This window comes from Halobacillus litoralis (assembly GCF_020524025.1).
Taxonomy (GTDB): Bacteria; Bacillota; Bacilli; order Bacillales; family Halobacillaceae; genus Halobacillus; species Halobacillus litoralis_D.
In genome coordinates, this window is record NZ_JAIVKN010000004.1 from 230,686 (window position 1) to 288,356 (window position 57,671).

Below are 57,671 nucleotides of genomic sequence, written 5' to 3' on the forward strand. Positions count from 1 at the left end.
AAAATTTATTGTGAAGAGAGATTTTATTTGAAATAATGAGTGGAAAGGATTGGTTTTTAAGATTGTTTCACAGGGGTTGAGTTGGAAGGAGACGGTGGTCTATGAATGATTACATAGCTGCAATGAGAAGCATGGTTGGTCATGAAACCTTATTAACGGTTGGATGCGGGGCCATTATTGAGGATGAAGATCGTCTGTTACTGCAAAAGAGGACAGATTATGGTTCATGGGGAATACCAGGTGGACTGCTTGAACTTGGAGAGACGTTTGATATGACGGTGAGAAGAGAGGTCGAAGAAGAAACAGGACTGCACGTGAAGGAACTTGAGTTATTCGGCATTTATTCGGGTGAAAAAGGATATGCTACTTATGAAAATGGAGATCGAGTTTTCAGTATCCAAATCATATTCCGTGTTAAGGAATACCAAGGAGAATTGAAAACGAATCACGAAAGTCTTGCCCAAGGATTTTTTTGTAGGAATGATCTTCCAGAATACATCAATCCTCACCAAGCCCCGTTTATCAACGACTGGGCGGCAGGTTTATCTCTCCCAATCATTCGATGATGCGTGTGCTTCTTTTTTTACAGATTTTCCACATTTTCACCTATGTAAAGGGGGAGTAATAAGAAGGGACTGTTATGGCAGGGGTTCATGATATTAAAAGAATATGACAAATGAGTTTATGAGTGCCTTCCATGTTTACATAATAGAAGGAAGTGTTACAATGGCTTACACAACCGATGACAAAGGAGAAATGACATTGAATAAAAAATGGTTATTAAGTATAGTCCTGGCCGTCTTCGTTTCTTTGCTGGCAGCATGTAGTGAAGATGAAGGGGCAGCAGATAAAAAAGAAGAAAATCAAGAAGAAACAAGCGAAAAACAAAGTGAACAGGCGGAAATGCCTGAACCAGATTTAGAGAACGTTCCAGAAGTTGTAGCTGAAGTCAACGGGGAAGAAATTAAGAAAGAAGATTTTGAAATGTCCTATCAAAGTCAATTCCAACAAGCAGCTATGCAGTCTCAAATGACAGGAAGCAAGCTTGATCAAGAACAGTTGAAAAAACAAGTGGCCGATAGTCTTGTCGGACAAGAATTGCTGATTCAAGAAGCGTCCACTCGTGATTATAAAATTTCTGATGAAGAAGTGAACAAGACTCTGGAAGATCTTGCAAAGCAGAATCAGGTAGAGTCGAAAGAGAAATTTCTTAAAGAGCTTGAAAAGCAGGGGATGAAAGAAGAAGAAGTGATGACACAGCTTCGTTCCCAACTAAAAATCGATAAATTGATTGCTGAAGAAGTGAAGGTTGAAGAACCAACAGAAAAAGAACTTAAAGCAGAGTATGATAAGATTAAAGAACAACAGGCATCTGCGGATACAGAGCAGGAAATTCCTGCATTTGAAGATGTTAAGGACACCATGAAGCAGCGGATGCAGCAGCAACAGAAGATGGAAGGAACGCAGAAGCTTGTTAAAAACCTGCGTGAAGACGCTGAAGTTACTGTGAATTTGTAAACTGTCATAAATGTTGAAAACCAGACCCTGAGCGGGTCTGGTTTTTTTCTGGACTTATCGTGATGAAGATTCCAACCGTATAAAGAGATCAATTATTCAGCAGAATAAGTAATAGAACAACTAGACTCCACTGCTTGAAAAGGAAAGAGAATGACGGAGAAACTTGGTTTCATTCAGGCGTACAGAATCCTCTCTAATTAATGTATAACGCAGTTCTTTGGATAAGAGAAGTTGAGGGAATAAGTAAAATTCAGAAAAAATCGAATTCCCGAACATTAACGATATCGATTGACCCAATTCGACTGCGTTGTTATGATTCTCCTTATAAATATATGAATGAAGCACCTTGTATAAGTTCAGGAATTGGCTTGAACGTTTCTACCAGCTACCGGAAATAGCTTGTCTACAAGGAGAGAGCAGATCCTCTTATTTCTGATATTCTCTTTCCCTGTAGATAAGCACCGGTGGTTGACCGGTGCTTTTTGTTTAGATGCGGGAGGGAACAACATGAGGAACTTTTTCCAGTTCAACGAACGAGAAACGAATTTTAGGAAGGAAACATTGGCAGGTGTGACCACGTTTCTTTCTATGGCTTATATTTTAATTGTAAATCCTATTATTTTAAGTGAAGCAGGCATCGACAAAGGGGCGCTCTTTACAGCTACTGCGCTTTCTGCTATTGTCGGCTCCTTGCTAATTGGGCTTCTTGCCAACTTTCCTGTTGGAATTGCTCCAAGTATGGGGCTGAACTCCTTCTTTACTTTTTCCGTTGTTATCGGTATGGGAATTGACTGGGAAGTGGCATTAACAGGTGTCTTTATTGCTGGTATTATCTTTATGATTCTCAGTCTTCTTAAGATACGCGAGAAGATTATTAACGTCATTCCGAAAGACTTAAAACATGCGATAGCCGGTGGAATTGGCTTTTTTATCGCGTTTATCGGTCTTAAAAATGCGGGTTTTGTTGTAGGGAATGAAGAGACGTTTGTATCGATCGGGGACTTGACTACTCCAACAACAGCCCTTGCTGCATTTGGTTTTATCATCACATTGATGATGCTTATTCGCGGCATCCGCGGCGGTATCTTTTACGGAATTGTGGTGACAAGTATTGTCGGTATGACTGTTGGCCTCGTCCAGATACCTGACGCAGTGGTTGGGGAAGTACCAAGCCTTGAGCCGACATTCGGAGTTGTGTTTCAGCATCTTGGTGATATCTTCACTCCAGAAGTGTTAGCTGTTATTTTCACTTTCTTATTTGTCGCTTTCTTTGATACAGCTGGGGCTTTAATAGCTGTTGCGAGTCAAGCGGGCATTATGAAGGATAATAAAATTCCAAATGCGGGCCGTGCTCTTTTAGCGGATTCTACGTCTGGAGTGGTGGGAGCAATCTTCGGAACTTCTACAACGGCTTCTTTCGTAGAGTCATCTGCAGGTGTAGCTGTCGGTGGACGGACAGGTTTTACAAGTGTCGTCATTTCCGTCTGTTTCTTTATTGCTCTTTTCTTCTCACCGGTACTCGGTGTCATCACACCAGAAGTTACAGCTCCTGCGCTGATTATTGTCGGGGCACTGATGGCAACAGAAGTGAGAGAAATCGATTGGAGCCGTCTTGAAGTTACGATTCCAGCCTTTGTGACGATTGTTATGATGCCGCTCACGTTTAGTGTAGCGACTGGGATTGCGCTAGGGTTCATCCTATATCCTTTTGCTATGATTGCAAAAAAACAGTGGAACCAGGTTCATCCGATTATGTATACCCTTTGCGGTCTATTTGTTTTATATTTTGTCTATCTATAGAAAAAATCCCGGAGCTTTATAGCTCCGGGATTTTTTATTTTTTAGCTCCGTACAGGATAATTAATTTCATCATCTTTAACCTCTGCTTGAGGCAGCAGGATTCTCTCAAAGTCAAAAGCTTCGAGCTCCACACCATCCCGCACTTTATTCGGCAGATCAGGGTTGGCTAATGCGCCTGTTCCAATTGAAACGAGATGCGCCTGCTTAGAGTCGAGAAGACTTTCTGCTTGATCAGGATTCTGAAGCTGTCCATTGGCGATCACGGTAATTCCACCGTATTCTTTGGCTGCTCCTGCAAGCGTTTTTGTTTCTTTACCGAAGGAAGGAGCAGTGGCGTCTCCATCTGTTACATGAATATAGTCAAGGCCTGTTTTCCCGAGCGCTCCAAATATTTCTTTTGCTTCCTCTTCGCCGCCTGCCCACTTGTGTGACTGATCGGCAACCTTTCCTTGAGAGATGCGGATACCGATGATGAAGTCTTCTCCAACTTCAGCCAGGACCTCGTCAACGACCTCAAGAACATAGCGAAGGCGGTTTTCGACAGAGCCGCCATAAGAGTCTTCCCGTTTATTCAAGTAGTCCGTTAAGAATTGATCAAGTAGGTATCCGTTCGCTCCATGAATTTCAACTCCATCAAAACCGGCTTCCTTCGCACGGCGGGCACTATCCACAATCCCCATTTTCGCTTCTTCTAAATCCTGGTCATCCATCGCTCTTGGCGTTTGGAATGGTCCGGATCCTCCGTAAAAACCTAATTGTTCACCTTTAGGGGCAATAGCAGAAGGTGCAATGGTCTCATCCGTATAGGCATTGCCCTGGCTTTGACCGCCGGCATGCATTAACTGGGCAATCATGATGGAACCATGCTGATGAACAGCCTCAATGACCGGCTTCCACGCATCGGCTTGAATATCTGTTGCAAGGCCAGGCTGGTTGTTGTACCCCTGACTGAAGCTGGTATCAGTATAAATGCCTTCGCTGATAATGGCACTAAAGCCACCCTTGGCAAAACGTTCATAATACTGCTTCATTCGATCATTGGCACGACCGTCTGCTTCTGCGCTGATGCGTGTCATTGGGGCGACGACGTAACGGTTGTCCAATAGTTTACTGTCTAGTTTATAAGAATCAAAAAGCATATTCGTTCCACCTTTCTAGTTGTATCACACGTCTAAGGCTAGCTTGTTTTTATCTCAGTTTCAAAATAAATGCTCACCTATGCAACAATTAGGCTAACCAACCTACGTATTTTCATGAAACTTCCATCTTCCTTCTTTTTGAGGTAGAAGAGGTAGAGAAAGCAGACCTTGTTATTATAAGACTTCTTGGAATTGAAAAGTGTAAAATCTTCCTGTATAAAAAATTTTTAATGAGTATTAATCCCGATCTTCTATCCCAAAAACAGAGCTTCCAGTAGAGAAATGGGAGAACAGAAGGTATCTTGACAAGCTGTTTTAACTATAAGAATGCGTACAGGATTGAATAGTATGAAATAGAAAAACCTGTGTAATTTAAAGGTTACACAGGTTTCTTGCACATTCATTTGGCTAAGTTTATCTGAATTTTGTTAAGAGCTTTTAAACCCTCTGGTATTTCGTCTCCGAATAAGGCTCCTTCCAATTTAAAAGGACCGTCCAATTTTGTGCGCTCTAAACGAATCATGAAGTTTGCAAAGCTGAGCGACCGATCGGCGGGCAGCTCACTAACATCAATGGGTTCCAGCCAGTATTCACCTTCTTTATGGGCCAGCAGCTGCGACTCTTCATCAAGGTAGTACCATGTCTGCATAGGCACTGGGCTGAAACCAGGGTCAACTAAGTCTTCCTGACTGATTTTTCCTGAAAATGAAATGTCTTGATTCTGATTGAATTTTAAGCAGATATAAGGACGGTGGAGTGTTCTATCTCCCTTGTTCTTGATGATAAAACTTCCGAGGATGTATAAAGTGGGATCGTCTGTTTTCTTAGGTAATCTTAAAGAATAATTGAAGTAGGAAAAAACGTGAAAAGATCCTTCCTTCAGCATGGATTCTTTTGTTTGATCCAAAAGTAATCGTGCTTCCAGTAAATCTTTCTCAAGCTGTTTTAGCTTTTTCTCAATGCCTTCTATGCTTAAGTTCATATAATTCTCCTCCCATATTTACATCTTATGAAATAAGCAGGATGTGTATTGCTTGTATGTAAAAAGTGTAGAACAAAGTAGTTCTACACTTCTCGGTGTTACATGTCTGAATCGTCGTCATCATGAGGAACAGGGAATATGCGTCTGCATGGGTTTGGCATTGGAGTAGGTCTGCAGCGGCGAGTTGGACGGATAACAGGACGTGGTCGGCAAGGGCGGGCCATGATTTCCAGTTTCACCATTGCAGAACACTGAACTTCTTGACAAATCGTGAAGGTGTAGAGGAAGTTCAGTTTTAGAGCGTCGCCAACAACAACACATTTAGCCAAGATTAAGTGGAAGGACGATGGAACGATTCGACAAGAAAGCTCTGTACCTGCATCCCCCGGACAGCACATCATGACCGGCTCTTCACAGATTTTATCTGCCGAAATTGTCCCCGTGCCAGTAACGTCTTTATAAGCTTCATTACCATCCTTATCGTACACATCGAAGGTTACTAAAATAGGGATATCCTTTTCTTTAGTAATCTGTACTATTTGAAGTTCAATCTCCTCTTCGTCATCCATCTCAACATTATCTGTGCCCACAACCATTGCTGAACAGGCATCCATTTCGAGAGTATCGAAATCAATAACCGTTTCAACATTCCGAACGGTGCCGCCATCATTAAGTTTAGTACAAATATCAGCTTTTGATGCCCCGTCTAAATTCATAATCTCAACTTCTTCAGAACCTGTTCCTCCAACAATTACATAGTCAAACACCTTCTCCGCATCAATACATTCACGATGCATCCCTCTAAAATCAACATTTGGATCCATACATAAATCTTCCTTTCCTATTTGTTATTCGATACATCCTATGTAATGAACAGACCTAAGGCATGAGTGCTTCACCTAGTTTATGGTAAAAACATTAAATTGGTAAAAAAGCCCATTTGATGAGGCATAGGTTCCTAGTGAAGGTACGCTTCACAATAAATGCTGAAATGAATATAGATATGGTGGGAAAGTGTCATGGGTCTGGAGAAAACGAGGGGGAGAAAAATGCATCAGGCGGAAATATTAGAAAGAATTACACAAGGTCTGGATGATTTATACCGCATTGTGGAAGACCATGCGGAGACGTCATATTTTATTCATGAAGTATCCATAAATAAGAAAAACTTATTGAAAACAATGAGAGAATTATATGCGGAGCATAACCAACAGTTAAAAAATAGTGAGAACCAGGAACAAACGATTGCATCTTTAAAGCAGCAACTGGAGCAGAAAGAACAGGCGTTAGAGGACCTGCCAAAAGAGAAGGAAATTAATCAGCACTTCCAAGAACTTAACGAGCGGGTCCGCTCTTTAGAAGGGAAACTGGAACAAACATCTAATAGAAGTGCAGATGCACTGGACTCTATTCAAGGATTAAGCGAACGAAGTAAAAATGTTTTTCAAGAGTTGGAGAAACTAAGGGAGTCACAAACAGCCAATGCATCTCAAATGGAGCAAATGAACAACACTATAAAGGAGATGAAAGATCAGGCGGAGGTTACTAACGTAAGATTAGCCACGAGCTTTTCGAATCACGCAGACGCAACAGATCAAATTGAAAAACTATTAAAAAGACAGTCTGCGACAGAAGTTGAACTACGGGATTCGCTTGAAAAGGTACACCGTTATCTGAATGCGCATCCAGATCTACAAAACCAGATGGATTTGTTGGAAAAGCGGTTAGGGCAGGTTGAGCATCAGGATCTCTCCCCCTTAAATGAAAAATTAAACGAATTAGAACAATTCATCAAACATACCGTACCTCTTCAAATATCGGACCAGATTTCAAAACTGTCAAATCGTCTGGAAATGCTCGATCAGAAGGTTATTCATATAGAGGATGAGGGACCGAAGTTCGAAGCGAAGGTGAAGAGGCTTCATGAACTCTCTACGAAAACGGATGAAAAAGTTCACATTATGTTTGACCTCTTTCAAGATTACTTGGAAAAGCAGGATGAAGTGCCAGTAAAGTATCAGCAGTCTGTTGATGATCTGATGAATAAAATTGTCATCCTTGAAGAGACGGTTCTCTCTACTCAACAAGAGTTGAATGATTGGAAAGAAGATAAGGAAGCCATATCACAAGAGGACCCTTTCAACGATAATAGTATTAAAGCGAATTCGGATTTGCCTCTGACCGATTTTAAGAACCACTTCCATTCCAATCCTTCCCAATATCCAAAACCTAAGTCTCAATCAGAAGAAGGTCAAGATAAAGGCCAAACAATAGACTTAAGTAAAGACAGCTGGTTTTATCATTCATTAAAAAATCTTTCAGAAACAAAAAGTTCCATCCAGCCCTCAAGAAGAAGACCACCGAAAAAAAAGAGGATAAGTCAGAAAGTAGACAATGATGCACTCCTAGATAGTGGGGAAACCTCTAAACAAGATACGAAAGGAAATTTGACGGAAGTGGCGGGGATAGAAGAGCATAATGGTGAAGGAGTCATGAATTCTTTAGTGGATGAGAATCATGCAGGTGAAGAATCGCAGGTAAATCAAGTTAAGGATTCTAACTCCGGATCTGAATATATGGAAGAGCCAAAATTTGCTCAAGAGCAGGAGTCAGAGTTGGAACAGAAATCCAAGGCTGCCCTAAAGCCGGAGTCTGATTTAGAACAAGAACTTGAAACAGAATCGGAAGCAGAGTTAAAGCAGGAAACCAAAGCAGAGACGGAATCAGAGTCAGAGCAGGAACCCGAAGCAGAATCGGAAGCAGAGTTAAAGCAGGAAACAGAAGCAGAGTCGGAATCAGAGTTAAAGCAGGAAACAGAAGCAGAGTCGGAATCAGAGTTAAAGCAGGAAACAGAAGCAGAGCCGGAATCAGAGTCAGATCAGGAAACCGAAGCAGAGCCGGAATCAGAGTCAGATCAGGAAACCGAAGCAGAACTGGAGGCAGAGTTCGAACAGGAAACCGAAACAGAGCAAAAGGCAGGGTTAGAGCAAGAACCCAAACTAGAGACAAAGTCAGAGGTAGATTCAAAACCTGTATCAGTTCCAAAGTCAGAATTAAAACCAGAGGTAGAATCCAAATTTGAACCACTGGAAGAGAGCCCTTCCTCGTCAAACCAGGAAAAACCTTCAAATCCTCCTAAACATAAGAAAAGTTTCATGGAGAATTTAATTAAAATGTTCAGTGAATAAAGTAATAAATAAGAAAAGAACGGTCACCTGTAAGCAGGTGACCGTTCTTTTTCCATCGAAGTTTTCAGCTTATTCTCATGCAAACTGCTTAAGAGCCTTGTAGACTTCTTCGCCTTCATCATTCAGAACATGACCGTTTCCGTGGCAGCGGCTGCATTCCGTTTTGTAGCTCGTTTCTTCAACAGCCATCCTCCATGCTGTTTTTTCGCTGGCATGATTGACCCGGCTGTAGTGATCCATGATCATGTTGGCTTTGCTATCGTCATATTCCTCATACGTTCCGGTTCCGTGGCAGAGAGGGCATGTGTTATAAAGATGGCTCACCGTTTTTGTATTCAAACGAACACTTCCTTCTAATTTGATATAGTTAAAGTATGATTGATTTTATTAAATATTCAGACAAATTTCAATAGGCTTTACAAATATAAAAAAGAAAAAAAGTCATATTTCTATAAATAGACATAAATTGGGTGTGAAATTATGACTTCTGCCTGTTTTTCTCTTCGTTTTACGTTTTACGATTCATTAAGGAGAGGGGATCACTGGATATCAATTCACTCCTTCAAATTCACTTCATCAGTCCCCTTTTTAAAAAAACCACCGGGAAAACCCGGTGGTGACTGCCTTAAAATCTATTATTTACCGATGAACATTTGAGTCCAGTAGTTGCCGTTTTCAGCATGGCCGACTCCGATGTGCGTGAAGTCCGGGTTCATGATGTTTTTACGGTGGCCTTCACTGTTCATCCATCCTTCAACGACTTGCTCTGGAGACGTTTGTCCCATCGCGATGTTCTCACCAGCTGTACGGTAATCAATGCCATATTGTTTCATCATATCAAACGGAGAACCGTAAGTCGGGCTGTTGTGCGAAAAGTAATTGTTCTGCTGCATATCAAGAGACTTATCTTTTGCTACTGCACTAAGCTCTGTATCAAGCTCAAGAGGCTCCAGCCCCTGCTTGGCACGCTCTTGGTTTGTCAGCTCTACGACTTGTTTTTCAAATGCCGATACTTCAGATGAAGCTTGTACTTCTGTATCTTCTTTTTGTTGTACTTGTTTTTCAGCGGGCTGCTCTGGAGCTGGTGCTGGCTCTGCTTCAGGCGCAGAAGCTTCTTGTTTTTGTTCTTCTTCAGCCGGAACTTCCTGTTTTGGCTCATCTGACTGAGACTGTTCAGATGGAGCCTCTGGAGGCTGCTGGACATTCCATTGGAACTGATCTAATAGAGATTGAACGTTGATTTGTTGGAAGTCTTTACTTTTCAATGCATTTTCATTTTCGTGTACCCAGTCTTGTATTTGACCGGAATCTATTTGTACAGTTTTTGTTTCTACTTTATAGTTCTGTTGAATATCTCCAGTTGATGCCAGGGAAGTGGCTGGAGAAGCTAATAAGGATAGCGCAAGTGCGCCTGATACCATAAGAGATTTCTTAATCATATTCGTATTCCTCCTCAAAAGGTTGTGTTTTTGGAACAACTCTATCGTACCATCAGACTCTTGTAACAAAGGAGGATAGGATTGGAAACAGATTAATGGATAAATAGGTGTGAAAATATAAAAATGGCTTGAAACCCTTATATATCTACTTACATTTGATTGATAAAAGTTTTGATAGATTAAGAGATTTAAGGAACAAATATCCAGCCCATCTATTTTTTACAAAGAGATCAGGGTTGACAGGTTTTCTATAAAGCTTGTTTCTTTACGAATTTAACGGTCTTATTACAAAAGATGATACCTCGTAAAAGGGTTGATACAGATTATAAGACCAGGGGTTTTTTTCGGATTAACACCTCAAGGGGCGATGGGCCAGGGTTATATAAGGTATCTTCGTGAAAAGTATTGGTTTATAGTTGAAAGGGTCCTGCGTAGAATAAAAACTAAACTTCCCGGGGAACTTTTCCAGAAATAAACGAAGAATATGATATAGTGGAGAAAAGAGGGAGGTAGGTCATGTGACAACGATTCTCTTAAAAACGCCAAAACAGAACGGTAGCGTGGACCTTATACCAGAACGCGTGGTTTTCTTTGAACAAATGCAGGTAATCGAAGCGATTACGGATAAACAAGAATGCTATGAACTCTTCTTCTATAAACACAAATTCTTAACGGCCGTAAAAACAACACGGATGAAACGTTCGTCTTATATCGCCCAGGCTTTTCGTGAAGGCTTTATATACGAGTCACCTCACCCTTTCATTCATGCACTGGTGTCGAATAACTCTCCTCTAAAGAAATTAAGCTATCCTCAGCTTAAGAAAAATCTTGGACAGCAGTATTCCAAAGAAGAACAAGCGCGTATCCTCACGTTTTTCGAATCATTCATTCCCAAAAAACATCTGTTTGAAGATCTGAAAACTTTATTCTACTCTTACCGACGTGAAGGTAAGATGGCTTCAGCTTACATGATTGTTCGTGAGCTGATACGATTTGCTCCCAACAACCGTTTTGTTAAAGAGCTCGCAAATGACCTATCTTTCAGCAGACTTTCCCGACTTTATGAAGAAGACCCGGCAGAGGCCTGCATAAGAGATCCTTTGTTTGCCGAAGCTTGTGCGGATAGTAATGGGCGGCTTCTCCTTTTAGAAAAAGAGAACCGCTGGATTGAATCCTTATCCCTCTCGATGCAGGAAATGTCCGTCCTTCCTACGACACAAAAATATAGCCTTTTTACAAATCAAATGAAACAACGTGTGGACGATAACTCTTATGTTTCTCTTCTGGAAGAATTATCTCACTCAATTTCTTCCTTTGAACCCCTTACAGAAGAGCTTCTTCAAATTTATTTAAGGGATAACAATCTTGAACGTCTGGCCGCTCTAGTCATGGGAGATAAAATGGATCTCGATACTGACCAACTGCAAGCCATAGCGGATGCCCTTGAAACAATGGAAATTAAAGAGAACATAGAGAATCTAACTCCCTTGGTGTTAAGGCTGGTCACTAACAATCCAGCAACAACACGCCCCCTCCTTGAAAACTATGTGATCTCACTCTTTCTTGTCCATGATTTAGAAGGTGTTCAGGAAGCTGTCAGCCGTTTTCCAGGGCATCTTCCTATCATTAAAAAAATCGAACGAATGTGCCAAATTAGTGAAGATTTGAACCATTTGCTGGAGTTAGGCGAAGCTTATTATGAGCTGAAACAGGTGGATCAGGCGATTGAGTGCTTCCAGATGGAAATGGAGCTGAAACCTAGCGATCCACAACCGCTTCGCTGGCTGGCCAAAATTTATCAGGACAAGAAAATGGTGCATGAAGCAAAAGCGTACCAGCAGTTGTGTGTAGACGTACAAAAATGGGCCTAGATTAGAAGACAAGGAACGTCCTTTTAAAGGACGTTCTTTTTTTATGCATGAGGCGGAAAGTTAGTATCTTGAAAGATAGCCTTGAATAAATTTATGAAATATTTCACTCAAAGTGTTGTCAAAAAATAGAAAAGGTCATATACTACATTACATGACTAATGCACCAACTTAGAGAGAAGGCGATATCTTGATTCTCAATACAGACGGCCTTAAACCAATCTATATCCAAGTTGCGGAATGGATAGAGAGCGAAATCTTAAATGACAACTTAAAAAAAGATGAAAAGGTTTATTCGCAATACAAGCTTGCAGACATGTACAACATTAACCCGGCTACCGCAGCTAAAGGACTGACTAAACTTGCCGACGAGGGAATTCTGTACGATAAACGTGGATTAGGGAAGTTTGTGTCAACGGATGCAAAGCAGATGATTATGGATAAACGAAAAAATCAGACCTTGAAACAGCTGGTCAATGATCTGATCACAGAAGCGTGTAATTTGGAGATGTCGGAAAAAGAAATCCTCCAGATGGTACGTAATGCTTGGAAGGGGGAAACTAATGAAAGCCATTAAATGTAAGGACTTGATTAAGCGTTACCGCAGGAAAAAAGCATTGGATAACCTTAATTTGTCAATAGAAGAGAATAGAATTGTCGGTTTAGCCGGCCGCAATGGAGCGGGCAAGACGACACTTATGAAGATATTGGCAGGCTTGTTGAAAGAGCAGTCCGGGATCGTTGAGGTGTACGGGAGAAGGCCATTTAACAATTTATTTGTTTCTGCAAACACCATTTATATTGATGATCAGATGAATTTCCCGTCACCATTGACCCTGATAGAGATTCTGGAAGAAGGACAGAGATTTTACTATAACTGGGACCATGAGCTGGCGCTTAGCTTGTTTAACTATTTCGGTTTTCATCCGAAGCAGCGTCATAATGAACTATCCAAAGGAAAAGAGAGTACATTTAATATGATCGTCGGTCTGGCGTCACGATCTCCATTGACCATTTTTGATGAGCCGACAACGGGGATGGATGCAGCTGTACGAAAAGACTTTTATCGAGCACTTTTAAAGGATTACTTAAATCATCCGCGTACCATATTGCTGTCTACGCATTATTTGGAAGAAATGGAAGATCTATTAGAAGAAGTGGTACTTATGCATAATGGATCGATTTTCTTTCATATGCCGATGGATGACTTGAAAACTTACAGCATTGGTCTGACAGGAAAGCGGACGGTACTGGAACCGTGGGCTCAAGAGAAAGAGATTTTTTATACGCACGATACCGGTGTTGATGACCGCTATCTTGTCATAAAAAATAATTTAAGTGATAAAGAGGTAGAAGATATGAAGCAGGCAGGGATCCGCTTTTCACCCGTTTCAGCAAGTGATTTGTGTGTCTATGTAACGGATGAAAAAGGGAGAGAAAGGGGTGTGGACGATGTCTTTAACCGAAGTGCAGACCGTTGATGTTGTGAAAAAGCAAATCGGATATAAATGGCGGGCGTATACAGGAGTATTTATGTCGCTTGTCATCATTCAACTGCTCGGCGTCTTATTCTCCTTAAATGGAAGTGGTTCCGGAGGCTATGGAAGAACCGGCTATGATATTATGGTTCAATACTTTTCAGGTGATATCATTATTGTTTTTACGATATTCTGGGGGTTTCTGACTGCTTTGCTTTTCACAACCCGTGCCTACCGTGAAGACGATTTTTCTTTTATTACCAACCGCACAAGCAGTACAATTTCTACGATTCTATTCTTATTTGTCATTAGTGTAATTGGTGGCTTCACGTCACTGCTGTCTGGATATTTATTAAAAGTACTTACGTATATTCTGTTCCCGGAAGGAAAAACGCTGCTTATCTCAAACCCTGAAGGTCCTGGCGTTTGGATCATGGGATTGGTTTCTGTTGTACTAATCATTTTTATGTTCAGTAGTATCGGTTATCTTGCCGGTATGATGATCCAGTGGAATAAGCTGTTTCTTATCCTTCTTCCTGTCCTGTTATTCGGTTCTATGACATGGTTGGCACAAAGTGGTGTGATGGTGGGAGAGTACTTTTATCAATTCTATTTTCAAGAAAAGAATTTCATCCTGTATGTCATGAAAACTATAGTTTCAACAACTGGGCTATATACGTTCGCTGCTTTTATTTCTAATCATTTGGAGGTGAAAAAATGATCCTCGTATTATTCATTCCTATCCTTTTAATGACGGCCGTTGTTTTAATGTTCACTTTCAACCCAGGCAAAAAAAAGCGGGCTGGTTTGCAGGGGAAGGCCGGCTTATGGATGCTTTACGGTTACACATTTATTCTATTACTGTCGGCCGCTGCTTACCTTCTGCTGCCTATGGAGGGGGTGACATCAGCTTCCGAAGCAGAGGCAAATCATGGGGAGGAACAGTTTCCATACTTTTATGATATCTTTCATACGGGAAACATAGAAGAACTACCGGACGAGTGGGTTGTGAAGCAATGGACTTTGAACTTTGATAGAGATGAACTGGTGCTTGAGGCACCTGAGAATGATATCAATGTTGTGAATATCTTTGTGGAAAAAACCAGTGACCTCGAAGGTACGATTGAAGCGACATTTTACCAGACACCGGTGAGTGTGAACGGGCATTCGGTTGAAAAACAATACCACCCATCCATTCAAGTACAAGAGGGGACGCTTGAAATTTATCCGTCCAACATTGTGCAGCTGAGATATAGGATGTTTCAAACCGAATTCCCTTTTGAACAGTTTACAGGTGATAAGGATCAGCGGTGGGGACAATCCGTAACTGGGTCAGACTCGGCATTGTATATAAAAGTTCCTGAGCATATACAAGTACGTTCGAGTCCTAACACTTTCAACATGGTCACGCCATAAAAAAACAGCCGATATAAAGGCTGTTTTTTTGTGGCGTGACTGCTCTGTGTATAGAATTTGAATCCTTGATTCTATTTGCGTTTTCCGCAGCAGCCGCCTGACTTCTTACGAGGTCTCCTTCTTGGTTTTTGAGTGTTTGCTGACTCATCACTCTTTTGTTGATTTTTCTTGTTCATGGTCTTACCTCTCCTTTCTTATTTATATAATAATCAGATCGTTTGAAATGGAGACGGCTCTTACCATTGAAGGGTTTGCAGGGAGCAGGACAGAGAAAGTGATAATGAGGAAACCATTTTCATAAAATGGATCAAGAGGACCTATGAGCGTTTTCTTATTTACATGCTTATTAGTAAAAGGCGGTAATGTTGAGATTTCTAAAGGAGGCGGGGGCATGCAGAAAGATCCCATCCAGCTGCAACAGAGGATTATTTATTACCGTGCAGAATTGGACAAATATAAAAAGAAAGTACAAGACTATCAAGATAATTATCACTACTCACAACTAGAGAAATTAAAAAATGAGAATGCAGACCTCAAGGAACAAATCGATTACTCAAGCAATCAGGAATCTATGCTGAAGGGTGAATTATCACGGAGAGTCAAAGGGTATGAAGAACAGCTGGCCCGACACGAGGAATTAGAAGAAAAGTATAGGAATGAAGTGAAAGATTGGCAGGGTCGGTGTGTTGATTTAAAAGAACAAAATCAAGACCTGTCCCGTTATGTACAGGACTTGGAAAGAGACCTAGGGCAAACGCAGAGAAGGTTTTCTCAATCGCAAAGGGACCTTTCTATGCTGCAAGGAAGCTACGCAGAGGTGAAAACTCAACTTCATCGTGAAATAGAAGCAAAAGAGGAACAATTGTTACAGGTAAGAAGTTTACAGGAAGCTTTAGATGAGACAGATCAGCGACTTTTTCAAACGCAGAAGAATTTCTCCTTCCTACAGGCGAGTTATTTAGAAGAACAAAAGAATAGAAGGGAAGAGGAAGGCTGTAAGGAAGAGGCTCTGGCTGACATGGCTGCATGGCGGAATAAGTACTCAGACCTTAAAGAAAGTTATGATATAGAAATGAAAGATTGGGGGAAAAAATGTTCCGATTTAAAAGACCAGGTTCAGGATCTAGAAGGAGGACTGAACGAATTGCGTCAGCGTCATTCTCTTTCCCAAAAAGAAATTTCTCAAATGCAGATCCGCTATACTGAAAGCCAAAAACAACTCAAAAGCGAAATAGAATCCAAGGAAAAAGCCTCTGAGAGAGCCGCTAAGTTAGAAGAAGAGTTATCGGCCTTTCATGAAAGATATACAAATGAAGAAAAGGAATGGCAGAATGAGTGCAGCAATTTAAGTGAACAAAACAAAAAGCTGACTGAGCAAATGAATAACCTGGAAGGGAAGATAGAAGAAAGTGACCGTTTTATTGCTCAATGTCTAGGAGATTTCTCCTTCTTACAAGGAAATTATAACAATCAAATGCAGGCGCTTTCTAAAGAGTTAAAATCCAGGCGGGCAGCAAACGAAAAAGCGGACTCATTTAAACAAAAGTGGACAGAAGCGGTTGAGCAGCTGGAGCGTCAGAAAAAAGAAACAGAAGCCACTTTACGTCATATGAACGAAGAAGTTCAATCTTTGAAAAAGCAGATATCGAGTTTGGAAGGCGCGTTATCTCAAAATCAGGACGAACAAAACCAATTACGTTCAGAATTGAAAAAAGTCTCAGGTGAAAAAGAGACAGTGCTTAAAGAAAATAAGGCTCTAAATAAAGAGTTGTCTGCCTTTCAGAAGCCCCCTTATTTAGAACAGGTGGGAGAAGGAGAGTTTTTCTCTCAAATGGAAGAACACATGAATTATATCTTTGGAGATTCCTATCATCAGAAGGAAAGCAATGAAGGTAAAGTTGCTTTTATGAAGGTACTTGAGAAGAAACTGGAAGAATTGACGAACGACATAGAGACGAATCAGGGAAAAGAGGAGTGAAAGGAAAGGAGCGCAATCGCCTGCGCTCTTTTTTGATGGGCTTAAGCCGGATCAAACTCCACACCATGTTTCTATCCAGTTCCAGCGCCTAGCCCCTCGAGGTCTTAAGTCCACCAACTTTGTGAAGGTAGAGCACTTCACAAAGTTGGTGGACTTAAGCTTGTCGGGGCCCCACATGACGTGGGATCGTTCAGCGTTGTGACAGGACGTCACGAACTTAGCTGAACTTCACGAACCCAGGCGCATCCACTTTTACTTTCTCACACAATTGGGCGCACGTTCATAAATTAGCATTAGAGGTGGTGAAATATGGGAGATCGTGAAAGGGAAATGGTTACCGACCCTTTACTAATGGAAAAACAGGAATGGAAAAAGAGACAGCGTCGTCATCGACTGAAACAGATTCTGACGATTTCATCGCCGATCTTTATTTTATTGTTATGGGAAGTTCTGTCCCGCACGGGTTTGATTGATGCCAGGTTCTTTCCACCCCCGACGGAAATTATCGGCACATTCTGGGCGATGGGGATGAGCGGTGAACTCTTCGGCCACATCGGCATTTCCCTTTTTCGTATATTCGCGGGCTTCCTGCTCGGTGTCATTCCCGCAATTGTTATCGGTCTATTAATGGGGCTCTACTCACCAGTTCGACACTTTCTTTCGCCATTAATCATGGCCATTATGCCAATTCCGACTCTTGCGTTACTGCCAATTATTATCATTTTATTCGGTGTAGGTGAGGTTTCTAAAATTGTCACGATTGCAGGGAGTGTTTTTTTTCCTGTTGTGATTAATACCGTTGCAGGTGTCATTAATATCGATCGTATTTATCTTGATGTTGCTAAGAATTACGGGGCGGATTCGAAACGTTTTTTTTACAAAATCGCTTTACCTGGTTCTCTTCCTGTTATGTTGGAGGGCATTCAAATGGGGCAGGCGATTGCTCTGTTGACGATTGTCGCTGCAGAGATGATGGGAGCGAATTCTGGAATTGGTTATCTCATCTGGACATCATACAAAGCCTTTTTATTGAAAGAAATGTATGTGGGTCTTGTGCTCATCTCGTTTTTCGGGTATTTGTTTTCTCTACTGCTTCGAGGGCTGCAAGCAAAACTGCTGCCATGGCGGTAGGGTGGGAAAGGAGTGAATGGAGTGGATCCTAAGATTTCCATTCAAAACTTGACGAAAGTATTTTACAAAAAAGAAAGTCGTGTGACGGCCCTCGATGGAATAACCCTTGATATTAAAGATGGTGAGTTTATCTGTCTCGTCGGTCCTAGCGGGTGTGGGAAAACGACTCTTCTCCGTATCCTGGCTGATTTAGAAAAGCCGAGTGCGGGTTCTTTCACCATTGCTCAGGGGAAAGAAGATCGTCCTCTCCAGTCGATGGTCTTCCAGGAACGGGGGGTTATTCCCTGGCTGACAGTGGAAGGAAACGTCAGCTTCGGTTTAAAGATGAGGCACTTACCTAAAAACACCGTCAAGGAGCGGACCGACTATTATTTAGAGAAGGTAGGTCTTGACCGCTTTGCAAAGTTGTATCCGAAAGAGCTCTCCGGGGGGATGAAGCAGCGGGTGAGTATTGCCCGGGCATTTGCCAATGATCCTGAGATTCTGCTGATGGATGAACCGTTTGCCGCCCTCGATGAACAAAATAAGTTTATCTTACAGGAAGAACTCTTGAACATCTGGTCGGAAACGAAAAAGACTGTATTATTCATTACTCACAGTATAGATGAAGCGCTCTTACTCAGCGACCGGATACTCTTAATGAGCGCGCAGCCAGGAAGAATTGTGGGAGAGAAGCGAATTGATCTGCCACGTCCAAGGAATATGGAAGAGGTTAGAGCGGATCCTTTAATGGCTGAGCATTTTGTTGATATTTGGACTCATCTACAGGATGAGGTTCAGCGTTCAAGAATATAGGGGAAGAAAGGGGAATAATTTCCCATGTTAAAAAAAGCATGCCAATGGCTTTCCTTTTTGCTGATAATTTTTGTGTTGTTTGGTTGTGCAGCTAGTGAAAAAGGGGAGGGCAAAAGTGATGATCATTCATCAGGTGACCTCGCTCCATTAGATAAACGAACCACAGTGGTCATAGCAGAAGATGGTGCTGCTTCTGGTGCAGGGTTTTATATCGCTAAAGAAAAAGGCTACTTTGAGGATTACAACATAGACATTAAATTTACCACATTCGCTAACAGTGACGACATGCTGCCGGCTTTAGCTTCAGGTGATGTTGATATTGCCGGTGGTATTTCTACAGCTTCTTTCTTCAACGCGATCGCTCAAGGAATCGATGTGAAGATTATCGCTGATAAGGGCCACTATTATGAAGGAAATTCCTACTTCAGTTTCGTTATACGTGAAGATCTGCAAAATGAAATTAAAGACTATTCGGATTTAAAAGGTAAACGTATTGCCGTATCTTCCATGAACGCTGTTGATGATTACATTTTCCAGCGCATGCTTGAGCACGCGGGTCTTACAGAGGACGATGTTGAATTCGTTTTGATGTCTGATTTCGGAAGTATGCTTGCAGCTATGGGGAATAAGTCGATCGACGCAGCGCTTCAGATTGAACCGCTGATTACTCAAGGAGAATCGCAGGGACTGCACGTCCGCTTTGGTGATGCGACTGATTTTGCCCCTGACGCACAAATCGCTATGGTACTTGGATCTCCATCTTTCGTCGAAAAAGAAACAGACGTTTCCCTAAGATTTATGGCTGCTTATTTAAAAGGTGTCAGGGACTATAATGACGCGTTTCTTTATGGTGAAGGACTTGAAGAAGTGATTGATATTATGACGAAGCATACAGCCTTAAAGGACCCGGAAGTTTGGAAGAGAGTCGGGGTCACAGGTCTCGATCCAAATGGTGAAATGTTCATAGAGGATATCAAAAAACAGTTTGAAATGTACGATGAAAACGGGGCCATCCGTGGTGATCTGGATTTCACCGATGCGATTGACACCTCACTGACAGAAAAAGCCATAGAAGAGATTGGACGCTATGAAAAAGATTAAAAAAGTGCTTGTCAGATGATGGTTTTTATTGTAAAGTAACCAGTAACTCAATTGAATATTTCTTATCAAGAGAAGCAGAGGAACTGGTCCTGTGAAGCTTCAGCAACCACCAACTCCGGTTGGCCCGGTGCTAATTCCAGCAAGTGAACAATCACTTGGAAGATAAGAAGGAATGAACGGATATTTTTCAGGAGCCTTCTTATTTTTAAGAAGGCTCCTTTTTATTTCTTTCTGCTGGTAATTGAAGAAGACACACCTCATTGGAAAACAGCCGCACAACTCCCAAAGACGCTTTTATTGATAAAACCAACTATTCATATGAGTTTAATTTAAAGGAGGTATGAAAATATGACGAAGCCAAAGAGTAATCCTTTCGCACTTATTCCATTTGCCATCTTCATCTTATTATTTCTCGGTTCAGGAATCATAACGGGGGACTTTTATCAAATGCCTGTCCTGGTTGCCTTATTCCTTGCCATCATCGTTGCGTTAGCCATGAACAGAGAAACAGACTTTCAATCAAAAATCACACAGCTGACTACTGGAGGCGGTCACCCGAACATTATTTTAATGGTTGTAATTTTCCTGCTCGCAGGGGCCTTTGCTTCTGTAGCTTCAGGTATGGGAGCGGTGGATTCAACGGTTAACCTTGGTTTAAGCTACCTGCCTGGTGGATGGATGGTCGTCGGCCTGTTTGTCATCGGTTGTTTCATTTCCATATCCATGGGAACATCGACGGGGACTGTTGTTGCTCTTGCTCCTATCGGTGTAGGAGTTGCTGAGCAGACGGATATTGGACTTGCTCTTGTCATGGGGGCGATTGTAAGTGGTGCAATGTTCGGAGATAATCTCTCTGTTATCTCTGATACAACTATCGCAGCGGTCCGAACACAAGGGACAGAGATGAAGGAAAAATTTAAAGCGAACTTTTTTATCGTTCTTCCGGCCGCTCTTTTGACAGCGATTATTTTTGCAGTTCTTACAGCAGATGCATCCGCTTCCCTGAATGAGAACTACACTTACAACTTCATTGAGATCCTCCCTTATCTCGGTGTACTTGCTTTTGCTGTTGCAGGTATCAATGTTATCTTTGTTCTCATTGGCGGGATTGTATTTGCCGGAATAGTCGGCCTTGGCCTGGGTAAGTTCTCAGGAATGGAGTTTGTTAATCTAGTCGGAGAAGGCTTTACCAATATGCAGACGCTGGCAATGATTGCCATTCTGCTGGGCGGTCTTGTTGAGTTAATTCGAAGCAATGGCGGCATTGAATTCTTACTTGAGTCCGTAAGTAAAAAAGTAAACACGAATCGCGGCGGAGAATTTGGCATAGCCGGAATTGTGACAGCGGTAAACTTCTCGACCGCAAACAACACCATTTCTATTATTACGGCGGGCCCGCTTGCTAAACAAATTTCTGATGAATACGGGATTGAAGGACGTCGGTCGGCTAGTATCCTGGACATCTTCTCAAGTTCTGTTCAGGGTCTTATCCCTTATGGTGGACAGATCTTAGCCGTAGCGGGAGTGGCCGGTTTATCTCCTGTAGCCATTGTTCCATTCTGTCTTTACCCAATGCTGACGGTTGTAGCAGGTATACTTGCCATTCTATTCAAGTATCCAAAATTTACGCTGGTGAAAAAATCTCCTAGACTTAATAAAGTTTCCTAATCAAAAAGGATTACCTTGAGATCAAGGTAGTCCTTTTTTTGAAGTCATTTCATGAGTAGGACCGATTTCATAGCAAAAAGGAAAAACGTGTTTGTGTGAAAATATAAGTGTAAGCCATACCAGCTAATAGTTAGGATAGATTAGAAAGGGAATAGAAGTAGACCCCTTGTTTTTGTAATGTTTTTACATGAAAATTCGCTTACTATGATATTAAGTTTCAAAAATCATTCATACGAATCAGGAAAATAGTATTGGTAAATTTACCAATATAAGGAGATAGGGTCTAAAGTGGTATAGACGACTATATATTAAATTCGTTACCCTTTAACCATGGGTGGAAAGCGCTTACATAATTAACTTCCCAAATCACCTCTTCTCTTAACTACAAAGACAGTAAAGACAAATACACTTTTAAAAAGATGGATCATTTAAATGAACGGTCCACCTTTTACAAATAAATAAGATCAAGGAGGAATGTTCAATGATAAAGACGGGGAAATGGCTGTTTATTTTAACACTGACGCTTTGTATGACGCTGCCGTCATCCTTTGGAGGTACGCAGGTTTCAGCGGAAGATCAAAAAGGTACCTCAGATTTAATTATCCTTCAAAATGTTCCGCAGTCAGATGTGGCAGTAAAGGGGAACAGCTTTAAACTTGGGGCGCTTAACGTTTATCATGATGGCCATTTTAAAATGGTGGAAGAGGGGGTGGAGTGGACCTCAAGAAACCCGAATGTTGCCAAGGTGGACGATAACGGTGTCGTTACTTTTACCGGAAAACCAGGAAGAGCGTGGGTGTCTGTGACGAATGGAACATACAAAGACCGAATCGCGTTTGAGTTTAAGCCGGGTCGATCGGTTAAAGGGAAACATGAATTTAAACCATCAGTAATGAAAAGAACTGGAAAACGCTATGATTTAGTTGCTCATGCTTTAAGGAACATGACGAAAAAGGAAAAGGTCGGTCAAATGCTGATGCCTGATTTCCGGAAGTGGGATGGAAAGAACGTGACCGAGATGCTTCCTGAAATTGAAAGGCTTGTGAAAGAGTATCATCTTGGCGGTGTTATTTTGTTCCGTGAAAATGTCGTTACGACAGAGCAGACAGCTAAACTGGTGTCAGATTATCAAAATGCTGCCGAAAAGTACGGACTTTTACTTACCATTGATCAGGAAGGCGGAATTGTAACAAGGCTGCAGTCTGGTACTGATTTCCCTGGTAATATGGCTTTAGGTGCGACACGTTCGGAGGAAATAACTCAAGACGTAGGGCAAGCCATTGGTGAAGAACTTTCTGCGCTTGGAATTAATATGAATCTTGCACCGGATATGGACGTAAACAACAACCCTGATAATCCAGTTATTGGAGTCCGTTCATTTGGCGGAAGTCCTGAACTTGTTGCGCAAATGGGTGTCGCTTACACGAAAGGCTTACAGGAAACAGGTGTAGCCGCCACAGCTAAACATTTCCCTGGACATGGAGATACTGCCGTTGATTCTCACCTCGGTCTGCCCGAAGTTCCTTATGGTAAAGATCGTTTGAAAGAAGTCGAGTTGTATCCATTCCAACAGGCAATGAATGCCGGGATTGATGCAGTAATGACAGCTCACGTTACATTTCCAAAAATTGATGACACAAAAGTCATCTCTAAGAAAGATGGTACGGAAATCGCGCTGCCAGCAACCTTGTCGAAGAAAGTTCTTACAGGGTTGATGCGCGAAGATATGGGTTATGAAGGAGTTGTAATAACGGATGCTTTAAATATGGGAGCTATCCAGGATCATTTTGGTCCCGTCGATGCTGTCATTCGTGCCATTAATGCCGGAACGGATATTGCACTTATGCCGGTCGGTCTGGAAGAAGTAGCAGATGGAATATACGATGCCATCGATTCAGGGGAAATTGATATGGCTGATATTGATGATTCCGTTGAGCGTATTCTGACGTTGAAACTGAATCGAGGAATTATTAAGCGTGAAGATCCAATGTCTCTGGATGAGAAAATTGCAAACGCTCAAGAAGTGGTTGGATCCAAGGCTCATAAACAGGTGGAGAAAGAAGCTGCAGAACGTTCAATTACACTGGTGAAAAATAACGGAGTTCTGCCACTCCATCTTTCTCAGGAGGAGCAAGTGGTCGTAGTGGGAAATTTATTCAGCTCTTCATTAGCAGAAGCTGTTCAACAGAATCATGCCAATACGATACTCATTGATAATGATTCTAATCCCCTGACAGGTGAACAGAGGGAAACTATTGCTCAAGCAGACAAAGTGATCTTTGGAAGCTACACCTATAATGTAGGGACACGTTCTATTGAGCATTCTCAAATGCAGCAGATGCAAGAGGTGATGAAAGCGGCGTCTGGTGAGGTTATTGGAGTAGGCATTCGTAATCCATACGACATCATGGCTTATCCTGAAGTGGATGCGTTTATTGCACAGTACGGTTTCAGAGAGGCCAGCTTCGAAGCCACAGCAGCAACCATCTTTGGAAATCATAACCCTGCCGGGAAACTGCCTGTCACAATTCCATCTAAAGATGGTGGCATCTTGTACGAGTATGGCACAGGTTTAAGTTATTAATCTAATGAATGGGAGAGGATTCTTTTGAAGAAGTGGTTCATGCTGACTCTCGTCCTTCTAATGACGTGGTCAACTTTCTCTGTCGTATTCGCTGATCACAATGGAAACCCAGGAAAGCGCAAAGGACATGACAAAAAAGAGGAACAATTCAAACTTGGAGTAGAGGTACTTATAGATGATGAAAAAGAATTGATAGAAGGGAAAAAGGTCGGTCTGATTACCAACCCTACTGGCGTTGATTCAGATTTGAACAGCATTGTTGATACGCTGTATCATGACGAAGATGTCGAATTGACAGCTTTATACGGCCCTGAGCATGGTGTGCGTGGAAGTGCTCAGGCTGGGGAGTATGTGGATTTTTATATAGATGAGCAGACGGGTCTGCCTGTTTATAGTCTATACGGGAAAACACGTAAACCAACCGCTGAAATGCTGGAGGATATCGATGTGTTAATGTTTGATATCCAGGATGTAGGCACACGTTTCTATACGTATATCTACACGATGGCCTATGCAATGGAAGCTGCAGAAGAGAATGATATCCCATTTATCGTCCTTGATCGGCCAAATCCAATTAGCGGGGATATTGTCGAAGGCCCGGTATTAGATATGGATTACAAGTCCTTTGTCGGTAATTATCCCATCCCATTACGTCATGGAATGACTGTTGGTGAGCTTGCTAAATTGTTCAATGAAGAATTTAATATTGGTGCAGACTTAACCGTAGTAGGAATGCAGGGCTGGGAGCGCAGTATGGATTACAATGACACAGGTCTTTCATTCGTTGCTCCTTCTCCCAATATGCCAACGGTAGACACGGCTTATGTGTATCCTGGAGCAGCTTTAATTGAAGGTACGAACGTATCTGAAGGACGCGGAACAACACGACCATTTGAATTGGTTGGAGCTCCTTTTATAAACAGTACGGAGCTTGCAGCGGCTATGAATGCATACAATTTACCCGGTGTGAAATTTAGAGCCGCTTCCTTTACACCGTCATTTTCTAAACACGCAGGAGATTTGACACATGGTGTACAACTTCATGTTACAGACCGCGACGAATTCAATGCAGTGGAAACAGGTCTTTCCCTTGTAAAAACGATTCACGATATGTATCCGGAGGAATTCCAGTTCCGTGCTGAGGATTCTGCAGGTATTTCCTTCTTTGATTTATTGATTGGTAATGGATGGGTGCGTGAAGCGATCGAAGATGGAGACTCCATTGAAAGTATGAAACAACGTTGGGATAACGACTTGAAAGACTTTAAAAAAGTAAGAAAACAGTACCTCCTCTATAAATAAAACAAGTAGAGCACTACGCTACGGCATTCATACAATTGGATGGCCTGAGGCGTAGTGTTTTTCATTAGTACCGCTGCCTTACTTTAGAGCAATTTTCTTACATTACCAGTAAGATTATGATAAAATTTGTAAATATTCATACATATCTGACGAATTAAAAAAAGGAAAAGAGGGGAAGTTCATGGCTGATCAAACTATTATCAAGGGATATTGGTCCCGCTTGTGGAAGATGCACGATCAAGCAAAAAATCTGTTGAAATTTACCGTTTCAGGAGGATCAGGGTCAGGGACAGGCGCAGCGGAAACCGATGACCATACATCCGAAGAGAACGAACCGGGACCGTCATTTGATACGCGTCAGAAAATAGGTCTTTTTTTAGGGCCGGCTTTGTTCGCGCTTACACTGCTGTTTTTAGAAGCTGATGGTTTATCACAAAGTGCGGTAGCTATTTTAGCCAGTACGTTGTGGATTGCCACCTGGTGGATTACGGAAGCCATGCCGATTCCGGCCACATCGTTACTGCCGCTAGTACTATTTCCGATTACAGGCGGCTTGGATGGAGGAACGACGGCTTCTTCTTATGGTGATAACACCATTTTCCTCTTCATGGGTGGGTTTTTAATCGCCTTGGCTATGCAGAAATGGAATCTGCACAAACGGATGGCGCTGTTCATCATTGCTTCGGTTGGAACAAGCACCGAGCAGATTGTCCTCGGGTTTATGGTCGCTACCGGATCGTTGTCCATGTGGATTTCAAATACAGCCACTGCAATGATGATGGTCCCCATTGGTATGGCGGTCATTTACCAAGCCTCTGAGCAGTTGAAGAAAAAAGGTCAGGCTGTGGATCATGAGAATTTCAACTTCGGTAAAGCCGTCATGCTTGGGGTGGCTTATAGCGCTTCGATCGGAGGTTTAGCTACCTTAATCGGAACCCCTCCTAATACAATCTTTAAAGCTGTCGTCGAGCAGACGTATGGCATTGAAATAAGTTTCGCCGGCTGGATGGCGTTTGGAGTTCCTCTCTCCCTTATTTTTTAGCAGTCGCCTGGTTCTATCTGGTGAAGATCGCTTATCCTATGAGAATCAAGGAACTTCCCGGCGGACGCCGGGTTATTCGTGAAGAGCGTCAAGCGCTGGGGCGTATGTCCCAAGAAGAGAAGGTAGTAATGACGGTATTTACATTGACGGCTTTTGCCTGGATATCACGGTCATTTTTCCTCGTGCAGATCAATGAAAATATTAACGATACGATGATTGCCATGACAGCTGCGGTGCTTTTATTCCTTATTCCTTCAAAGAATAAGAGAGGGGACTACCTGCTGGATTGGGATACAGCGAAAGGGCTGCCTTGGGGGATTTTACTTCTATTCGGTGCTGGTCTTGCCATTGCGGCAGGATTTCAGGAAACCGGACTAGCCGAATGGATTGGGACACAGCTCACGATTTTGCAGGGAATTAATTTAATTCTAATTATTGTCATTGTCGCAACGCTTGTCATTTTCCTTACAGAAATTACGTCCAATACAGCAACAGCAACCATGATGTTCCCAATTATGGCGTCACTTGCGAGCGCTATTTCTGTCCACCCATACAGCTTAATGATTGCAGCGGGAGTCGCAGCAAGTTGTGCGTTCATGCTTCCTGTTGCGACACCACCCAACGCAGTCGTATTCGGATCGGGTTATTTAAGGATACCGGATATGGCTAAGGCTGGATTCTTATTAAATATCGTAGCGATTATACTCGTTACCGTCGCGATCTACTTCTATTTACCGTTTGTGTGGGATATTGATTTGACGTCAATCCCAGATCGGTTTACCTCTTAAAAAAGGAGAATGAAAGATGGAAGCCATTGAGAAAAAAGACACACCTTACACGCCTGATGACTCCAGCTTTTGGCGTATAACCATAGCGTTAATGCTCGCTTCCTTGTCCGTCTTTTCAACACTTTATGTCTTTCAGCCGCTCCTGCCGGTTTTTAGGAATCAGCTTGGGAATACGGCAACAGAAACGAGTTTCCTTATGTCTGCCTGTGTGCTGGCGATGGTTGCCGGGCTGTTTGTACTCGGGTTTCTCGCTGACCGGTATGGGCGTTCAGTCGTGATGAAAATATCCCTGTTCGTCACGACTGCTTCCTTAATTTCTATTCCCATCTCCTCAACGTTTGAGTGGCTGGTGATGCTGAGGCTTATTCAAGGTTTTTTTCTCGCCGGCATCCCAGCTGCGGCAATGGGGTACTTGGGGGATGAAGTATCTCATAAACATCTCGGTTTATCGGTAACGCTGTACATTTCAAGTAATGCACTTGGAGGTATGGGAGGTCGTGTCGTCGGTGGTTATTTAACGGATTTGTTTAACTGGAGGCTGACGCTATGGTCTTTTGGAGGGTTTGGGCTATGCACCACCCTCTTATTTTTATGGCTGATGCCTAGAGAGCGCTTCTTTGAAAAAACTGATAAGGGGATCGGGGAAGATTTAAGAGGCATGCTCGTCCATTTAAAAAGCCCCGGGATGCTCGTTTTGTTTCTGATGGGTGTCCTTTTACAAATCGTTTTCACCGCAATTTGGACATATGTTCCATTTTATCTGCAGGAAGAACCATTTAACTGGTCCTTAAAATGGATTGCTCTCACGTATTTTGCCTATATCTTTGGGGTGCTCGCCCCTCCAATTGCCGGGCGGTTTTCGGACACATTCGGCTTAGTGAAAGTGATGTTCACAGGTGTAGGCGTTCTTATTACTGGTGCCTTGCTGACCGGCATTTCCAAGAGCGGGGTCCTTTTAGCGGGTTTGTCACTTATTTGTATGGGGTTCTTTGTTGCCCACTCGATGGCTGCTGCGCTTGTGAGTAAAAAAGCAGCCCATCACCGCAGCGGTGCTTCCGGATTTTACTTGATTAGTTATTACCTTGGTGTAGCGCTTGGAAGTACGGCTGTCGGTATATTGTGGGAGAACTTTCAATGGATTGGTGTCTTAAGCGTGACGGCATTGTTGACTGTATTGTTTATGTTTTATCCGCTTTATAAGAAGAATTAAATCTATGAAACTTCATGTTAGAATAGGGGGAAAGTCCTTCGTGAGGAGGAGGAAGAGAGGGATGTGATCATTTATGTTGTCACACCTATTCTTTTTATCTATCTTATTTTAAAGGTGAGAAAACTGGAAGAAATAATGGACAGGCAGGAAGTGGAGCATAATGAAATGAAAGTTTCGCTTGACCGTCTCCATGAAAAGCTGGATCAGCTCAATGACTAGAAGGGAGGTATACTGTGAAACCTCTTATTTATGGGAATCTGCTGGATGAGCAGACGCGCTGTGTTCATTATCATAGTAACATCGACATTATCGCCATCAAGTTTCATTGCTGTAGAGAATATTATGCCTGTTATAAATGTCATCAAGAGAAAGCCGGGCACCACCTGAGCCAATGGCCTCAGGAAGAGTGGGATGAACAGGCAATTTTTTGCGGCAGCTGTAAGACTGAGCTGACCATCGAAAAATATATGGAGCAGACGAGCTGTCCCAACTGTGCCCATCCGTTTAATGAAAAATGCAGCCTGCATTACCCTGTGTATTTTGATATATGAAAACCCGGTCCTTTCGCAGGCCGGGTTTTTAGCATTTAATGGAGGGTGTACGGGGCATTTCTTCAGAGGACAGGTAAAATAAAAAAACCCCTGGAGCCAGGGTTCCAGGGGGCCTGTAAACTTAGTTATTTGTTCAATTTGAAATGGGCATTTAACTGCCCTCGAAGCATTCTTTCCATCACTTTTCCCTTTTTAGTATCCTGCAGATCTCTTCTGATTTCGTAAGTCTGCACGCCTTCTTCGCGTTTATCAGCAATTTGAAGGAGAGTTTCAACATCAGAAAAAGAATATTTGCGCGTGCCTCTTTTAGTTCGTTCAGGGTAAATTAAGCCGCGCTCTTCATAGTAGCGGATTTGTCTAAGGGATAGTCCTGTCAACTCATTGACTGTCCCGATGGAAATGACTTTTTTATGCTTATATGACATCACTTCTCCTCCTTAACGATTAAGGACGTTCAATTCGGGAAACTAAAACTTCCAGCTCTGTCAGTGTCAAAGACTGGAGTACCTCATCAGATGCCTGATACATTTCAGCATCAATAAGTTTTTGGATATAATGCTCTTTCATACTTTCAACGGCAGTTCTTAAGTGGTTTTTCATTAGGGTTCACTCCCGTATCTATTCATAATTTTTGTCAAGCGGACAAAGGGACGGTCAATCGGCGCAGAGATAATAATTTCCTCCTCACTTTTTACTGTTGTATATAGAGTAAAGGAAAAGTTAGATTATGTCACTACATATGTAAGGAAATCTAACATTGTATTTTATACAGGAAGGTTTTGTGACATGGAATATTTCTATAAAACATATTATTTCTACACTTGTGGATGAAATCAATATATAATAGAGGTAAATTATTGAGTGAAGGTGGAGATTAGATGGCGGTTATAATCGATGATCTAACCATGACTGACGCACTTAATAGTATTGGGGAAAACATCTTATTAGCTGACCTTCAATACGATCTGGTTTGGATGAATGATGAAGCAAAAAATCTATTCACAAAAATTGCTCCGTTGTACGGTTTTAAAGCAGCTGAAGATATGATTGGGATGAACATGGAGACTTTTCTTAACAAATCGGAAAGACATAAGGAGTTAATAAAAGGTTTAAGAGGGAAACAACGGGGAAGAATTGTTATTAAAAATCAGTTTGTAGCTGATACTGTTATCACTCCATTGGAAAGTAAAAGAGGAAAAACGTCCTATTATATTATTATGCTGATGGATGTGACGACAAAAGCAGGGCAAGAAGAAGAAAAGGACCGCATTATCGAAACACTATCCATTCCTATACTTAAAGTGTGGGACCACGCTGTCGCCGTTCCACTTATCGGTGATCTCGATGAAAAGCGCTTGGATCAACTGATTCAGTCCCTATTAAAAGAATGTACAGACGGTGAAATTCAGTATGCTTTAATTGATTTAAGTGGTATTCAAACGTTTAATGCTCAAATCAGCCGTCATTTGGAACAGCTCACACAAACGCTTCAACTGGTTGGAGCGGAATGTCTGGTTGTAGGTATTACACCAAAACTTGCTCTTTCGTTTCATCATTTTGATCGAAGGATGAAAACGTTTAAAAACACACATGCAGGATTACAATATATTCTCAAACAAGGATGAAAAACGTGCTTTCGGGCACGTTTTTTTTGTAGAGTTTCCTGTTTACGCTCGTTCGATAAAGTGAATGGGAAATATAAAAAAAGGGGAATGTGGTGTATGTGGATCAAGCATCCTTATTTCAAGTACATGGCGGGTGGAATCCTGTTTCTTATTTTTTATTTCTTTTTAGAGAAGCTGGGGTTTCTTAATCCGTTTAAGGCGATAGTGGGGACATTGTTCTACCCAATGTTAATAGCGGGATTTCTTTTTTATATTTTACGACCTCTGGTAAATGCTATAGCGAAATTAAGTTTTATGCCTAAACCTGCAGCTATTCTCTTTGTTTTTCTTGTTATCGGCTCAGGTTTGTTCTGGGGAAGCAGGTCGCTTGCACATACGATTCAAAAGCAGGTGAGTGATATTTCCAAGCTGCCTGATCAAATTAAAAAGACAGCGCAGAACGCAGGGGAGACAATTGAAAGAAACGACATGGGTATGCTTTCCCTGGGGTCCGTTAAGCAGCGCGCCACTGAATATTTTGGAGGGCTGACCCAGCAGATTGGAGATCACTTGATGGGGGTATTCTCTACAATAGCTGGCGCAACAACGGTTCTCTTCATTGTCCCGTTTGTTTTGTTTTTCTTGTTAAAAGATGGAAATCGCCTGGTTCCATTTCTATCAAGTGCATTGCCGGAAAAATATAAACCACGCGGTGAGGAACTCCTTCGAGATGTGGATACTACAGTCTCTTCTTATGTTGTCGGTCAAGTAACAATTGCAGTAATCGATGGACTATTGACTTATATTGGGTACATGATTATTGGACTGGACTATGCCCTAATTTTGGGGATATTTGTAATATTCACTTGTATTATCCCTTTTATAGGTCCTGTTATTGGGGCTGTTCCCGCTCTAGTAGCTGCTTTAATGCAGGAACCCTCGATGGCGGTTTACGTGATTATTATTTTCATTGTTGTTCAACAATTAGAGGGGAACCTAATAGCCCCATATATTTTTGGAGAACGACTAAATGTTCACCCGTTGACTGTTATTCTTTTACTTGTTGTGGCTGCTCCTTTATATGGGGTTGTTGGGATGATTATTGCTGTCCCTCTGTATTCTGTTCTGAAAGTCACCTTAAAACATATCTATCGTTTTTATAAAATATACGAAACATAAAAAGCGTGTAATGGCTGACCATTACACGCTTTTTCAAGTGAGTCAAAGACTGTCATAACACCTCTAGTTTTTAAAATGAACATGGTCCATAACAAATCCGCTTTTTGGAAGAGCAGGGATTTTTTTAAGGCTGTAACTGTAATCTTGTTTAGGTACGCGGTAGTCGAGATGTTTCGTCATGTAACGAAAGCTTGCCTGTAAGACCTCAATAGTCGGCCATTCACCCGGGCAGCGATGTCCTTTGTAGTAGCCTCCGCCACCTTGAGGGATAAGATCGAATAATCCCCCGTCCCAATCGGTGAAACGTTCTGGGTGGAATTCGTCAGGATTTTCCCAAATCCTCGGGTCATGATTAATTCCGTATACATCAATAAGGACAAGCTGATCCTTAGTGAAAGAATATTGCTGCCAAGTGAAGTCATGGTCAACCCTGGCACCGAGGAATGGTACAAATGGATAAAATCTACGGATTTCCTGTGTGAACATAAACAAATATTCATCATCCAAAGAGACACGGGTTTTAGTCTCAGGGTATTCTTCCAAGGCAACCGCACCAAAGGTTAGGAACTTAGAAATCGCAATGAGCGGCCGGATGACATTTAATAGTTCGATAGCCGCCATTCGTGCGTCTAGAGGTTCACCTGACAGATCTTTATGTGCAGCCATTTCATAAATGGCCTTGCCTTGTTCGGCTTTCATCTCTCCGCTGCGAACTTTCAGGATTAAATTCTCAATCCATGCTTCTGATCTTTTTCTGGCGCGTCTGCTTTCTATGTGTTTAGGACCTATAGCACTGAATCCATCAATCATAAGGCTCAAGTCGCTCGTGCGCTTCTGGACTTCTTTTTCGGCTAGAGGGATACCCGCCCATTCGCATGCTGTACGGCAGAGAAGTTCTCTGGACTCATCATACAGCGTTACTTTCTTCATGCCGCTCCATTTCTTTGTGAAATGTGCCCAGTTTTTTGTGGTGATGTCATATAAGTGTTGTAAAGCTTCAGGTGTCATCAAGGACATAAACAGCAGCTTTCGATGAGTGTGCGCATCACCGTCCATCGTCTGAATGGCTCCTTCTCCAAACAGTGTTTTTAGAACGCGTGTAGGCAGCGCATTCTTTCGGTTCATTTTGCTGGTGTCATAAAAAAGCTTTGCACCTTCCTCCCCGCTCAAAAGAGCAGCCTTTTCTCCTAAAACCCTCGTCTCATATACATCCAGATGGTGGTTCTGTACCCTTTTCGGAATGAATTCATAGCCGTCTTTAAAGATGGCTAACGTATTGTCTATTGTTCTATCTTTTGGTACTTTCACAGTCATATGTAAATGCCTCCTTTATTATAGAGCTTATAATCACCTTAATTCCTTTTTTTAATAAAAAGTAAACAGTTTTCAGTTCAAAACCTATTGAATTTTTATTCAATAGAATGTATAGTTACTAACTATCGAAAGTTGTTTAAATATACGTTATTTTGTATAAAAATTGGTTGGGAGGTAGAAATTATGGCGATTCAACAGACGAAAGTGAACGAAAGGTATGAAGAAACATCATTTACGGCAAAGCAATGGATGAAATTCATTGTCCCTTCCTTTATTGGAATTTTATTATTCCTTATCCCGATTTCAGTAGATGGAAGAGTGACCATCGGATTAGGGGTAATGGCGGATGGCCTGCAGGCAGCCATTGCCGACTATATCCCATTATTCATGACAGGCGTCATATCATTGTCTGCTCTTGGAAGTATAGCGATTAAAGCTCTCCCACAGGGGAATTTCCGCAATCATACATTCATATCGAATATTTTCGACGTCGGCCCATTTTGGATTTCTTTACGTGTATTAGGGGCTCTCTTCGCGATCATGACCCTTACGCACATAGGTCCTTCCTATATATCTTCTGAATTAAGTGGAGGCGTCGTTTTATTTGATTTAATTCCAGTGTTGATGGTTTGGTTTTTGTTTGCCAGTTTATTTATGCCTTTATTGTTGGAATTCGGGCTGATGGACTTTATCGGTACCATCCTTCGTAAGATTATGCATCCTTTATTCAAACTACCGGGACGTTCATCCGTCGATGCTATGGCTTCCTGGATGGGGAGTGGGACAGTGGGTGTGCTTTTAACCACCCAGCAATATGAAAATGGTTATTATTCAAAAAGGGAAGCTGCCGTTGTAGCCAGTAATTTTTCTATAGCGTCCATAGCATTTAGTTTAGTCATTGCCAAGTTCTTATCTATTGATCATATGTTTGTACCCTTCTATTTCACAGTCGTGGTATGCGGCGTGGTGGCAGCAGTGATCTGTCCACGTATTCCACCACTTTCTTTAAAGAAGGAAACTTATCATGAAACTGTAGGGAAGCAGATTGATGAAGAAGTTCCTAAGGGAGTTTCAACGCTTCGCTGGGGATTTGATAAAGCGATTGAGAAGGCAGATCAAGTGAAAAGTGTAAAAGCGGTTGTGAAGAAAGGAATGTTTAACGTTGCTGATATATGGTTTGGTTTAATCCCTCTTGTGATGGCGCTTGGAACAGTGGCTCTTGTCATTGCTGAATTTACACCGATCTTCACGTACTTGTCCTATCCGTTCATTCCTTTGTTGAACCTGCTTCAAATTCCTGAAGCAGCTGAAGCGGCACCAGCAATGATTGTCGGATTTGCTGATATGTTCCTGCCGGCGGTTGTTGGAAGTGGAATTGAGTCAGAATTGACACGATTCGTCATTGGTGTCATGGCATTGACACAGCTGATTTACATGTCTGAAATAGGAATTCTATTAATTAAATCAAAAATTCCAATTAACATTTTTGAGCTGTTTGTTATCTTTTTGCAGAGAACAATTATTACATTACCAATAGCGGCATTGCTTGCTCATTTACTATTCTTCTAAGTCTTATCCGCTATTAATCTAAGTATTAGAAGGTTAACAGGAAGGAGAAACTCTTTATACACCTTATGAATGTATGTGTTTTAGAGGCTTTTCCCCTGCTGTGAAAATAAATATGGTCATGTTTCAGGGCTGACAGGAGGAACATCATGAAGAAAGATTGGACACATCTATTGGAAAGAATGTCAGACAGGTTGGCGCCGAGTATGGCAAAAGATCATCCCAACTTACCTGTGATTAAAGAGGAAGGTTGTTATTATTACGGCCTGAATGGAGAAAAATACTTGGATTTCACTTCTGGGATTGCTACGACGAACGTTGGTCATCGTCATCCTAAAGTAGTCCAGGCTGTTAAAGATGGAGCGGATTCATTAAGTCACGGACCATCCGGGGTCATTATCTATGAAACTATATTAAGGCTTGCAGACCGACTTGCTGAAAAATTACCAGGGAATTTGGATTGTTTCTTTTTTGGTAACAGTGGAGCTGAAGCGGTCGAGGGAGCGATTAAGCTTGCGAAACATGTAACAAAACGCCCTTACATCGTTTCCTTCATCGGGGGTTTTCATGGTCGGTCTATGGGGGCTCTAAGTGTAACAAGTTCTAAAAGTAAATATCGGCAGTTTCTTCATCCTTCTGGTTCTTATCAAATTCCGTACGCACGGATTGAAGATTGTCCAGAAGGCGTAGCCCCGGTTGAATACGTCACGGCGAAGTTGGAAAAAGACATGGAGCAGCTGTTCGATCACCAGGTGACCCCTGAGGAAGTTGCTGCTGTCATCGTTGAACCGGTACTTGGAGAGGGTGGGTATATTGTTCCTCCCAAAGAATGGCTCCAGAAGCTGCGTGAGCTTTGTAATGAGAAAGGAATTTTACTAATTTTTGATGAAGTTCAAACTGGATTTGGTCGTACAGGTGAGTGGTTTGCCGCTCAAACATTTGGTGTCATTCCAGATATTATGGCTATTGCTAAAGGCATTGCCAACGGTCTTCCATTGAGTGCAACGGTTGCATCAAAGGAATTAATGCAGCAATGGCCTCTTGGTAGTCATGCAACCACTTTTGGCGGCAATCCAATTGCTTGTGAGGCTGCAAATGCTGTCATCGACGTTATGGAAGAGGAAGATTTGCTTGGAAATTCTAAGAAACAGGGGGACCATGCGAGAGCCCTATTAAACAGGATGAAAGAGAAGCACCCCGCAATAGGGCGGGTACGATCCATTGGATTAATGATAGGAATAGAGATTGTTGATCCTGTCACGGGAGAACCAAATAGTGAAGGTCTGTTTGAAATTCTTGATCTGGCGTTGGAAAAAGGCGTGTTGTTTTACTTTGGAGGGAATAAGACTGAAATTATCCGGATGATTCCTCCGCTTTCTGTTTCGAAAGAGCAGATTGATGAAGGTTTACGCATGTTTGAGGAAGCTTTAATTGAATATGAAAAAAAGCATAGCCAAGTCACACTTGTATAAATGAGAAAAGCGTAGCTGAAATATCAGCTACGCTTCTTTATTTTAATAGGGAGAGGTCATTACGTTTATACCATTCGTCTGTGTGAATGATTTTTAAGGGGGGATGGCTGATATCTTTTTAAAAATTTAAGTGTAGGTGTTTTTTTGCAGAGAGATAGTTTTTTTCATCTTCTATCGAGCAGCACGTTTCTCTTCTACTGTTATTTCATTTCCCCCTTTACCACCTTTGCCATTTAGAACACATTCACTTGATAGTAGATCTCGATGTGTTGTAGAGTATGAAAGAGCTTTTAAATTGTGGAAAGAAGGAGTTTTTATGAGAAAAGATACGCTTAATAAAGGGAACGGACTTGCACTGCTTCCTTTCGGTGTTTTTATATTTCTTTTTATTGGGTCTGGCATTCTGACAGGAGATTTTTATCAAATGCCGGTCTTAGTCGCATTGTTTGCAGCTATTCTGACAGCCTTGTTTATGAATCCAAAAACAGATTTCCAAACAAAGCTTCAGCAGTTAACGGAAGGAGGAGGGCATTCAAACATCATCTTAATGGTAGTGATCTTCCTTTTGGCTGGAGCATTTTCCTCAGTGGCTGATGGAATGGGCGCCGTGGATTCAACCGTAAATTTAGGGTTGAGTGTTCTGCCTGGTAACCTGTTAATCGTAGGTCTATTTGTTATTGCCTGTTTCATCTCTATTTCGATGGGGACATCTGTTGGAACGATTGTGGCATTAGCTCCTATAGGTGTGGGCATAGCTGAACAAATTGATGTCGCCGCGGCACTGACGATGGGGGCCATTGTCAGTGGTGCAATGTTTGGTGATAATTTGTCGGTCATATCGGATACCACCATTGCAGCTGTCCGGACACAAGGAACGGAAATGAAGGATAAGTTTAAAGCAAACTTCTTCATTGTACTTCCTGCCGCTATTATTACTGCTGTTATCTATGGTGTGATGACCCTGGGGGAGTCCGTTGCTTCTCAAGATGCTTATTCTTTTGAATTAATAAAAGTCCTCCCTTATCTTGGTGTTCTTGTCTTTGCCATTATAGGGGTCAATGTGATTTACGTCCTGATGGGGGGAATAGGGTTCGCCGGCATCATTGGTTTACTCACAGGTGAATTCTCCGGTTTAAAATTAATCACACTTATTGGTGATGGCTTTTCAGGGATGCAGGAGTTATCTCTTGTTGTTATTCTTCTCGGAGGTCTTGTGGAATTGATACGAAAAAATGGAGGAATCGATTTCTTACTATATCGTATCAGTCGCGGAGCCCGTTCAAGCCGTGGCGGAGAATTTGGCATAGCTGGACTAGTCAGTGCGGTGAACGTATCCACTGCAAACAACACAATCTCAATTATTACGGCAGGACCCCTTGCCAAACAGATTGCTGAGAAATTTCATATCGATTCTAAACGATCAGCAAGTATTTTAGATATTTTCTCCAGTTCCGTCCAGGGGCTTTTACCGTACGGAGCGCAAATATTGTCAGTCGCCGGTGTTGCAGGTCTATCACCAGTCAGTATTGTGCCTTTCTGTTTTTATCCCATTCTTCTTGCATTATCAGGAGTTCTTGCTATTCTTTTCCGTTTTCCCAAAAAGACGGTTTGAGGATAAAACTCAAAAAAATGCCTGATCATTTATAAATGACCAGGCATTTTTTATTATATTGTAATGCGTTGTCCTTTAAGGTGAGACTTTGCGGCAGCTTCATTCACTACCGTTAAGGCCTCAGCATCCTTTATTGTAATGGATGGTGGTATATCGTTGAGGATATCTTCAACCCACTGATCAAAAGGAGAACTTAAGGGAGACGGGGGCTCGGGGTACGTCCATTCCTCCATACCGTGGCTTTGACTTTTAATTTTCAGCTGATCACCTTCAACCATGATTGTACCTTTTGTACCATAAATCTCGAGTTGAAAAGGACTCCCTGACGAAACAAAGCTTGATTCCAGTACAGCCAGAACACCAGAATCGTATTCAACTATGGCTGTTGAATGGTCATCAACCCCTCGTTTCATCATTGAGTGCAGTCGTGCGGATACTGCTATGGGGCTTCCAGCTAAGCTGTTTGCCATATAAATTGGATGAGCACCAAGATCTACAAGAGATCCTCCCCCGCATGTATGCTTATCAAAGAAGCGTTCAGGAAGCCAGCCTTCCGGGTGTTTTTCGGTAGGGACTGCACCATTATGAGCAACCCGGCAGCGCAGCATATTTATATCTCCCAATTTATGTTCTTCTATTATCTTACGGGTATATAAATGATAGGAGGAAGTTAGTCGAGGGAGAGAGATCATAAATTTAATGTGGTTCCGTTCAATGCTATTCTCAATTTCCTCATGGTCCTCTTTTGTAAGAGCCAGCACTTTCTCAGTGAATACATGCTTTTTATGGCGTACGGCCTGAAGAATGATATCTTTATGTTGATCTGTTGAGCTTGTCACAATAACTGCATCGATATCAGGGTCTGCCATAACCTTGGGAAGATTCCCTTCAAAAGAAACCCCGAGATCATGGGCCCATGCCTTTCCACGTTCTTCATCATCATCCCATATTGTCACTATGGATACATCCGGGTGATTTTCTGCTTGGTCCGCATAATCATCAGCGTGGACGTGCCATCGGCTTAGCAAAGCTGTACGTATCATTCTAAAATGCTCCTTACTATTCTCTGTCGTTAATTGTAAGCAGAGCCTGTTTAAGGTCGTTAAACGTCTCTAACTCTTTAAAGTCCATTTCTGATTGAATAGCGGCAATAGCCATTTCTGTTCGGATTCCGGTTAGGACTGTACGTGTTCCGAGGAGTTTAATCGTTTTGGTTAAATTAAACAAGTCGTTTATAAAAACATCATCAAAGGTAGCGATACCTGAAAAATCAATAAATAATAACCGCAGTCCATATTCTTTAACTTTATGTAATGTATGATCTTTGACTATCTCAAACCGTTCCGGAGAAAATTCTCCAACAAGAGGCAGTACAGCCTGAAACTCATCAATGAGAACGACAGGAGTTGAAACTGCATTTAAATTTCTTTCCATTTCTTCATGCTCACGCTCTTTCGTACGGTTGTAGCTTTCCGTTGTGGCACGAATGGCAGCATCAAAGGCAGAAACGACTTCTTCTGTGACAATAAATCCTTCTTCAACCTTTGCTTCTTTAATTAGATCAGACTTACGCATATGTTTCATTAAAGATAAGCGGAAGACACTGAGAACGTCCACTGTCTGTTTAAGAAGAACCCCTTGAGAATAGAGGTAGTTTTCTGTATCATAACCGATTTCTGCAGCGTTTGTTTCGTCTGGATGCTGTAAAAGACTCTCTGCTACACGATCAAGCAGCAGGCGGAGCATCTCAAAGTGATAGTTTAAGTCGTTATCTGAGTAGACAATTTCTAATTGATCCAACGTTTTTGGTAACAGCTCGTTTACTAAAGTGGTCTGGTTATTCTCAAAATACTCGGCTAAGCGTTTATTTAAACTTTTCATATCTTTCTCCTTCCATAAGCAGTATTTTTTATTACCCTTATTTTATATCAATATAACTTCTTTTTCTTGTGTTAGTGAAAAAAATTGAATTAAATTCATTTATCTTAAGTAAGAAGAGTCCCCCTTGCCATTGGATTTCATTCTGGTGTCCCGAATGGGGGAGGGGAGAGAGGTTACATTTAAATATTTTGACCTGTAACAGCCACGTACTGATTATCCAAGAATGGGACAAACACCTCACCATTCCAATTCATAGGGGTCTGTACAAGTCCTAGTTCATCCGCGTTGTACTGCCCGATAATTCGCTGAATGGTATAAAGGCCATAGATTCCATCTCCATTAAAATCCACAGGATAAAGCTGGTTTAATGACGATACAGACCCTTGGAGAGGTGTTCTTAGAGTTCCGTCCTCCTTGTAAAGAACAGAAAGGTATTCGGGGTCACGATTGCTAAGGTCGATGATAAAGGATTTTTGGAGCGTTTCATTGATGATCTCGACTTTATATTGGTCTTTATAAGTCACTCTATACTGAAAAATCTCGTCAAACAACTCATAATCAAATAACAGGGTGGGTTGATTGTTTAGGAAAGAATAAAGATAGTAAAATCCATAACCACCGCTTCCTCCAGAATCCATGCTGATGAGAATATCCTCAACTCCATTGCCTGTGAAGTCTCCCAGGAAAAGGCGTGGTTGATATCCCGTATTCGTTTTCAAAGGAACCTGATAGAATTGATTCGTTACACCGTCCTGGATGACCAAAGTAATGTTGGTCGTATAAGGTGAATCTTGAGTTTTCTGCCCAACCAGGAAAACCTGATCTTTAATAAAGTCTCCATTAACATCCCCATAGCCATAAGAGAGTATAATTGAAAGACCTGATGAGGACCGGCGGTTAAAATATGGGTGCATGTACATACAACTTCCTCCTTTTTTACAGCGTATGCCCGGGAGGAAAAAAGTGTAATAAAAAAAGAGTCGTAATCAACGACTCTTAGGTAAGAGGCCAAGGGTTATCCTGTTTTATTTACAGGCGGTTAAATCCTTCCTGCTCTAAAAAGTTTACCGCTTCTTTATAAGAATTAAATGTTCCTTCAAGCTGTTCATCTGCATAGACGTTGTATCCGTCTTCCTCCCTCATAAGGACCAGCGCCTGGTCATATGCATTTAACCATTCCTCCATTACAGGATTTTTCTCTGCAGGGGAGAGGGAGAGGGATTCAATGGAAGCGCGCAGCAATTCGCGTAAGTCTTCTGCACTATAGTCTTTTATATTGACCATCCCCCGGTCATCTGTAGGATAGTCTTCAATTTCACCGGCATAAATGAAACCATTACCATTCGGGTGTAGACGGTAGACAACGATTTTTTTATCGTACTGACTTTCTTCAAAGTGGTAATTGATACGGCCAAGAGATATTTCTTTTTTATCTAATTCTGGAAACTCTTCAATAATTGAGCGTTTTTCTTCAAATGTAAGCATAGGATCCTCCTGATGTTTTTCGTAGACATAGTATAGCACAAGGTACTTCGTGCAAACATAGTCTTGCACCTGAAGTGGTAAAAGTGGTATACTTGATTGGCGATGAGCTGTTTGTGTAAGACGAAGTACATGCTTCTTTCGTGAAGCTAAACGACGAATGTGGTCGTCGGTATATTCGCGACAAAAATCGAAAGCCTTTCCCTACAGGGAAAGGCTTTTTTATCTGCATTATTTTTTACCGAAATTCATGCGATTATAACGACCGCGAATGATTTGATACACTCCATAAAGGATAAGGCCTACAGCCGCGATACCAAGAAGGATCTGGCCGAAAGGCTGTTGAGATATTTCAGATAAAGCACCATCCAGGCCTTTCGTATCTTCCGGGTTGGCTGTAAGAGCGGTGCGGATGAAGAAGAAACCGATTAATCCAAGTACAATCCCGCGGGCTGAAAGACCAAACCGCCCGGCATTTTTAGCTACTTTTTGTTTATGCTGTTCCATTTCGCCCATTCGGAAGTTCTTCATAAACCGTCCTGTACTTCCTTGGTAGAATTCGTAAACGGCATAACCGATAACAATCACACCTACAAGCCCCACCAGCCATTGTCCGAAAGGCTGGGATAGCAGCTTGGCGGAAAGCGTTTGTTTTGAATCGCCTCCGCTGGATCCAGCATTCATTGCGATCTTGATTGCGTTATACGCAATACCTCCATAAATGATGGCTCCAACAAAATAGCCAATTCTTGTGATGATACCTTTTGCGTCTGCTCCATAATTCTTTGGATCAAGAACTGCTTTTACTAACAACCAGAGAATATACCCAATGAGTCCAACACCAATGATCCAGAGAATAATTTCCCCGAAAGCAACATGAGCAACCGTCCGGAACATACCTTGTGTACCTGTCGTTTTACCGCCGCCTACACCGATAACCGCCATAAAGGTAAGAATTCCGATTAACGTATAGACGGTTCCTTTAGCCATAAAGCCGACACGTCCCAATCTTCGTACCCAGGGTTTAATTTCTTCTTTCGCTTGATCTACATCTGTGTTGCTTGATGTTACTGAAGAAGCCATTAGATCATCACACTCACTTTGCGTTTAGATTTTGTATTCCCTCTTTTCCCTTGTCTCTGTAAAAAGAAACGAACTTTTTTTAAAGACGTGGTATGATGAAGAAATAAAAAGGATGATACAGGTGTATTTAACGATTAAAGAAACTGCTGAATATCTGGAAGTACCTAAAGAGTATGTAGAGCATCTGGCCCATCATAATAAAATAAAGAAATTGAATGATGGAAACCAAATACTTATTAATAAAAATCAATTTAAAAATCACTGGGAACAGATGGAGAAGTACCGGGCAATGATTCAGGAATATCTGAATGAACCAATTCCTGAAGATCCCGATATAAAAGATGAAGACTGACAAAAAGCAGAGCCTGGAAGCGGCTCTGCTTTTTCATTTACTGGCATAAGATTAAAATAAACTGAAAGATAAATTGTTCTTTATCCTCTTAACGCAGTGGCTTCAATCTCAACTTTGGCTCCTTTAGGGAGCTTACTCACTTCAACAGCTGCCCGTGCAGGGTATGGTTCGCTTAAGTAGCTTGCATATACTTCATTCACGGAAGAAAAATCATCCATGGATGCTAAATAGATATTCATCTTAACGACGTTTTGAAATGTAAGCCCCGCTTCCTTAAGGATCGCGTGAATATTTTCCATCACCTGCTTTGTTTGTTCGGTAACATCCTCGGATACGAATTCCATAGATGCAGGGTCTAAAGGGATCTGTCCGGAAATAAAGACAAGATTTCCAAGGTCAGCGGCTTGAGAATAAGGGCCGATGGCACCAGGGGCTTTATCGGTAGATATAGGTGTAAACATAGCTCTCTCTCCTTGTATGTAGATTTTTTTAAATCGTATCATGATTCATCGAAATAAGAAATTCTTTCTTTTAGGAAAACAGTTAAGAAGAATAGGGGAAAATTAATGTTAAAAAGAAGTGATCCGATAAAAATATTGCAGGACAGATTACCCGTGAACAGACAATTGAGATATGTTTGAGTTATGTCAGTGAGCTTAGTAAACACATTTATTTGGAAAATATATGATCTGAAGAAATAGTTGTTTATCCTTTGCCTATAAGGGTAATTGACGTGAGAGGGAGTTGGAATGATGGACTACAAAAACCGATTAGAAGAGCAAATAGAAGAACTACGCTTACGTATGTATGAGATTCACAATAAAAACTCAGAAGATACAGAGCTTTTACGTATATCCCAAGAATTGGATGACCTTTTGAATCGCTTTAGAGAACAAGAAAGCTATCCTTGTTCAAGTCAATCCTAATTCGAGCTTAGCGGCTTGAACCTTCAACGTTTATGTGGTAGTTTTATCGTAATGTCACCCTGGCAATCGAATCGACTGCGGGAAACTTAACCATTTCTATAGGGTGACAGGTTTACTATAGGATTTCAGCCTTCTACATTTTGTAGAAGGCTTTTTTGTATTCTTCTATATTTTCACATCCGTCTTTATTAGTAAAATTCAAATGAGATGTCGGGAGGTCATTTGCGGTTCTTTTTCCTCTTTTTAATAACCTTAACCCCCTTGTAAACGGTTTATATTCAAGAAAAAAAAGATAAAAAAATAAATATTCAGAAAATGGGTTGTTATTCGACAAATCAACCGATAGAATACTCCTTACATTCAATTTTGAAAGGAGGCTCAGCGATGATCACATTTATCGCATCAATTGTTTTACTTATCGTCGGATATCTCGTTTATGGAAAGGTGGTTGAACGAATTTTCGTCATCAATGACCATACCCCGACACCTGCTTATGAAAACAATGACGGATTTGACTATATGCCGATGAGCTGGTGGAAAGCGAGTTTAATCCAACTGCTGAATATCGCTGGGCTTGGTCCTATATTCGGTGCGGTTATGGGAGCCCTTTACGGCCCGGTTGCATTTATATGGATTGTAATTGGAACAATTTTTGGAGGAGCTGTACATGACTATTTCTCAGGAATGCTTTCCCTGCGTCATAAAGGAGAACAATTCCCTGGGTTAGTTGGAAAATATTTAGGAAAGCCTGTTCGATCTGTTATTAATCTGCTTTCCATCGGATTGATGATTTTAGTCGCTGCGGCATTTACTGCTGGACCTGCTCAATTAATGGCAGAAGTAACGCCACTTGGATTTTTAACATCTATCGTTATCATTTTTGCTTATTTTCTATTAGCTACATTGCTGCCGATCAATAAAATAATTGGGAGAATCTATCCGATTTTCGGGGCTGTTCTCATCTTTATGGCTGTGTCTATCGGAATCGGTTTGTTCTTTTTCGATCATTCCATCCCCAACCTGACTTTAAGTAACCTGCATCCTCAAGAACTGCCTGTGTGGCCGATGCTTATGGTGACGGTGTCCTGTGGAGCTATTTCTGGATTCCACTGTACACAGAGTCCAATTCTCGCCCGTACTTTGAAAAAAGAGAGTGAAGGAAGAAAAGTGTTTTACGGAGCTATGGTGGCAGAAGGGATTATTGCTTTAATCTGGGCAGCAGCCGGAATGACTTTCTTCGGAAGTACAGGAGCTTTGCAGACGGCGCTTGATGCAGGTGGACCTGCCGGTGTAATTAATGAAATCAGCAGTACGACACTAGGAACGTTTGGCGGGGTTCTGGCTGTCCTTGGCGTAATTATTCTGCCAATCACGACAGGAGACACAGCTATGCGTTCTTCCAGAATGATGCTGGTCGATCTGGTGAAGCAGTTTACGGATAAAGAACTAAAAGGAAAATGGACGCCTGTCTTATTTGCACTGCCTGTGGCTGTTCCGACATTTTTATTGACTCAAATGGATTACAGCTTCCTTTGGCGTTATGTAGGTTGGTCTAATCAGGTTGTGGCAACGGTTATGTTGTGGACAGCGGCTATGTACCTGTTGAAGAACCAAAAATTCCACTGGATCTGCAGTGTTCCTGCATTATTTATGACAGCCGTCGTGAGCACCTATATATTCTATGCTCCTGAAGGATTTGGTTTAGAGTATTCCATATCCATGATATTAGGCGCTGTCATTTGGACGGTCGTCTTCACATGGTTTGTCTGGCAGGTAGTGAAACACAAAGTGAATAAAGACACGAAAATTATCACACCAAAAGCTGGATAAAAATAATCACCTTCCATAAAAGGAGGGTGATTATTTTTTATCAGGTAACGATAATAAAAGGCATTTAATTATTGCCTAGTAACCTCATCGGAATATTATGATAAGATATAAATATAGACTTATCAGAAAGGAGTCGGTTCGATGAGCAAAATATATGTACTTCATGAAAATGACGAATGGACCGATCATTTGACCCAGCGTTTAGAACAATTAAACCTTCCTTATGAACTTTGGCATCTCGATCAAGGGACTTTAGATTTAACGAGTGAACCACCTGAGGGAGTTTTCTATAACCGCATTAGTGCCTCCAGTCATACAAGAAACCACCGTTATGCTCCTGAATATACTGAGGCAGTTCTTGCATGGTTGGAACGTCATAAGCGTACAGTCGTCAATGGAAGCCGGGCACTTAGGCTTGAAGTAAGCAAGGTGAATCAATATATGGCCCTGAATCAAGCAGGAATTGAAACACCAAAGACCATCACGGCTGTAGGTAAAGACAATATTTTAGAAGCTGCACGACAGCTGGGGATGAAATCGTTTATTACCAAGCATAATCGGGCAGGTAAAGGCCAGGGTGTTCAGCTCTTTCATTCAACAGAAGCTTTGCGGGAATACTTGTATGGTCCTTCCTTTGAAGAACCTGTTGATGGAATAACACTTATTCAGCAGTATATAGAAGCTCCAGAGCCCTTTATTGTCCGCCATGAATTTGTGGGTGGAAAGTTTGTTTATGGCGTGCGAGTAGATACGTCTGAAGGGTTCGAATTGTGTCCTGCAGATGCTTGTTCCATTGAAGATCTCTATTGTCCGACAGATGCACAAAAGCAGGAGGCACCAAGGGCAAAGTTAGAGATCCTGCAAAATTACAAACCAGATATCATTGAGAAGTACGAACAGTTTTTAAATGAAAATAACGTTCAAGTGGCAGGAATTGAAGCGATTCAGGACAGCGATGGGAATTTGTACACCTACGATGTAAATACAAATACGAATTATAATTCAGAAGCAGAGTCAAAAGCTGGTCAATATGGCATGCTTGAGCTTGCAAGATATCTTGGGGGCTTATTAGAAAAGTCACTTGTATAGAAAAGATCGATCACATAACCTATGTGATCGATCTTTTTTAGTGCCGCTTACTAAGCCATAAAACGCCTGATTTTGCGAGTCGGGGCAGAACACCAGTCATTGGTTTTTGTAACATATTACCGAATCCATCATTTTTACCAAGTGATCCCAGAGCACCTTTCAGTTTAACGGAGCCTGGGCGTTCCGGCACCCGTCCATGGAGAACGGCAAGAAGGACTTCTGCCACCTTTTCTCCTTGCTGACCAGCCAGCTGAGCACTTGGAGAATATTCAGAAGATGCACAATCTCCAACGACATAGACGTTTTGGTGGGAAGGAACTTGATAAAAATCATTGATTATAATCTTCTCCTGGTCATCCTTTTCAAATGGGAGTTCACGTACCAAATAGTTGGGGCGTACCCCTGCTGTCCAGACGGTTACATCGTTAAGATAGCAGACACCATTATTACAGACACCATCTTTTTCGACATACTCAACGTTGGCCCCATGAATGACTTCCACTTGATTGTCTTTAAACCATTTTTCGACGTATTCCTGAATTTTTGAATCGAAAGCCTTCAGGACTGTATCGCCTCGATCAAGCAGACGAATGTTTAAATCTGGTCGGCTCTCACGAACTTCTGAGGCAACTTCAATGCCGCTTAAGCCCGCCCCGACGACGGTAATCTTTCCATATGCACCGAGGTTATTGATAGAAAAGCCTGCACTTCTGGATTTAGAGAAGGTTTGGACACTTTCTGTAAACTCACGTGCGCCTTCAATTCCATGATAATTGTCTTCACATCCGAGTCCAATGAGCAGGTAGTCATAGGGGATATTTTCAACTCCACCTTTGACAATGATTTCTTCCTGTTCTGGATCAATCTTTACAATTTCATCAAAGACATAATCCACTTGTTCATGGGTAGGGAAATCGACACGGGCATGTCGATCGGATTCGGTTCCTGCGGCAATAGTGTAAAACTCAGTTTTTAATGAATGATAAGGATTGCGGTCTATAACAGTAATATGTACGTCCTCTGGTAAATTGTCGAGCAGACCATGTAACGTATTCATTCCGCCATAGCCGCCTCCCAAAATAACGACTTCTTTCACTTTGTTCCACCACCTTGTATAAGATCAATTCCTAATATAAGGAAAGTTGTTTTTTCGTAAGCGTTTCCTGAATTCTCACCATCTTTAGAGTACCAAAAAAAACAATGGAAAACTATACAAACTAAGCATTTCCTCTGTATCAGAGCATCTATATGATTTAAAATGCGGCGTTTCATCATCAAAATATGAAAAGAGGAAAAAAAAGAGATGCTTTATTATCATGAGGAAAACGTGGTAAATTAAACACATTACATGCAGCACAGAAAGGACGCAGTTATGAAACAAATACATAGCAACATTTTACAGTTCCGTGGGAGTCATTATGAGTTTGGTTTTTATCAGGGGAAATTATTAAAAGACTCCTGGACCGTTCAAAATCGTGAAAAACAGTGGCGTGTGCGAAAGCCGCGGTTTACTGTAGAGGAAAGGGAAGTTAAAGAAGCGATTACTCGATTTGCTCCTGGGGTGTGGGATGAACTTCTTGGTATTCGTGATGCTTTGGAATGGCCGATGGAACGTGTCATGATGGAGTTTGGTGGTTATCGAATTGATTATAAACAGAGTGGCTGTTCCATTATGACAGGGGATGGATACTTTATTAGAAATTATGACTACATGCCTAAAACCTACGAAGGAAGGTACAGTCTTTTTCAGCCTACCGATCAAGGTTACAGCATCATCGGACCGACCCAGAGAATTACGGGACGGATGGATGGTATGAATGAAAAAGGACTTGTAATGGGATATAATTTTATGCACCGTAAACGTCCGGGAAACGGATTTATCTGCTGTATGATTGGTCGTTTAATTCTGGAGTCTTGTTCGAACGTCCAAGAGGCTGTGGATATGCTGCGCGAAATTCCGCACCGCCATTCCTTCAGTTATACTGTGTATGATCGGAGTAACCGTACATACATTGTCGAAGCTTCACCAAGAGGTGTTGAAGTGAGAGAGTCCAATGTCTGTACAAATCATTTTGAAATTATGACGAAAGAAAATCGCAACCACCTTGTTGACTCTATGAAACGAATGGATGCTATTAACACGAAACGTCCTCATATAAAAAGTTCCTATGATGCCTTTCGTCTTATGAACGATACAGATCAGGGAGTGTTCTCGAAACTTTACAGCAACTGGGCAGGTACCATTCATACATCCGGATATCTCCCTCAGGAAATGAAAGCTTTGTTTGCTCTCGGGGGAGATCAGGATCCGGTGTCATTTGATTTTGCAAAGTGGCTGGAAAAAGAGGACCTCTCACAAGCTAAAATTTATGGCGAGGTCGATACTGATCTGCCTTTCGCCCATATGGAAGACGGAGCATACTGGAGCGGGAAAAAGTAAAAGGGAAACTTTGACCTTCTCTGAATGTGGAGCTTAATAGAGGTTTAGGATTGTCTGGTTTATTATTGTTGAAACCCGGAAGCCGTCAGAGGTAAAGACATAAGCGATGAGAAACAAAAATATTATTTGAAACTATTTATGTATGAAGATGCAAGGGTTTCATTATGATAAGATAAAAAACAGAATTGAAACATTTGGAGGTCACTATGGAAGATATATTACAGATGAAAAATAAAAATGTCGTCGTCATGGGCGTCGCAAATAAAAGAAGTCTCGCATGGGGAGTTGCAAAATCGCTTTATCAAGCGGGAGCTAACGTTATTTTTACATATAGAAAAGAACGAAGTTTTACAAAATTGGAGAAGTTATTGAAAGAGGATGGTTTAGAAGCGAAAGCCATCGTCCAATGTGATGTTAATAGTGATGAAAGTATTCAGCAGGCGTTTACAACCATTGGAGAAAAAGTAGGAGTCATCCATGGTGTTTGTCATTCCATTGCTTTTGCTCATGCGGAGGATTTAAAAGGAGGTTTCGTTGATACATCAAGAGAAGGTTTTTCCTTTGCACAGGATACAAGTGCTTATTCCCTCGTTGCTGTCGCTAAAGCCAGTCAGCCCTATATGACCGAAGGTGGGGCTATGATTGCAATGAGTTATCTTGGAGCAGAAAGAGTTGTACAAGGTTATAATGTTATGGGAGTGGCCAAAGCTTCCCTTGAAGCAACGGTTCGTTACCTTGCTGCAGAACTTGGGCAGCACAGTATTCGTGTGAATGCTATTTCTGCTGGAGCTGTCCGCACGCTGGCAGCCAAGGGTGTTCCGAGTTTTAACGAAATTCTACACAAAATAGAAGAAACATCGCCACTTAGAAAGAACGTGACTCAAGAAGAAGTAGGAGACATGTCTTTAGCTATGATGAGTCACTTGTCACGAGGCGTGACGGGAGAAATTGTTTATGTAGACTCTGGTTACAATATATTAGGATAAATGCTGGATTGAAAACTCCCCGGGTATCCCGGGGAGTTTTTCTTTATCATTCATGAAAACGTTTCACGTGGAGCATTTGGGGTATGGGTATTTTAAGTAGTAAAAAACTCATAGAACCAAACCATTAGAATGGGGGATTCGTTTATGCAAAGACAACAAACAATTATCGAAGAATCTTTAAAAGCCATTATGGAAGATGAAGAATTTCTTCCTGACCTGAAATCGCAAACGCGGGAGCAGGCATACAAATCCTTAGTTGCTCTACTTTCTACACCCAATCACGTACATAAATCCTTTTTACGAGTAGCTCTTGAAAATGGGACCATTGTACGCGTGCCCGCTTTTCGTGTTCAGCATAGTGACACGGTTGGTCCTTATAAAGGTGGGATTCGATTTCATGAGTCGGTTAATGAGGAAGAAGTTGCAAATCTTGCTAAGTTGATGACTTTAAAAAATGCTTTACATGAACTTCCTTTCGGAGGCGGTAAGGGAGGAGTTGTCATCAATCCTAAAGAGTACAGCGTGAAAGAACTTAATTTAATTTGTAAGAAATATGTACAGTATTTTAATGATATTTTAGGACCTGATAAAGATATTCCAGCACCAGATGTAGGGACTGGGGAACGTGAAATGGACTGGATGATGGGAGAATTTAAAAATATTCACCCTGGAGAGCCATATCGGAACAGTTTTACAGGGAAAAGTATTGTGAATGGTGGTTCTCTCGGAAGGAGAGAATCTACCGGGAAGGGTGTTTATTTTACTTTCCGGTACATGATGCATGATTTTGTGAAGGAGAATAAGAAATGGCTTGGGGAAACAGAGAACAGGTTTGCACATACAGCTTTAGATCACTCAGACCAAAAGTTAAAAATTGCGATACAAGGGTTTGGAAACCTTGGTTCAGTTGCTGCACTTGAAGCGTATCAATGTGATGATCTTCAGAATAAAGTTGTCGCTGTAAGTGATGCCGGCGTCATGCTTTACAATGAGGATGGTCTTGATATTCCGGGGCTGGTGCAGTACACCAAAGATAACGACGGGGATCTTCCCGCTTCAGAAGAAGAGTTAAGGCACCATGATATTAATGCCGATGTAAAAGAGCGGGATGATTTGCTAACTCTGGATGTAGATGTGTTAATTTTAGCTGCACTTGAAGACCAAATCCATAATGAAAATATGGAGGATATTCAAGCGAAGTTGATTGTGGAGGGTGCGAACGGGCCGATAACAGAAGAAGCAGATAAGTACTTAGCTGATAAGGGAGTATTAATCGTACCAGACATTTTAGCAAATGCCGGGGGAGTTATTGTTTCCTATTATGAATGGGTGCAGGGAAGGGAAGCTCAATTTTTAACCGAAGATGAAGTATTCAAGCGGCTTTTTGACAAGATGAAAGGGACGATGGATACAATCCTGCCACAGTTTTTCAGTGATCCTTTTCCGCTTCGTCAGAATTGTTATATTCACTCGGTTATGAAACTTTCCACTATTATGTATCGGCAGGGAAAATTATATTAAGCATGATTGCTCAGCTGCAAAAAAGCTGAGCTTTTTTGTGCATTAATTTGAAAATAAGGGCAGATTAATGAGAGAGTGCTTATTTTAAGGAGGAATATTCATGTTAGAAGGAAAATCTGCCCTTATTACAGGATCCGGTCAAGGAATCGGGTTGGAAATTGCAACGGAATTCGCTAAAGCTGGCGCGAAAGTTATGTTAAATGATATTAACGAAGAGACGTTAAATAAGTCTGTTGAGGAGCTTAGATCCCAGGGACACACAGTAGAAGGTGTCGTTGCTAACGTTGCCAAGGAAGAAGATGTGAAAAATGCGATTGAAGAAACGGTTAGTAAGTTTGGTCGTATTGATATTCTGGTCAACAACGCAGGGATACAACACGTAGCACCTATAGAAGAATTCCCAAGTGAAAAGTATGAACTTATTCTGGATATCATGTTGAAAGGTCCTTTCTTTGGTATTAAACATGCCTTTCCACATATGAAGGAGCAGGGATATGGACGTATTTTAAATATGGCGTCTATTAATGGACTGATTGGTTTTGCTGGTAAAGCTGGTTACAACAGCGCTAAGCACGGTGTCATCGGTCTTACAAAAGTAGCAGCCCTGGAAGGAGCGGATCACGGTGTTACCGTTAATGCTATCTGTCCCGGCTATGTAGATACGCCACTCGTCCAAAATCAATTAGAGGATCTTGCTAATACAAGAAATATTGAAAAGGAAAAAGCTCTCGAAGAGGTTATTTATCCGCTTGTACCTCAAAAACGACTGCTCCAAGTGCAGGAAATTGCCGACTACTCTATTTTCCTTGTTAGTGAGAAAGCAAAAAGTATTACAGGGCAGGCAGCTGTCATTGATGGTGGATACACGGTTCAGTAGTCAACGAGAAAAAGCCCCGCATATATGCGAGGCTTTTTTTGTGTAATTTTATCCAGTCTTTATGCCCGCTCAAAAGAAATACAGGTCTCTATTAAGAGCACCTGTTTCTTTATTTAGTTAATTCCCATCATGGCAAGGAAGATGATCGCAATTGTTGCAATCATTGGAATCAACAGCCCAACAACGAAAATATCTTTATAAGAGTCTTTGTGGGTAAGGCCGGTAACTGTAAACAATGTGAGTAAGGCTCCGTTATGCGGGAGGATCGAAGCTCCAGACGCTACGGATGTAATTCGATGGAAAGCCTCTAAGCTCAAGCCCTGATTGACGGCAATATCATAGTACTCCTGGCCAAGAGCCTCCAAAGCAATTCCCATTCCTCCAGACGCAGATCCTGTGATCATCGCAAGTAGCTGCACAGCAAAAGCTTCTGAAAAGTAAGGGCTTAGTGGAATGCTGAAGATAAGGTCTTTAACGGTATCAAAACCAGGTGAGGCCGTAACGACTGTTCCAAAACCTACAGCTGCGCTTGTATTAATAGTGGCCATAACAGAACCAGAGGCTCCGCCATTAATGGCGCCGATAAACTCTTTATAGTATCTCCAATTGAAAATCATGATAAGAATGATCCCTATCAATAGAGATGCGAGTATGCTGATGTCAAAAATATTTAAGGTTCCAACAACGGCAACAAGAGGAATGGTTGATAAAATCCAGTTTGGAAGTTCGTCTTCATTCACACTTTTTACTTGGTTATCTCCTTCAGGTTCCGTGAATTTTTCCTCATTTTTAATCAGTTGTTTCTCACGGAATTTCAGATAGAAGTAACCGCCCACAGCCATAATTAGTGCAGCAACAATGCCCAGAATCGGAGCTGCCATCGTATCTGTTTTAAAAGTATTGATTGGAATAATGTTCTGTATTTGTGGTGTACCCGGTGTAGCTGTCATCGTAAAAGTAAAAGCTCCAAGAACAAATGTGGAGGGAATTAGCTTTCTCGAAACATTAGCTTCGCGAAACATAGCAACAGCGAGTGGATAAACAGCAAATACAACAACAAATAAGCTTACTCCACCATAGGTTAGAATAGCTGCTGAAAGGAGCATTCCCAGGATTGCCCTTTTTTTACCGATGACACTTGAGATTTTATGTGCCACTGATTGTGCTGCACCAGTGTCTTCCATTAATTTTCCGAAAATCGCACCAAACAAGAAAATTGGAAAGTAGTCTTTGGCAAAATCTACAAACCCCTTCATATACGTGTCGGTGTAGGCAGGAAGAATATCCATGCCACTTAAAATCGCTACAACTCCGGAAACGAGTGGTGCAATCCAGATGATTGACCAGCCCAGGTAAGCTAAAAGCATAAGTAAACCGAGTCCAATAAGGATACTAATCATAATAAATCCCTCACTTTATGTGGTATCTGTCTTACTATGTCCTAAAGATAAGAAATAATGAGAGGAAGTGAGGGCTATTTAAAGGACGCGGTTTATTTATTGGTTTTGCTCTATTAAAGGTTAATGCTGGTCATTTATTATGGTTTTACGAAGAAAAGAAAGGATCATTGAAGAATTAAGTTTGAGGTAATATTTCCGTCAGCTGAGTATTTGGTGGGGCCAAAAAACCACCTGCTTTCCTGCAGGTAATTCATCTGACCTTTTGAGTTTCAGCCGGACATATGCTCCAATCATAGCAGCACAAAGGCTGCATGAAGAATATAAATCAAATGAAAAAGCTGCTGGAAAACCAGCAGCTTCATAATCATTTTTGTTTGTGATTCAACCTGTGTTACGCAGGCCGGCAGCTATTCCGCTGATTGTTAGAAGTACTTCTGTCAGGATGTTCTGATCATTACTTTCAACATCGCGGAGTTCTTTAATTAATTCAACCTGGAGGAAATTTAAAGGATCGACATAAGGATTACGCAGCCTGACGGATTCTTTAATGGTCGGCTGGTGATCCAGCAGTTCTGCATCCCCGGTGATCTTAAGCAGTATTTCCTTAGTCCGATCATACTCTTCTACAATAGTCTGGAATATACGGTCACCAATTTCCTTATCATTAACGAGAGCCTTATATTCACTAGCGGTTTGTATATCCGCTTTCGTCAGAGCCATTTGCAGATTGTTAATGGTTGAACGGAAGAAAGGCCAGTTTTGGTACATTTGTTTTAACTGCTCCAAATTTTCCACACTCTTATCTGCATAACTGGAAAGACCAGACCCAGAAGCATACCAGGCTGGAAGCAGCTGGCGGTTTTGCGTCCATGCGAACACCCAGGGAATCGCTCTCAGGTTTTCAAATTTTGAGCTGTCTTTACGCTTCATAGGACGAGAACCTATATTTAGTTCACTGATTTCCTGCAATGGTGTTGCTTCGTTAAAGTAAGTTAAGAAATCTCCATCTCCAAATACCAGGTTTTGGTATTTCTTTAAGGACACTTCTGATATGTCTTCCAGTGCTTGTTCCCATGCATCTTCCCTGTGATGTGCCTGTTCTGATTCCTGTGAAACATTTGCTGCACCTTCCACCAGGGTGGAGGCTGCTTGTTCAAGACTTCGATAGGCAATATCACGCAGCAAGTAGCGGGAAGACAAGACTTCTCCTTGCTCAGTAATTTTCACACCTTCACCCAGCGTTTCTGCAGGTTGGGAAAGCAGACTTCGGTTCAAAGGCCCACCGCCTCGGCCGAGTGATCCTCCACGACCGTGGAAGAACTTCAAACCAACGTTGTATTCACGAGCCATTTCATGAATTTCCTGCTGTGCTTTATACAAACGCCAGTTTGCGGTTAACGTACCACCATCTTTACTTCCGTCCGAATATCCGAGCATAATTTCTTGATGGTTGCCGCGCTTACTCAAGTGTTTGCTGTAAACATCCATTTCAAATAACGATTTCAGAATTTCAGGGCCTGCAACAAGGTCGTCAACAGTCTCTAGTAAAGGAGCAATATTCAAATTACTCTCAACGGTTCCATCGGCGTGAAGTCGATAGATGCCTGCTTCTTTAGCGAGGACAAGGACCTCAAGCAAGTCACTGGCTGATTCTGTCATACTGATTAAATAAACTTCAATGGAACGCTTGCCGAATTCGATGTGTGCTTTTCTAATCATTTGGAAAACGTTCAGCATTTCCTGAGTAGACTCAGAGTAATCCTCGTTCAATAGTGAAATAGGACGGGGATCTTTAAGAATGTTCTTTAGGACTTCCAGCTTTTTCTCTTCCGATAAGGAAGAATAATCGTTTTCAATGCCCACTTTTCGTAGTAATTCTGTTACAGCTGATTCATGTTCACCACTGTGGTTTCGAATATCGAGAGTAGCCAGGTGAAAACCGAACATTTCTACCTGTCGAATTAATTTACGAAGCTTTTTCAATTCTCCGCGGTTTGGCTGGTGAGTCTGCGCGCTATCCCGGACCTGACGTAGATCATGAAGAAGCTCATCAGCATCCGTATAGCCGAATTCAGACTGGCCAACGTGACGTAATCTTTCCAGGATAATCGCAAATTTACGGCGGTAAATTTCGCAGTCCACGCGCCACTTTTTACCTTTAGGGAGCTTAGCTTCTTCTTTTTCGATGGATTGTAACAGTTCATTCGAGACAGTAACTTGAGTAGAAGAATGGCTGAAGCGCTTCATTAGTTCGACTAAAGCATGGTCATATTTTTTCAAAACAAGTTTTCTTTGTTTCTGCAGGGTCTGCCAAGTGATTTCTGGAGTTACGTTTGGGTTTCCATCACGATCTCCACCAATCCAGGAGCCGAAACGAAGGAAATTCGGCACATGCCAATCCTCATTTGGGTAATGGTCCTCTAATCGATTTTCCAATTCCTGATGAATATCAGGCAGGACGTCAAACAAGGTCTCGTCAAAATAATATAGGCCATTTCTTACTTCATCCATTACCGTCGGTTTACGTTCTCTAAGTTCATCAGTCTGCCAGAGAACAGTAACTTCGTTCTGTAGGCTGTCCTGAAGACTTTCGCGTTCGCTTCTAGTCAACTGCGGGTGGTCGAGCTGTTTTAAAATTGTTGCAATACGCTTTTGAATTTCCAACACGGTCCGTTTTGTTGCCTCAGTTGGGTGGGCGGTGATTACTAATTCAAGGGAGAGCTGGTTAAGAACATCCTGAATAACATCTTTAGAGAAATTGTTCTTTTTCAAGTTCAATACAGCACTCTCAAGAGAGAACGGTTGAGCTCCATGGTCTTCACGTAGTTGATATTCGCGTCTGCGGCGAATGCGGTGGTTTTGCTCAGCGATATTTACGAGGTGGAAATAAATTGAAAATGCGCGGATGACTTGCGAGCGCATAGGAGGTTCGAGGCTCTGAATTTCATTCTTTAATTGACTGTATGTTGATTTATCCGGACTCTTTCTTAGGTCTTTAGTAAGTTGTCGAATAGTCTCTACTTTGTTCAAAAGTTCCTCTCCGCCATGGTGGACAAGGATATTCCCAAGCATTTTCCCTAAAGCATGGATATCCCGGCGTAAAGGGGTTGTATGATCGTTCGTATTTTTTACGGTTGTCACACTTTCACCTTCCTGTCAGATCGTTTAAGTATTTTGGTATTTCTATGTGTTTCATAATGTTATCAGAATAATTTGTATAGTCAAATGGATGGGCTCATGATAGGACTCATTTTCTATGATGTTTCATCACTGGTTAACTGGGGGGATTACTTCCGCCTGAAGAGATGTAAGCGCTAACTTAACGCTGGTTGAATTTTTGTTCATGAATTTTTGTATATATCTGAAATTCCCAGAGACTTTAAACGTTTTAATCAAATACATTTCTTGATTGATATACCCAATTATGTGAAGTCATACTCATTTCATATAGGTTCCATGTTTCCTGTCCTATCCTCCTATGGTTCATAAGCAGTCGCTGCTTTTTAAATCCTACTTTTTCATACAATCGAATACCTGAGATGTTAAAATCGAAAACACCGAGAGATATTTCTCTTAATTTCAATTCCCTGAATGCATGGTTGAGAACACATTTCATTATATTCTCCCCCAGACCATTTCCCCTCTCTTCCGGAGATACGATAACTTTTCCTATTCGACCTTTCTGCCTACACCAGTCAATCCGCCCGATCGCTATATGTCCAACAAGGGTGGAAGAATTCTTTGAAATTACCGTAAAGACCAGCTGATCTTCCTTCTCAATATAATTTTTCCACTGCTCATGATTAATTGGATGTTGAAACGCAGGTCCGCTCCATTGCATCAGTTCCTCAGGGTTTTTTACCCATTTCTCAATAGTTGAGAGATCTTCCATAGTACTCTTCCTCAGTTTTATCATCCCTTCATATCCCTTCTTTCCAAATATAATTTCGCCATAAGAACATAAGAAAATTTATAAAGAAACGATAATGCCTCACCATTGAAAGGTAGTAATTACTATAAAATGATTGGGGCCCTCTTTCAATGGAAAATGTAAAGAAATCCGGCTGATCAGGTTAAAA

Annotated in this window: 50 protein-coding genes, 1 pseudogene and 2 riboswitches; of the genes and pseudogenes, 33 read left to right on the plus strand and 18 right to left on the minus strand. The window is 41.6% G+C overall.

What is annotated here, in order from left to right; all coding sequences use genetic code 11:
* The first annotated feature begins 101 nt into the window (after positions 1-101).
* The 3 genes from LC036_RS15280 (at position 102) to LC036_RS15290 (ending at position 3,318) form a co-directional block, all read left to right on the plus strand.
* Complete coding sequence (locus LC036_RS15280; RefSeq protein ID WP_226584675.1) at positions 102-566, plus strand: NUDIX hydrolase; 465 nt, start codon at positions 102-104, stop codon at positions 564-566.
* Between the two features lie 160 nt (positions 567-726).
* Complete coding sequence (locus LC036_RS15285) at positions 727-1,518, plus strand: SurA N-terminal domain-containing protein (protein WP_226584677.1); 792 nt, start codon at positions 727-729, stop codon at positions 1,516-1,518.
* 326 nt (positions 1,519-1,844) lie between these two features.
* Positions 1,845-1,944, plus strand: a riboswitch (purine riboswitch).
* Between the two features lie 81 nt (positions 1,945-2,025).
* Positions 2,026-3,318, plus strand: a complete 1,293-nt coding sequence (locus tag LC036_RS15290; RefSeq protein ID WP_226584679.1) for an NCS2 family permease — start codon at positions 2,026-2,028, stop codon at positions 3,316-3,318.
* A gap of 41 nt (positions 3,319-3,359) precedes the next feature.
* Here LC036_RS15290 and LC036_RS15295 read toward each other — a convergent pair whose 3' ends face one another.
* The 3 genes from LC036_RS15295 to LC036_RS15305 all read right to left on the minus strand — a co-directional run bounded on the left by LC036_RS15295 (position 3,360) and on the right by LC036_RS15305 (position 6,236).
* Positions 3,360-4,457, minus strand: coding sequence for an NADH:flavin oxidoreductase (locus tag LC036_RS15295; protein ID WP_226584681.1), 1,098 nt, complete (start codon positions 4,455-4,457; stop codon positions 3,360-3,362).
* A 400-nt stretch (positions 4,458-4,857) separates the two neighbouring features.
* The gene (locus LC036_RS15300) at positions 4,858-5,439 is read right to left on the minus strand and encodes a hypothetical protein (RefSeq protein ID WP_226584683.1); all 582 of its coding nucleotides are present in this window, start codon (positions 5,437-5,439) and stop codon (positions 4,858-4,860) included.
* Positions 5,440-5,537: 98 nt separating this feature from the next.
* Entirely contained in the window at positions 5,538-6,236 is a 699-nt protein-coding gene (locus LC036_RS15305; RefSeq protein ID WP_226584691.1) for a hypothetical protein, read from the minus strand.
* Between the two features lie 252 nt (positions 6,237-6,488).
* Between LC036_RS15305 and LC036_RS15310 the strand changes: the two genes are divergently transcribed.
* Positions 6,489-8,627 (plus strand): hypothetical protein, encoded by a 2,139-nt coding sequence (locus LC036_RS15310; protein ID WP_226584693.1) that lies wholly within the window; start codon positions 6,489-6,491, stop codon positions 8,625-8,627.
* Positions 8,628-8,702: 75 nt separating this feature from the next.
* Here LC036_RS15310 and LC036_RS15315 read toward each other — a convergent pair whose 3' ends face one another.
* Both LC036_RS15315 and LC036_RS15320 read right to left on the minus strand, forming a co-directional pair.
* Positions 8,703-8,966, minus strand: coding sequence for a hypothetical protein (locus LC036_RS15315; protein ID WP_226584695.1), 264 nt, complete (start codon positions 8,964-8,966; stop codon positions 8,703-8,705).
* Between the two features lie 296 nt (positions 8,967-9,262).
* Positions 9,263-10,066 (minus strand): CAP domain-containing protein, encoded by an 804-nt coding sequence (locus tag LC036_RS15320; protein ID WP_226584698.1) that lies wholly within the window; start codon positions 10,064-10,066, stop codon positions 9,263-9,265.
* 518 nt (positions 10,067-10,584) lie between these two features.
* Here LC036_RS15320 and LC036_RS15325 point away from each other — a divergent pair.
* From LC036_RS15325 to LC036_RS15400, 16 genes and pseudogenes are all read left to right on the plus strand, one after another.
* Positions 10,585-11,937, plus strand: a complete 1,353-nt coding sequence (locus LC036_RS15325; protein ID WP_226584700.1) for a tetratricopeptide repeat protein — start codon at positions 10,585-10,587, stop codon at positions 11,935-11,937.
* Positions 11,938-12,124: 187 nt separating this feature from the next.
* Positions 12,125-12,511: a GntR family transcriptional regulator gene (locus LC036_RS15330; protein ID WP_226584702.1), complete on the plus strand. Its 387-nt coding sequence runs from the start codon at positions 12,125-12,127 to the stop codon at positions 12,509-12,511.
* Positions 12,498-13,415 (plus strand): ATP-binding cassette domain-containing protein, encoded by a 918-nt coding sequence (locus LC036_RS15335; RefSeq protein ID WP_226584704.1) that lies wholly within the window; start codon positions 12,498-12,500, stop codon positions 13,413-13,415. The genes LC036_RS15330 and LC036_RS15335 overlap by 14 nt, the downstream gene beginning before the upstream one ends.
* Positions 13,387-14,133: a hypothetical protein gene (locus tag LC036_RS15340; RefSeq protein ID WP_226584706.1), complete on the plus strand. Its 747-nt coding sequence runs from the start codon at positions 13,387-13,389 to the stop codon at positions 14,131-14,133. Before LC036_RS15335 ends, LC036_RS15340 begins: the two co-directional genes overlap by 29 nt.
* A complete protein-coding gene (locus tag LC036_RS15345) occupies positions 14,130-14,828 on the plus strand; it encodes a hypothetical protein (protein WP_226584708.1) in 699 nt (232 codons plus the stop codon). Before LC036_RS15340 ends, LC036_RS15345 begins: the two co-directional genes overlap by 4 nt.
* Positions 14,829-15,219: 391 nt before the next feature.
* Positions 15,220-16,806, plus strand: coding sequence for a hypothetical protein (locus LC036_RS15350; RefSeq protein ID WP_226584710.1), 1,587 nt, complete (start codon positions 15,220-15,222; stop codon positions 16,804-16,806).
* A gap of 309 nt (positions 16,807-17,115) precedes the next feature.
* Complete coding sequence (locus LC036_RS15355; RefSeq protein WP_226584718.1) at positions 17,116-17,937, plus strand: ABC transporter permease; 822 nt, start codon at positions 17,116-17,118, stop codon at positions 17,935-17,937.
* A gap of 21 nt (positions 17,938-17,958) precedes the next feature.
* On the plus strand, positions 17,959-18,732 hold the full coding sequence (locus tag LC036_RS15360) for an ABC transporter ATP-binding protein (RefSeq protein ID WP_413229944.1): 774 nt from the start codon (positions 17,959-17,961) through the stop codon (positions 18,730-18,732).
* Between the two features lie 24 nt (positions 18,733-18,756).
* Positions 18,757-19,833: an ABC transporter substrate-binding protein gene (locus LC036_RS15365; RefSeq protein ID WP_226584723.1), complete on the plus strand. Its 1,077-nt coding sequence runs from the start codon at positions 18,757-18,759 to the stop codon at positions 19,831-19,833.
* A gap of 59 nt (positions 19,834-19,892) precedes the next feature.
* A riboswitch (SAM riboswitch) is annotated at positions 19,893-20,002 on the plus strand.
* A gap of 179 nt (positions 20,003-20,181) precedes the next feature.
* A complete protein-coding gene (locus LC036_RS15370; RefSeq protein WP_226584725.1) occupies positions 20,182-21,501 on the plus strand; it encodes a Na+/H+ antiporter NhaC family protein in 1,320 nt (439 codons plus the stop codon).
* A 481-nt stretch (positions 21,502-21,982) separates the two neighbouring features.
* Positions 21,983-24,085 (plus strand): glycoside hydrolase family 3 N-terminal domain-containing protein, encoded by a 2,103-nt coding sequence (locus LC036_RS15375; protein ID WP_413229946.1) that lies wholly within the window; start codon positions 21,983-21,985, stop codon positions 24,083-24,085.
* Between the two features lie 24 nt (positions 24,086-24,109).
* A complete protein-coding gene (locus LC036_RS15380; RefSeq protein ID WP_226584727.1) occupies positions 24,110-25,387 on the plus strand; it encodes an exo-beta-N-acetylmuramidase NamZ domain-containing protein in 1,278 nt (425 codons plus the stop codon).
* Positions 25,388-25,568: 181 nt separating this feature from the next.
* Positions 25,569-27,217, plus strand: a pseudogene (locus LC036_RS15385) (SLC13 family permease).
* A gap of 16 nt (positions 27,218-27,233) precedes the next feature.
* Positions 27,234-28,427 (plus strand): MFS transporter, encoded by a 1,194-nt coding sequence (locus LC036_RS15390; protein WP_226584729.1) that lies wholly within the window; start codon positions 27,234-27,236, stop codon positions 28,425-28,427.
* A gap of 63 nt (positions 28,428-28,490) precedes the next feature.
* Positions 28,491-28,646, plus strand: a complete 156-nt coding sequence (locus tag LC036_RS15395; protein ID WP_226584731.1) for a hypothetical protein — start codon at positions 28,491-28,493, stop codon at positions 28,644-28,646.
* A 14-nt stretch (positions 28,647-28,660) separates the two neighbouring features.
* Positions 28,661-28,978 (plus strand): CHY zinc finger protein, encoded by a 318-nt coding sequence (locus LC036_RS15400; RefSeq protein ID WP_226584733.1) that lies wholly within the window; start codon positions 28,661-28,663, stop codon positions 28,976-28,978.
* Between the two features lie 125 nt (positions 28,979-29,103).
* Here the strand turns inward: LC036_RS15400 and LC036_RS15405 are convergent, their stop codons facing one another.
* Together LC036_RS15405 and LC036_RS15410 are read right to left on the minus strand one after the other, a co-directional pair.
* On the minus strand, positions 29,104-29,403 hold the full coding sequence (locus LC036_RS15405) for a MerR family transcriptional regulator (protein WP_226584735.1): 300 nt from the start codon (positions 29,401-29,403) through the stop codon (positions 29,104-29,106).
* Between the two features lie 19 nt (positions 29,404-29,422).
* Positions 29,423-29,578 carry a Fur-regulated basic protein FbpA gene (locus tag LC036_RS15410; RefSeq protein ID WP_226584737.1) on the minus strand — a complete coding sequence of 52 codons (156 nt, stop codon included), beginning with the start codon at positions 29,576-29,578 and terminating at the stop codon, positions 29,423-29,425.
* Positions 29,579-29,856: 278 nt separating this feature from the next.
* Here LC036_RS15410 and LC036_RS15415 point away from each other — a divergent pair, with 278 nt between their 5' ends.
* Together LC036_RS15415 and LC036_RS15420 are read left to right on the plus strand one after the other, a co-directional pair.
* Positions 29,857-30,603: an STAS domain-containing protein gene (locus tag LC036_RS15415; protein ID WP_226584739.1), complete on the plus strand. Its 747-nt coding sequence runs from the start codon at positions 29,857-29,859 to the stop codon at positions 30,601-30,603.
* A gap of 96 nt (positions 30,604-30,699) precedes the next feature.
* Positions 30,700-31,761: an AI-2E family transporter gene (locus LC036_RS15420; RefSeq protein WP_226584741.1), complete on the plus strand. Its 1,062-nt coding sequence runs from the start codon at positions 30,700-30,702 to the stop codon at positions 31,759-31,761.
* A gap of 63 nt (positions 31,762-31,824) precedes the next feature.
* Here the strand turns inward: LC036_RS15420 and LC036_RS15425 are convergent, their stop codons facing one another.
* Positions 31,825-33,075, minus strand: coding sequence for a cytochrome P450 (locus tag LC036_RS15425; protein WP_226584743.1), 1,251 nt, complete (start codon positions 33,073-33,075; stop codon positions 31,825-31,827).
* A gap of 183 nt (positions 33,076-33,258) precedes the next feature.
* Here LC036_RS15425 and LC036_RS15430 point away from each other — a divergent pair, with 183 nt between their 5' ends.
* From LC036_RS15430 to LC036_RS15440, 3 genes are all read left to right on the plus strand, one after another.
* Positions 33,259-34,644 (plus strand): YjiH family protein, encoded by a 1,386-nt coding sequence (locus tag LC036_RS15430; RefSeq protein ID WP_226584745.1) that lies wholly within the window; start codon positions 33,259-33,261, stop codon positions 34,642-34,644.
* A 146-nt stretch (positions 34,645-34,790) separates the two neighbouring features.
* The gene (locus LC036_RS15435) at positions 34,791-36,113 is read left to right on the plus strand and encodes an aspartate aminotransferase family protein (protein ID WP_226584747.1); all 1,323 of its coding nucleotides are present in this window, start codon (positions 34,791-34,793) and stop codon (positions 36,111-36,113) included.
* Positions 36,114-36,429: 316 nt separating this feature from the next.
* Entirely contained in the window at positions 36,430-37,725 is a 1,296-nt protein-coding gene (locus LC036_RS15440) for a Na+/H+ antiporter NhaC family protein (protein ID WP_226584749.1), read from the plus strand.
* A 53-nt stretch (positions 37,726-37,778) separates the two neighbouring features.
* Here the strand turns inward: LC036_RS15440 and LC036_RS15445 are convergent, their stop codons facing one another.
* The 5 genes from LC036_RS15445 to LC036_RS15465 all read right to left on the minus strand — a co-directional run bounded on the left by LC036_RS15445 (position 37,779) and on the right by LC036_RS15465 (position 42,171).
* On the minus strand, positions 37,779-38,768 hold the full coding sequence (locus tag LC036_RS15445) for a Gfo/Idh/MocA family protein (RefSeq protein ID WP_226584750.1): 990 nt from the start codon (positions 38,766-38,768) through the stop codon (positions 37,779-37,781).
* 16 nt (positions 38,769-38,784) lie between these two features.
* Positions 38,785-39,606, minus strand: coding sequence for an STAS domain-containing protein (locus LC036_RS15450; protein WP_226584752.1), 822 nt, complete (start codon positions 39,604-39,606; stop codon positions 38,785-38,787).
* 179 nt (positions 39,607-39,785) lie between these two features.
* On the minus strand, positions 39,786-40,526 hold the full coding sequence (locus LC036_RS15455) for a VCBS repeat-containing protein (protein ID WP_226584754.1): 741 nt from the start codon (positions 40,524-40,526) through the stop codon (positions 39,786-39,788).
* A gap of 109 nt (positions 40,527-40,635) precedes the next feature.
* Positions 40,636-41,091 carry a hypothetical protein gene (locus tag LC036_RS15460; protein ID WP_226584756.1) on the minus strand — a complete coding sequence of 152 codons (456 nt, stop codon included), beginning with the start codon at positions 41,089-41,091 and terminating at the stop codon, positions 40,636-40,638.
* A 228-nt stretch (positions 41,092-41,319) separates the two neighbouring features.
* Positions 41,320-42,171: a DUF1206 domain-containing protein gene (locus tag LC036_RS15465; protein WP_226584758.1), complete on the minus strand. Its 852-nt coding sequence runs from the start codon at positions 42,169-42,171 to the stop codon at positions 41,320-41,322.
* A 112-nt stretch (positions 42,172-42,283) separates the two neighbouring features.
* Here LC036_RS15465 and LC036_RS15470 point away from each other — a divergent pair, with 112 nt between their 5' ends.
* Positions 42,284-42,523, plus strand: a complete 240-nt coding sequence (locus LC036_RS15470; protein ID WP_226584760.1) for an excisionase family DNA-binding protein — start codon at positions 42,284-42,286, stop codon at positions 42,521-42,523.
* Positions 42,524-42,603: 80 nt separating this feature from the next.
* Here the strand turns inward: LC036_RS15470 and LC036_RS15475 are convergent, their stop codons facing one another.
* Complete coding sequence (locus LC036_RS15475; protein ID WP_226584762.1) at positions 42,604-42,984, minus strand: RidA family protein; 381 nt, start codon at positions 42,982-42,984, stop codon at positions 42,604-42,606.
* Positions 42,985-43,272: 288 nt separating this feature from the next.
* Here LC036_RS15475 and LC036_RS15480 point away from each other — a divergent pair, with 288 nt between their 5' ends.
* The 3 genes from LC036_RS15480 to LC036_RS15490 all read left to right on the plus strand — a co-directional run bounded on the left by LC036_RS15480 (position 43,273) and on the right by LC036_RS15490 (position 46,368).
* The gene (locus tag LC036_RS15480) at positions 43,273-43,449 is read left to right on the plus strand and encodes an aspartyl-phosphate phosphatase Spo0E family protein (protein ID WP_226584763.1); all 177 of its coding nucleotides are present in this window, start codon (positions 43,273-43,275) and stop codon (positions 43,447-43,449) included.
* A gap of 384 nt (positions 43,450-43,833) precedes the next feature.
* Positions 43,834-45,279 (plus strand): carbon starvation protein A, encoded by a 1,446-nt coding sequence (locus tag LC036_RS15485; RefSeq protein ID WP_226584765.1) that lies wholly within the window; start codon positions 43,834-43,836, stop codon positions 45,277-45,279.
* A 141-nt stretch (positions 45,280-45,420) separates the two neighbouring features.
* On the plus strand, positions 45,421-46,368 hold the full coding sequence (locus LC036_RS15490) for an ATP-grasp domain-containing protein (RefSeq protein WP_226584767.1): 948 nt from the start codon (positions 45,421-45,423) through the stop codon (positions 46,366-46,368).
* A gap of 37 nt (positions 46,369-46,405) precedes the next feature.
* On the opposite strand, the gene LC036_RS15495 is transcribed toward LC036_RS15490, so the two are convergent.
* Positions 46,406-47,464, minus strand: a complete 1,059-nt coding sequence (locus LC036_RS15495) for an NAD(P)/FAD-dependent oxidoreductase (protein WP_226584769.1) — start codon at positions 47,462-47,464, stop codon at positions 46,406-46,408.
* Positions 47,465-47,740: 276 nt separating this feature from the next.
* Here LC036_RS15495 and LC036_RS15500 point away from each other — a divergent pair, with 276 nt between their 5' ends.
* From LC036_RS15500 to LC036_RS15515, 4 genes are all read left to right on the plus strand, one after another.
* Positions 47,741-48,808 carry a C45 family autoproteolytic acyltransferase/hydolase gene (locus LC036_RS15500; protein ID WP_226585222.1) on the plus strand — a complete coding sequence of 356 codons (1,068 nt, stop codon included), beginning with the start codon at positions 47,741-47,743 and terminating at the stop codon, positions 48,806-48,808.
* A gap of 206 nt (positions 48,809-49,014) precedes the next feature.
* Entirely contained in the window at positions 49,015-49,794 is a 780-nt protein-coding gene (gene fabI, locus LC036_RS15505; protein WP_264188398.1) for an enoyl-ACP reductase FabI, read from the plus strand.
* A 144-nt stretch (positions 49,795-49,938) separates the two neighbouring features.
* A complete protein-coding gene (locus LC036_RS15510; RefSeq protein ID WP_226584771.1) occupies positions 49,939-51,315 on the plus strand; it encodes a Glu/Leu/Phe/Val family dehydrogenase in 1,377 nt (458 codons plus the stop codon).
* A gap of 100 nt (positions 51,316-51,415) precedes the next feature.
* Entirely contained in the window at positions 51,416-52,192 is a 777-nt protein-coding gene (locus LC036_RS15515; RefSeq protein WP_226584772.1) for a 3-hydroxybutyrate dehydrogenase, read from the plus strand.
* A 113-nt stretch (positions 52,193-52,305) separates the two neighbouring features.
* On the opposite strand, the gene LC036_RS15520 is transcribed toward LC036_RS15515, so the two are convergent.
* The 3 genes from LC036_RS15520 to LC036_RS15530 form a co-directional block, all read right to left on the minus strand.
* Positions 52,306-53,592 carry a GntP family permease gene (locus LC036_RS15520; protein ID WP_226584774.1) on the minus strand — a complete coding sequence of 429 codons (1,287 nt, stop codon included), beginning with the start codon at positions 53,590-53,592 and terminating at the stop codon, positions 52,306-52,308.
* A 381-nt stretch (positions 53,593-53,973) separates the two neighbouring features.
* On the minus strand, positions 53,974-56,733 hold the full coding sequence (gene ppc / locus LC036_RS15525) for a phosphoenolpyruvate carboxylase (RefSeq protein WP_226584776.1): 2,760 nt from the start codon (positions 56,731-56,733) through the stop codon (positions 53,974-53,976).
* A 247-nt stretch (positions 56,734-56,980) separates the two neighbouring features.
* Positions 56,981-57,508 (minus strand): GNAT family N-acetyltransferase, encoded by a 528-nt coding sequence (locus tag LC036_RS15530; protein ID WP_226584778.1) that lies wholly within the window; start codon positions 57,506-57,508, stop codon positions 56,981-56,983.
* Positions 57,509-57,671 lie beyond the last annotated feature (163 nt).

Coding starts and splice junctions, on each gene's coding strand:
- LC036_RS15280 (WP_226584675.1), top strand. CDS start 102: ATGAATGATTACATAGCTGCAATGAGAAGCATGGTTGGTCATGAAACC.
- LC036_RS15285 (WP_226584677.1), top strand. CDS start 727: ATGGCTTACACAACCGATGACAAAGGAGAAATGACATTGAATAAAAAA.
- LC036_RS15290 (WP_226584679.1), top strand. CDS start 2,026: ATGAGGAACTTTTTCCAGTTCAACGAACGAGAAACGAATTTTAGGAAG.
- LC036_RS15295 (WP_226584681.1), bottom strand. CDS start 4,457: ATGCTTTTTGATTCTTATAAACTAGACAGTAAACTATTGGACAACCGT.
- LC036_RS15300 (WP_226584683.1), bottom strand. CDS start 5,439: ATGAACTTAAGCATAGAAGGCATTGAGAAAAAGCTAAAACAGCTTGAG.
- LC036_RS15305 (WP_226584691.1), bottom strand. CDS start 6,236: ATGCATCGTGAATGTATTGATGCGGAGAAGGTGTTTGACTATGTAATT.
- LC036_RS15310 (WP_226584693.1), top strand. CDS start 6,489: ATGCATCAGGCGGAAATATTAGAAAGAATTACACAAGGTCTGGATGAT.
- LC036_RS15320 (WP_226584698.1), bottom strand. CDS start 10,066: ATGATTAAGAAATCTCTTATGGTATCAGGCGCACTTGCGCTATCCTTA.
- LC036_RS15335 (WP_226584704.1), top strand. CDS start 12,498: ATGAAAGCCATTAAATGTAAGGACTTGATTAAGCGTTACCGCAGGAAA.
- LC036_RS15340 (WP_226584706.1), top strand. CDS start 13,387: ATGTCTTTAACCGAAGTGCAGACCGTTGATGTTGTGAAAAAGCAAATC.
- LC036_RS15345 (WP_226584708.1), top strand. CDS start 14,130: ATGATCCTCGTATTATTCATTCCTATCCTTTTAATGACGGCCGTTGTT.
- LC036_RS15350 (WP_226584710.1), top strand. CDS start 15,220: ATGCAGAAAGATCCCATCCAGCTGCAACAGAGGATTATTTATTACCGT.
- LC036_RS15355 (WP_226584718.1), top strand. CDS start 17,116: ATGGGAGATCGTGAAAGGGAAATGGTTACCGACCCTTTACTAATGGAA.
- LC036_RS15365 (WP_226584723.1), top strand. CDS start 18,757: ATGTTAAAAAAAGCATGCCAATGGCTTTCCTTTTTGCTGATAATTTTT.
- LC036_RS15370 (WP_226584725.1), top strand. CDS start 20,182: ATGACGAAGCCAAAGAGTAATCCTTTCGCACTTATTCCATTTGCCATC.
- LC036_RS15375 (WP_413229946.1), top strand. CDS start 21,983: ATGATAAAGACGGGGAAATGGCTGTTTATTTTAACACTGACGCTTTGT.
- LC036_RS15390 (WP_226584729.1), top strand. CDS start 27,234: ATGGAAGCCATTGAGAAAAAAGACACACCTTACACGCCTGATGACTCC.
- LC036_RS15405 (WP_226584735.1), bottom strand. CDS start 29,403: ATGTCATATAAGCATAAAAAAGTCATTTCCATCGGGACAGTCAATGAG.
- LC036_RS15410 (WP_226584737.1), bottom strand. CDS start 29,578: ATGAAAAACCACTTAAGAACTGCCGTTGAAAGTATGAAAGAGCATTAT.
- LC036_RS15415 (WP_226584739.1), top strand. CDS start 29,857: ATGGCGGTTATAATCGATGATCTAACCATGACTGACGCACTTAATAGT.
- LC036_RS15420 (WP_226584741.1), top strand. CDS start 30,700: ATGTGGATCAAGCATCCTTATTTCAAGTACATGGCGGGTGGAATCCTG.
- LC036_RS15425 (WP_226584743.1), bottom strand. CDS start 33,075: ATGACTGTGAAAGTACCAAAAGATAGAACAATAGACAATACGTTAGCC.
- LC036_RS15430 (WP_226584745.1), top strand. CDS start 33,259: ATGGCGATTCAACAGACGAAAGTGAACGAAAGGTATGAAGAAACATCA.
- LC036_RS15435 (WP_226584747.1), top strand. CDS start 34,791: ATGAAGAAAGATTGGACACATCTATTGGAAAGAATGTCAGACAGGTTG.
- LC036_RS15440 (WP_226584749.1), top strand. CDS start 36,430: ATGAGAAAAGATACGCTTAATAAAGGGAACGGACTTGCACTGCTTCCT.
- LC036_RS15445 (WP_226584750.1), bottom strand. CDS start 38,768: ATGATACGTACAGCTTTGCTAAGCCGATGGCACGTCCACGCTGATGAT.
- LC036_RS15450 (WP_226584752.1), bottom strand. CDS start 39,606: ATGAAAAGTTTAAATAAACGCTTAGCCGAGTATTTTGAGAATAACCAG.
- LC036_RS15455 (WP_226584754.1), bottom strand. CDS start 40,526: ATGTACATGCACCCATATTTTAACCGCCGGTCCTCATCAGGTCTTTCA.
- LC036_RS15460 (WP_226584756.1), bottom strand. CDS start 41,091: ATGCTTACATTTGAAGAAAAACGCTCAATTATTGAAGAGTTTCCAGAA.
- LC036_RS15465 (WP_226584758.1), bottom strand. CDS start 42,171: ATGGCTTCTTCAGTAACATCAAGCAACACAGATGTAGATCAAGCGAAA.
- LC036_RS15470 (WP_226584760.1), top strand. CDS start 42,284: ATGATACAGGTGTATTTAACGATTAAAGAAACTGCTGAATATCTGGAA.
- LC036_RS15475 (WP_226584762.1), bottom strand. CDS start 42,984: ATGTTTACACCTATATCTACCGATAAAGCCCCTGGTGCCATCGGCCCT.
- LC036_RS15480 (WP_226584763.1), top strand. CDS start 43,273: ATGATGGACTACAAAAACCGATTAGAAGAGCAAATAGAAGAACTACGC.
- LC036_RS15485 (WP_226584765.1), top strand. CDS start 43,834: ATGATCACATTTATCGCATCAATTGTTTTACTTATCGTCGGATATCTC.
- LC036_RS15490 (WP_226584767.1), top strand. CDS start 45,421: ATGAGCAAAATATATGTACTTCATGAAAATGACGAATGGACCGATCAT.
- LC036_RS15500 (WP_226585222.1), top strand. CDS start 47,741: ATGAAACAAATACATAGCAACATTTTACAGTTCCGTGGGAGTCATTAT.
- fabI (WP_264188398.1), top strand. CDS start 49,015: ATGGAAGATATATTACAGATGAAAAATAAAAATGTCGTCGTCATGGGC.
- LC036_RS15510 (WP_226584771.1), top strand. CDS start 49,939: ATGCAAAGACAACAAACAATTATCGAAGAATCTTTAAAAGCCATTATG.
- LC036_RS15515 (WP_226584772.1), top strand. CDS start 51,416: ATGTTAGAAGGAAAATCTGCCCTTATTACAGGATCCGGTCAAGGAATC.
- LC036_RS15520 (WP_226584774.1), bottom strand. CDS start 53,592: ATGATTAGTATCCTTATTGGACTCGGTTTACTTATGCTTTTAGCTTAC.
- LC036_RS15530 (WP_226584778.1), bottom strand. CDS start 57,508: ATGATAAAACTGAGGAAGAGTACTATGGAAGATCTCTCAACTATTGAG.